Genomic DNA, 56,177 nt, shown 5'->3' with positions numbered 1-56,177 from the left:
CGCGAGCATCGGCCTTCTCAAACACCTTCACCTTCGAAAAGCCACTATTCGTGTAAGAAACTATTCGCCCGGCACCTGCCGCCTCATTGACGGATAGCATCATCTACGGCGAAAAGATCATCATCCGCTCTTCGGTCATCTCCTCGATTGCGTACTTCGGCCCCTCGCGCCCGATGCCCGAACCCCTGACCCCGCCGTAGGGGGCGTGGTCCATCCGGAACGTCGAGATGTCGTTGACCACCAGGCCGCCGACCCGGAGTTCCGCGAACGCCTGCGCGATCCTCCGGGAATCGTGGGTGAAGATGCCCGCCTGCAGCCCGTACTCGGAGTCGTTCGCGAGCGCTATCGCTTCTTCGAAGGTCTCGTAGGGGGTGACCGTCATCACCGGGGCGAAGGCCTCCGTCCGGTTCACTGCCATATCCGGTGTCGTCTCGACGAGAACCGTCGGCGTAACGAGCGGGCCGTCGCGGATTCCGCCGGCAAGCACCTTCGCGCCCGCCGCGACAGCGTCCTCGACCTTTGCTAACGCCGTCTCCGCGGCAGACTCCGAGATCATCGGGCCCACCTCGATGCCGGGTTCGCGCGGGTCGCCGGCGGTAAGGGCACGAACCCGCTCGACGAGCAGCGCGAGCGTCTCCTCATAGATCGGCCGATGGAGGTAGACCCGCTGCACCGAGATGCAGGTCTGGCCGGCGTTCGAGAAGGCGCCGGCAACGATCCGGGCGACCGCAAAGAGGATATCGGCATCTTCGTGAACGATCACGGCCGCGTTGCCGCCAAGTTCCAGTCCGACACGCTTCCTGCCGGCGATCTCCCGGAGGTGCCACCCGACGGCCGGGCTCCCGGTGAAACTCACGCAGACAACCCGGTCGTCCCGCACCATCCGCTCCGCAAGATCGGTACGGCAGGGGACGACGCTGATCGCTTCGGGCGGGATCCCGGCGTCAAGCGCCATCTCACCGAGCATCAGCGAAGAGATCGGGGTGGCCGACGCAGGTTTGAGGATGACGGAGTCCCCGGCAGCGACGGCCGGCCCCAGCTTATGGCAGGCGAGGTTGAGCGGGAAGTTGAATGGCGTGATCGCGAGCACCGGACCGAGCGGGAACCGGCGGAGGCAGCCGATCCGCCCTTCCCCGGCCGCGTTCCAGTCGAGGGGGAGGATCGTGCCGTCGATTCGGCGCGCTTCCTCGGCGGAGACCTCGATCGTCTCCCGCGCACGCACGACCTCGCTCTCGGCGAGGGCACGGGTCTTTCCCGCTTCGAGCATGATCGTCCCGGTAAGCTTCGCGGACCGTTCCCGGATGAGTTCGGCGAGGCTGTAGAGGATCTCCGAACGGCGGTGGGCCGGAAGGCGCCGCATTGAGGAGAACCCGCGTTCTGCACAGCGGAGGGCGTCCTCGACGTCGTCGCTCCCGGCAAGGCAGACCCGGCCGAAGACCTCCCCCGTGTAGGGAAACCGCACGTCCAGGATCTCGGTGCTCGTTCGCCATTCTCCGCCGACCAGGAATCCGCGCGGCTCCGTCATGAGAAGGAGTTAACGCCGGCGCATAATCAACTTTTCTCCCGGAAGAGCGCATTCAGGTCTTCGGGGAGCGTCAGGATGACCGGTTCCAGGTGCAGCCGCTCCATGAACGCCGAGTCGCACATGGAGAAGGTGTTCGGGTTCAACCGTGCGATGATGGAGCAGAAGGCACGATGGCCCTGCCCGGCTTTTCCGGGGGCATCAAAGAAGATCGAGACGTTGAAGGCGTGCGTGCCGAGGCTCCGGTAAAAGTCGACGATACGGAGGATTCCGTCGGCCAGCGGCACGATGTACGGTTCGAGTTCCTCAAGCGTCGATATCGGAAGGATTCCCCGCACCTCACGCTCGCCCAGGGGGACGGGGTTTGCCGACCAGAAGATCTCGTTCTCGAAGAGAAACCGCTCCGAGCAGCGTTCGTGCTCTACAAGGTCGTCCCAGTAGAGACGGCCGTGATCGGCGAGATAGCGGCGGCCGCCGGAGAGGTAGAGGTCCGCAAGGCGGGTGGGTTCCGCATCGGCGATGCCCTGCAGGTGCGGGTGGACGATGCTCGCACCCGCCGACGGGAGGTGATTCCAGTTGATGCTCGCATATCCGGGAGTTCGAGCGAGGGCCTCTGCCGTGCCGGAGATGGCATCGGCGAGGCACCTCGCATCGAACCGGCCGGGCCCGTGATCGGGCGTGATCACCGTAACCACATGGCGTCCGGCGAACGGGTAGAGGTTCGGGAACGTCACGCTCTCCCCGCACCGGAGTCGGCTGCCGTCCTCGAACGTCGGAGTGGAGGAATCTAGAGCATCGGGGCAGAAAGGGCACCCGTCGCGGGATGAAGGCATGGCAGGAGCGGTGTCGATCTGCCGCTCGACCCGGACGGGACTGATCCGGCACCGGATGCCGGTGAGAGACTCCCGACGGTACTGGAGAATCCCCCGTTCCGTCAGGATCTCGCGGGTGGTGAACATTGCCTTTCATACTCCGGTTGGCGCGCCGAGCGTATAAAACCCTGTCCGGACTGCGGATGGTGACGCCGGAGACCACGATGAGACCCGGGAGTACCCGGTCTGAACCATCCGGCAATGCCGTAAAAAAAAGCGATCGTGTTTTTCCGTCTCAGACAATGTACTTGCCGAGGAGGCGGATGGAGTTGGTCATGTCGGGGCCGAGCGGCGAGCCGAAGATGATCTGGGTAACTCCGGACTTTGCAAGGTCTTCGCACTTCTGCTTGACCATGTCGGGGGTTCCGGCGATGGTGAAGGCGTCGATCTCCGCGTCGCCGACGAGTCCGCCGACCGTCTTGAAGTCGAAGCGGCCGAGCGCTTCCTTGATCTTCGCGACGTTGTCGAGGTTGAGGTTGTGGCGCTTGAGGAGGTCGGGCGGAGAGCCTGCGGCGATGAACGCGGCGACGATCTTCGCGGCGTTCCGGGCCTTCTTCTCGTCCATGTCGATGGACATGGCGGTGTAGGCGCCGACGTCGAACTTCTTCTTGTCGACCGCTTCCATGGCCTTCTTGATGATCGGGATGGCGACCTGGAAGTCCTTGGGGTTCGATGCGTTGATCAGGGCGCCGTCACCGATCGTTCCGGCGAGCTCGAGCACCTTGGGGCCCTGGGCACCGATGTAGACCGGGATGCCCTTCTTGCCGGGCAGGGTGACGCCGGTCAGCTTGGCGCCGTCGTAGTCGAAGAACTCCAGGTTTCCGGTCTTCTTGACCTCTTCGCCGGCGAGGAGTTTCCGGATCTGCTCGACACCTTCCTTCAGGTGACCGACGGGCTTGACGGGGTCGATCGCGAGCTTCGGGAGGGTCGAGAGGTCGCCGGGTCCGATACCGAGGACGGCACGTCCGTCGGAGATCTCGTTTAAGGTAGCCATGAAGGAGGCAATGGCTGCCGGGGTGTCGGTGAACGTGTTCATGATGCCCGGGCCCATCTTGATCGTGTCAGTGTTTGCCGCGATCATCGCGAGGGTCGGGTATGCATGACGGTTGTTGTAGTGGTTCGTGATCCAAGCGTAGTCGATATCCTTCGACTCTGCAAGCTTGGTGTAATTCACCACCTGCTTGACGTTGATTGCTCCGGGCACAAATTCAATTCCATATGTAGTCAAGGCTATACACCTCATTGAGTAGTTACGTGCCGGGAGTTATATATATTATCATTTTGTGCTCTCCAAACGACACGTACTGCACAGGTAGTGCAAAACGGAGAGGTGTAAAGGGTTCTCCAGGACATCTGGGGATTCTTCTTCCTTACCCTCCAGGGGGCTTCAGCAGGGGGAAGTTAAACCGGAATACTTAAATAATAGAGTTTCGTGAATGGGCGGGGTCCCCCTTCCCGGAACGTACAGAAATGTATATGTTCGTCCGCCCACATATTCATCAATAGTTTTGGATGATATTCATGCTTCTTTCGCGGCAAAGGTCACTCAGGGCATGCGAAGGTATCAGACGGGGAGTATAATCTCATGCGAGTGCTGACGATAGGGCTGGGCGGCGCCGGCTCAAGGGTTGTGGATCAACTCTACGACCACGACCGGCGCAGCAGAGTCTACTGCATGAGTGCGGTAGCGATCGACATCGACCCGAACTCCCTGCTGCAACTCCGCCACCTCCCGGACCCTGCAAGGATCTTCTTCCCGTGGGTCGATATGTCGGACCGCGCTCAAGTCACGGACGTGATCGACATCGAGGAGGTGATGACCCGCCTCCAGAGTATGGATACGATGGAGATCGATGCCATCCTCTTCTGCTGCGGGCTCGGGGGCAGCGTCATCGACATCGCACCGCTCATCATCGCCGAGATCCGGAAGTCCTACGTGGAACCGATCTTCGCTCTTGCCATACTGCCGTGCCTGGAGGAGGGAAAGCGGGTCTCGGCCAAGGCCGCCGATGACCTCGACGTGCTCCAGGAGATCGTCGATGCCGTCATCCTCTTCGACAACGAGACCTGGTCGCAGAAGATCAAGGCAGCCGCCGCTGCAGCCGAGTCCGAGAACACCGGCGTCATGGGCCAGCTGCGCCAGCTCCCCATAGGATCGGACCCGAGAACACACTACAACATGCTCAACGAGAGGATTGCGCGCCAGATTGGCCTTCTTCTTCGCGCCGGAGAATTCAACGAATCCGGACTCGACGTCGCCGAGATCGTTCTGGATGCCGGGGAGGTCTTGAACACCCTGAAGGGAAACGGTTTCGTTGCGGTCGGCTACGCCACGGAGCGACTGCCGACCGGATGGCTGAACGTTCTCCACCGGCGACAGTCGCTGAAAGACTTCATTCAGGGTTCGCAGGAAAAGGCTGCCCGAATCATCTCCCTCGCCAAAAAAGCGGTCTACGAAGACGTATCGGTTCCCTGCGACCTCACGAGCGCCGACAAGGCACTGGTGCTGATCGCCGGGCCTTCGGCCGAACTCTCGATGAAGGGGTTCCAGACCGTCCGGAAGTGGATCGATCGGAGCATCGCCGGGCTCGAGATGCGGTCGGGGGACTACCCGGTGAAGAACACATCGTTTGTGGGGATCATCATCGTGCTCTCGGGTCTCACCAACATCCCCCGGGTAGAGGAGATCCGGGACATCCGGACGGAATACCGGCTTGAGTGCGAGGAAGAACGATTGAGGGCGGACGAGGAGGCGCGGCTGCGTGAAGAGGAGGCGGCACGGGCAACCGGCGCCGTCCCCGAGATGCCGGACGACGAGGGTGCCCGGGGCTTTGCCTCACCTCTTGAGTCGGCATATCTTGAGGAGATCGGGTACATGGCAGAACCAACCACACCGGAGAAGGATGAGATGATCACGCTCCCCGGCAGCGGCGGGAGCGGCCGGAAGCGCAGGGACGATACCATCGATATGCTCCCGAAAGCCGAGACGGGGCAGGATGAAGGCCCCGTCGTCCTTCCGCCGAAGCAGGGCGGGAGGGAGATCGATCTCACCGGGTCGGCCTCGGTCACCTCTTCGGTGCCCGCCCCGAAGAACTCCACCTTCGGCCTCAAAGGGATCAGTATCGAGAAGACAGGTCCGAAAGACGATGCGATAGCATATTCCACATCCTTAAAACCCGTGCAGCGGCCGAAAGAGGGGGCGCTTTCCGCAGATGCGGGCACTCTGGACCGCGGGATACAGCGGCCGAAAGAAGGGGTGTTCACCGGCGATCACGTTACGCTCGGCCACGGGATGCAGCGGCCGAAGGACGGCCTCTTCGAGGAAGCCGGCCTGCACGTGCGCGAGGGGATGCCCTTGCCGAAGGACGGTTCGCTGGGCCGGAAGGGATTTGCCAGATCCGGCCCTCGCCCGAAGGAGGTCGATCCCTCGCGCGGAAAGCTCGAGGTGATCGACGCGGCCGCCCGGCAGAAGAACCAAAACGAAGAGAAGAAACCGGACGACGACACGGACGACGGGATCACCTGGATCCGGTAGCGTCCGCTATTTTCTCGAATGGTACGGTTCCTGCACCAATCTCGGTTTTGATGGTGTAGCCTTTCTCAATGGCGTTCCCTACCATATTCATACCGCTGAGCGCAACGACGGAGAGACGGTAGGGGTGTTTCGGGAGATTGAACTCGCCGATGCCCCCCCCGGCAGGGAAGGTGAAGCCGCACTCCTCCATCAGGCCGACGGTCACCTCCACCCGATAGCGTGCGGCCGCGGGCACTGCACGGACGTTTGCAAGCGCGACGCCGGCCCGGGTCGTCACCAGCCGGTTGATCGAGGTGAGCCCGGCGGATATGAAGAGGTGGAGCGGGTCGACCGACGTCCCGCGGTAACCGATGAGATCCAGGAATCCGGCGGCGCCGTGCTCATCGACGGCAATCCTGCCGGCATACTCGAGCCTCGTCGGGATGCCCATCTTCTGGAGAACCCCGTCCAGAGTGACACTGCAGGCCGTCATGATCCCGGCGTGGCCGTCGGGTATGCGGGGGTCGGCATCGACGATCCGGTAGGCGTTCAGGAACCCGTAACCCGCCGCCGCCACCTCGTCGAAGGCTGCCGTGACGGCCTGGAGATCCTCTTCCCGCACGAAAGAAAGGTTATAGGCGACGCTGCCCGTGGCGGTCGACGGGTCGAACGTGCTCCGGAAGGCGAGCTGCTCGAGCCTCGATATGATGAAGCCGAGCCTTTGATCGACGAGCGCGCTCTCGCTCTCGGCGATCCCGGCCTCGGTGAGGAGGCGGCCCCGGTTCCCGACCTTCTCCGTAAACCCCATCTCGTCGAGGTACTGGAGGTAGTACTGAACGGCGCGGTCGCTTAAGACGAATCCCCGTTCGGCCATCTTCTCACTCAACCGTTTCGCTCCCAGGGGTTCGTGCGATTCCGCAAGAATCCGCAGGATCTCAAGATACTTCCGTTCCGAACGTATCGACGGAGTCATCGTGTATGCACCGTGCCAACACTGTCCTGGTACCGGCCCTGATAGAGCCGGTCGCCGTTCAACACTTCCTGCAGGATCATCTGCACGATCCGGTCGCCTTTGGAAAGGCGGATCTCCTCTGCGCCGGCGTTCGTCAGGCAGAGCGTCAGCTGGCCGCGGAATCCGGGGTCGACGAACCCGCCGCCGAGGAGGACGCCGCGACGCGCGAGCGAGGAGCGGCACCTGAGGGTTGCCGCGAGGTCCCGCGGGAGTTCCACCCGCTCGATCGAGGGGACGAGGGTGCATGCGCCGCGCGGGAGCACGATCTCTTCGGCCGCGCGGAGATCGTAGGATGCGGGCTGCTGGGATGCACCGTGGTATGGCTCGATGACGAGATCGCCGTCCTGGAGCCGGCGAACGATTTCGCTGGACGAGATGATCATTGTATAGAGTACTGGCACAAAAACGCTTAATAACTTATGATAGAAACCGAAGAGGGGACCCATGGGGTAGTGGACATCCTTTTGGGCTTCGAACCCAAGGACGCGGGTTCAATTCCCGCTGGGTCCGTTGGTTTTTGGGGTGCGTGGTCCACGCACCCGAATATCGTTACATGAGCCGGATGTATGCCCTGTGCGGCTCTCCGACCTGAATGGGTGGAAAGAGCAAGCCGGCATCGGGTACGTCGTCTGCAAAAGCGCGTACCCGGATCCGGTATTCACCCGGCGGGAGTTCCCGGACATGGAGAGAGGCGGTTTCACCGGTCACGGTACCGTCTGCGGTCAGGGTGCCGCACCGCACCCAGGAGAGGCCGCCGTCGTTCGAGTATTCCACGGACTCGGTCACGGTCGCCGCTCCGGTGTAGGCGAGGTCCCAGGCAGCGGTGAGGAGCTCCTCGACCGGTTCTGCACAGGTGTAGCGCGGGTTTGAGAGCGTGAGCGCCGCGGAGCCGAAACCTGTGTTGGTGAGATCCGGAACGGCCGTGACGAAGGTGTCGGGGAGGGCGAGTTCCGCCGCGTCGTTGAACCGTATCCGGGACCCGGGTCCGAAGACGTTGATGTTGCCGTCGGCAAGCACCCTCAGGCGGAACGTCGCCTCCCAGGTCTGGCCGAGGTGAACCGTCCCGATCTCGAACTCCAGGTTCCGGTCGTCGCTCCAGTCATCGATCTGGTTGACGGATCGTTTCGGAATAATCACACAATGACCCGTCTCGTTCTCGACCACGCTCTCGATGACGGTCGATACCCCGTCTTCGTAAACGTAGGAGAATACGTTCCTCCCTTCCCGGTCTTCGCCGTTGACCCGGATCGTGCTGAAGTCGAGGCCCATCGTGGTGTTGATACCGGCTTCCGTCTTGAGGACACCGGCGATCTCGGTGTAAATCGGCTCCAGGGCATCCGGACCCGGTGCGTGGTAATATCTCCCCCCAGTCGATTCGGCAATGCTCTGCAACGTCGATCTCGCGTCACCGGAGAGGCTCTCCGAGTACGAGATCGTGAAGATGCGGATGTTGTTATCCGCAGCGTAAGCCGCCAGGTTCTGCCAGTTCGAGGGGAGATCCCCGTACCGGTAGTAACTCCGGGTCAGTGTTCCGTATTGCTCCGGCGAGTAATAGGTCGAACCCGAACCCCGGGCAAGCGGGTCGCCGTACCAGTTGTAGTCCCCGTCGGAGAGGAGCACCACGGCCCTTACCGAACCGTTGTTTGAACGGGCGACCAGGTGGTCGATCGAGATCTTCACCCCGTGCCGGAGCGGGGTGCCGTGGTCGGGGACGATGCCGTCGAGCGCATCCTTGACCACCTGGAGATCATAGGTCAGCCCGAGATCAAGCGTTGCGTGGTCGCCGTAAGTCTTCGGATACGTATAGTCGTTGTCGATTTCACGCGTGCCGATACCGGAACTGGCGCCGGGGCGCGAGATATACCCCGCTCGCCCGAATGAGACAGTGGCCGCGCGATCATGGTTCTCCGAGAACTGATCCACGAACATCTTCGCCGCCTCGCGGACCGAGTGCATCCGATCGGGATCGTCGTAGAGCATGCTTCCCGACCGGTCCGTGCAGAGCACTACATCGATCGGGTCCGGCTGGAGCGCCCAGCCATCGCCCTTTAGCCGGATCGTGACATCGACCGTGTCGTTCACCGCCACCGTTTCGGGAGAGACCTCCGCCTCCACCGAGAGATAGGGGTAGTTCTCCCAGGCCAGGGGTATCGTCCGGGTGGTGCCGTTCCATGTAGCGGCGACGTCGCACCCACCTTTCGCCGCGGCGCTCCAGCGCGGATCGTTCCGGTCGGTCGTGAACGTGCCCGGGTAGAACCGGACGACAGCGTAACCGTCGTCATCGGTCTCGGCAGAGGATGCGGAGAGATAGGGGGCGGCGACCTGCACGAATTCGCCGGCATCGACGTTTCGGATGGCGAAGGTCACGTCTTCTCCGCCGACCGGATTTCCTTTGGCGTCGATAACCTTCGCACGGAGAGTTGCCGGTCTTGAGCCCGGCACATCGAGGCTCGGCATGGACTGCGGGTTTGCCGAGAGGAGCATATCCGCAGGGGCGGTGTGAACGAACTCAACAATCTGCGATACCGTCACGCTTGCGTTGTCCACGGCTGTTGCGGTGACGGTGATCCTGCCGGTGGTATCCTTCGGGCCGTAGGTGAGGCGGGCGACGCCCGAACCGTTCGTCGTCAGGACGGTGCCTTCCCCTGCAAGCGATGTGGCGACCCGGATGTCCCGGCCGGATGCGGGGTTGCCCCAGGAGTCGAAGAGCCGGTACGTCAGGGTAAACGTGCTCTCGCCATCGGCGGGCTGGTAGGGGTCCGGATCGGCATCGGGACTGATCGAGGCGGCAATTGCGCCCGGAAGTCCGGTGGGCAGCCCATGGATGGAGATGTAGCGGTTTACCCCGCCTGAAAGAGCGGTTATCCGGACAATGTTCTCACCCACGGTTCGGCCGGTTCTGAAGGGCACTTGGACGAATCCCGTGGCATTGACCGTCCGCTCGATCTCGGGCACCGTCGCCCCCCCGTCGTCGATGAAGACGGCATCGTCGCCGATCGAACCGACGCTGAAGCGGACGGCCTCGGTGCCCCGGGTATCGTCCACCGGGTTGCCGTACCGGTCGGCCAGCCCCACGGTGATGACGGTGACGTTGCCCGCGGCCACCTCATATTCGTAGTCGAGGTGCGTGATGCGGCAGGGTGGACCGTGGTCGATCGGGAGGAGAAATGTCCCCTCTACAGCACCGGACCGTGCGATTATCACGGCGACGCCGCTCGTCTTGCCGGGGATGAACGTTGCGGTCGCGGTTCCGGATGCACCGGTGGTGACGGTTGCGGGCGAGATGCGGCCGAAGACCGGGTCGGCCTCGAACGCCACGGTGCAGTTGTCGAGCGGCATCCCGTTCTCGTCGAAGACCTGCACGACTATTTCAGCGGGATCGGCTCCGCCTGCCGCCAGACAACCGGCATCGCTCGATATGATGATCCGGTCGGGACCGGTCGCACCCACCGCAGGAACGATCAGGCAGAGCAGGATCGCGAGGAGTGATACTTTTTTAAAATTCATACTGAGATCAGGGAGCCGTGATCCCATACAATATATATAAGAGTTTTCATTTGATCCCGATCCGGAGGGGGACGTTGAAAGCCCACTTAATCCACCAAAATGTCTAAAAAACAGATATTATAACGTATTTTTCAGTCCTGAAGCGGACAAAAGATCATCCCCGCCCCACAACAATCATATAGTGATACTCCCCGGTAATTTTTACACATAAAAAATTCGTAAAACAATCAAAATAGGCTCAATTAACCAGTTAAAACGTAAATGCACAGACCAAGATATGAGGCGCCCCGGGGAGGGCGGCGAACGTTCCGCGATGGATAAATACAGGTGCGTGCAGGTAACCGGAAGGTGCCCGGGCAGCGAACCCTGCAGGTTATCCTGTGCCTCCGGAGGATGCAGGTCTCGGAAGAAGAGTTCCATGGCCGTCAGGCGCAGGGGCCGATAAAAATAAGGATTGAGCCCTGCAAGGCGCAGGACAGGAGTACGGGCCGCGGGGGCCCGGGGCCGCACCCCACCCGCAAAAAAGAGTTCCGGTGCCTCTCACTGGATGCGTATATACGAGCCTCCGGTCGCCCCGGCAGTTACATTCAGAGTAATCTTTTCCGAGGCGTCATCGGTATCCGGTGCATAACCACGGACCCAGATGATGTATTCGCCGGGCGGGAGGCCGAGGCCCCTCACATTCAGCGTGGATGTGCCGCCTGTCGTCGTATTCGTGGCGGAAAGCGAGTCGAACCTCACCCAGGTGTACTCATTGTCGTTTGAATAGAAGACATCCTCCGTCACGTCGTAGAGACCGGTGTAATTGAGGTCCCAGGCGACCGGGAGGAGCTCGTCGATCGGCATCGTGCCTGTGAACACGAGGTTGTCGATCTCCAGCGCCGCAAAGTTCATCCCGGTGTTGTTCAGGGGTACGGCCGTGATGAAGGTGTCGGGGAGTTCAAGCGAATCGGTGCCGTTGTTGAACGAGATCGTCGAACCCGGGCCGAAGATGTTGATGTTGCCTTCCGTCTTCACCGCAAGCCTGAAGGTCGTCTCCCAGGTCTGGCCGAGGCGCACGGTGCCGATGTTGAAGGGGAGGTGCGGGTTCGACGCGGTCCAGTTCGGCGTGTCGTCGCGGGTATAGCGGGGGATGATCTCATGGTGCCCTGTTTCGTTGTCGACCCAGCTCTCGATGGTGGTCGATACCCCGTCTTCGTGGACATAGTCGAACACACCGGTTCCGGAGGTGAAATTCCCGTTCACCTCGACGTTCTCGAAGACGACGTCCAGTTCGGTATCGACGCCGGCCTCGGTCTTGAGTTCGCCGGCAATACGCTCGTATATGTCAGTGAGATCATCACCGTTCTGAGCATGCTCATAGAATCCGCCGGTCGAGGTCGAGAGTATGTCCATCGTATCGCGGACTGTTGTGCTGGGGTTGTAGGCAAACGTGATCATGTAGAGTTTCACGTTGTTGTCGCTTGCAAACCGGGACATATTCTGGTTGGTGGACTCACCGTCGTCGCAGAAATTATAACTACGATAAGAATGCCATGGGCTATACCATTTCGTGTCGCTCTGCAGCGTTCCGCCGAGGCCATTGTAATACCGGTAATTGTCCGGCTCGAGGTTGCTGCCGCTGAACGTGTAGGCCCATGCCGAATCCGCGGGATACCCCGTCCCGTGCCCAATCGGGCTTCCGTCGTAGTTCCAATCCCCGTCGGTCATGACGACAACAGCTTTGACGGCCTCGGGCCGATCCGCGTTCTCCTTCTGCATGAGAATCGCCTCGTAGATCCCCCGCCGCAACTGCGTGGCACCGTTCGCGTTGAGATCATTCAGGTTTGCGGTTACCGCTTCGAAAGAATCGCCCAGTTCGTTATCCACCGTCGTAGAGGAGGAGAACGAGACCAGGCCAATCCGATCTCGATCGGAACTCATCTGATCGATGAACGTGGATGCCGCTGTTTTTGCTGCCGCCATCCTCGTCGGGCTCACATCAGTATAACCCATACTCCCCGACCGGTCGATCACCAGCACCACGTCGATCGGATCCGGCTGGAGCGCCCAGCCGTCGCCCCGCAGCCGGATCGTGACGTCGACCGTATCGTTCACCGCCACCGTCTCGGGGGAGACCTCCGTCTCCACCGAGAGGTAGGGGTAGTTTTTCCAGGTCAGGACGATATCCCGGCTGACATTCTCCCACGTCGCCCGGACGGTCGCCGTCCCGGTCGCGGTGTCGCTCCAGCCCACGACGTCCGGGTCGATCGTGAACTCACCCGGCCGGAACTCCACGATTGCATACCCGTTGTCGTTGGTAACACTCGAGAGCGCTACCAGTTCCGGTTCCGTGGTCTGGACATAAGGCGTGCAGTTCTTCGATACGATCTCGAACGTAACCGTCTCCCCCCCGACAGGGTTCCCCCTGATATCCATCACCTTGGCCCGGAGTTGCGCGACCGAGTTTCCGTTGACATCCCGGCTCGGCATCGACTGCGGGTTTGCTGTGAGGAGCATGTTCGTCGGATCGGTGCTGGTGAACTCGACGTTCTGCGATATGCTCACGCTCTCGTTCACAGCCGCCGTCGCGGTGATGATGGCCATGCCGACGGAGTCCTCGGGCCCGTAGGTGATCATCACCTGTCCATATGAGTTGGTGTTGAGGAGACGGCTCTCGTACTCATCCGGCTGACTCAACCGTTTCAGTGTGGCGTTCACCCAGAGGCCCTGCTCGCCGGAGGGATTCCCATACTCGTCGAGCAGTGTGTAGGTGAACGAAACCTTCGTCGTCCCGTCGGCCGGAACCGAACCGCTGGACGGAGTGACCTCCTGCGTGATGCTGGCCGGCAGCCCCCCCTCGCCGGTGATGGAGAAGCCCGGGATCACCAGCGGCGCCGGAGGGTAGATAGAGACAAGGTTCTCCCCGGCCACCGTATCGACCCGGAGCGTCGCGGTGGCGTTCCCGTTTGCATCCACCGGCACCGAGATCTCGTCCGTGCCGTTGACGAACGTCGCGCCCGTACCACCCTCGATCTGACCCACCGTGAAGAGCACGGTCTCGACCTCACGTCGGTTATCAATCACGTTTCCGTACCGGTCCTCCATCCGGACGACGATCTCCGTCGTCTTCCCGGCGGTCACTTTCGGCTCGTACCAGGTATTGGCAACCGTATGCGGCGCCGCGTGGTCGATCTGCTGCTCGCCGAACCGGGTCAGGGGTCCATCCACCCCCTCCGACACCGTCGCCGTGATCGTCGCAGTCCCGCTGCGCGTCCCATGCCTGAAGGTCGCCGTGGCCTTTCCGTTACCGTCCGTGGTCACGTACACGGGCGAGATGCTCCCGTAGGTGCCGTCCACCGCGAGATCGACGGCAACACCGGAGATCGGATTGGCAGGAGTGCCGTTTGTGACCAGTATCGTGACGGTCGCGGTCTCCCCACTTCCCGCTACCAGCCACGGCTTATCAGTGCTAAGGATAATATCGTCAGGTATCAGCGCCCCGGCAGGGGCCGCGAGAAAGAGCAGCCCTACCGTCAGGCATGCATACGTCCATCCGTTCATACGTCACCGTATGTCTTCCTGACACACCATACCATATAAATGTTGCCAGTTAGAGGGACGGCTCAAAAAGCCCCTTTCCCTAATCAACCAATAATATCTGCCCAAATTGAACATATATTTCTGCAGAGCATCTCATTGATGAAAGAAAAAATACCGACCCGTCTTCACGCACAAATATCTTTTCTCCATGGACGAATCCGGTCGCCGGGCCGAGGGAGAAATGCACTGCCGGAGCCCGAACCGGGAAAAAAAGGGTTGGGGAACTACAGGCTATCCCGACCGCGTGACCTGCCCCTATTTCGTCCCGCCCGCCTGTGCCGGAAGACCATGACCGCACCGATGAGGGCTGCAGCAGCAACCCCGACACCGGCCACGAGCACCCAGACATTGAAATCCTGTTCCATGACGAGCGGAACGGTGGTCTCGGTTATGCCGAGCGGGATATCGGCATCGATTGAGATGTTCCGGTAACCGTCACAGGCAGCGGTGACGGCATGCACCTTGTTCGTGACGAGCACCGTCTTGAGACATCCCAGGCTATCGGTCACCCCGACGACCTGACCATCGATGACAACGACCGCTCCGGCAACCGGGTTCTGGTCAGGGTCTTGTGCGCGGATGGTCACGCTCGCCCGGTCGTAACCGAGTTCGGCGACGATATCCTCGCCCTGCCCGGAGATCTGGCGCGTCTCGCTCCAGTCCTCGTAACCGGACGCTCGCACCACGATCTCGTAGATTCCTGCATGGATATTGGAGAGCATGAACCTGCCGTACTGGCTGGTCTTGCCCTGCAACGTCCCGTTAAGATAGATTTCAGCCCCTTCGACCGGCTTCGTCGCCTCATTGAAGACCGTTATCGAGACGGGATATTCCGACTTCGAGAGACGTACCGGGAGGAAGACGTCGTCCACCTCGAGGTAGCGGCTCTCCTGGTAGGGCTGGTAATCGGGCGCCGTTACCCTGAAGGAGTACCTCTTCGCCCGTTCCAGGTGGAACTGCAGCCTGCCGTCGGCGTCGGTCACCCCGGCGCGCGCGTTATCGACATACACCTCCGCATCCTTGAGCGGGGCGGAAGTCTCGGCATCCAGCACCTGGACACCCAGGATGTCGTTGGAGAAGAGCAGGCACTGGACCGTTCTGCCGCTGCTCTCCATCTGCACGGTCTTTGAGAGGTCGTGGTATCCCGATGCGCGGATCTCGGCATTGTACAAATCACCCGCCTTCACCGGGAAATTCACGGTTCCGGTGCTGCCGGTGACCTCCGAATCGGAGTAATCGGTACCCGTAACGCGCACCACGCCGCCTACGATCGGTTTCAGGGTTCCCGCGTCGTAGAGTTCGAACGTGAGGGTCGCGTCCTCCCGTATCATATCGACCCCGACACGGGTCGCGTCGTAATCGACGTATTCCACCCAGTTCCGGTAGCCTTTCCGGACGACCTTCAGGTAGAGGTCTTTCTTCCCGGAATGGACGTAGGAGTAGATTCCAGCCGAGTTGGTGCTTCCCACGTAGTCCCCGTCGATGTATATCGAGGCATCGGCAAGCGCGTCATCGGTCTTATCGTCGGCCACGCTGATGCGCAGGGTGACCGCCTGCGCCGAGCAGCAGAGGAGGACGCAGGAGATAAGGATGGCTATAGCAAGACGACTTTTCTTCATGGAAGAGTATTACTGCGGTCGAAAATTTGAGTGCATCGGTTTACACCCACCGTTCATGAGGGATACGTTCAAGTACCATACCTTCCACAAGCACCGGCATCAGCGTCCGGCCGACCTCGATCGCACGCTCGAGCCGCCATTCGCGGTCGGCGTAGATGGTGAAGATGGGATCGCCTTTCCGGACCCGGGTTCCTTTCTTTGCGTGGACAAGCAGGCCCGCGCCGTGGTCATAGGGCGAACCGGCGAGCCGGGCGAGCGTGACGAGAGCGCTGTTGTTCAGCTCGATGACGTAACCGTCCTGCGGCGCCCTGACGTCGAAACAGTACTCCCCGGGAACGATATCTTCGGCCTTCACGGTCGGATCGCCGCCCTGGATCTCGATGATCTGCCGCATCTTCTCGAGTGCCTTGCCGCTCCGGAGGATCTCGGCGGCTGCCTGCGCACCCTGCCCCGGCCCGGCCTTCCCGGCCATCTCGAGCGCGATCCCGGCGAGGGAGAGGCTCTTCTGGATCAGGGAGTTCGGCTCGGTCGCCCCCTCGAGGACGGCGAGCGCCTCGCGCACCTCGAGGTTCGGGCCGATGGTGTGGCCGACGAGCGACTCCCCGTAGCTTAACGCGCACTCGACCCGCATGCCGAGCCGGTCTCCGAGTTCGATGAACTCCCGGGCAAGTTTGCGCCCTTCCTGGGTCGTTGCTATCTTGGTGTTCCGGCCGACCGGGATATCGATGACCACGAGGTCGGCGCCGACGGCGAACTTCTTCGCCATGACGCTCGCGATCATCTGGCCCCGGGCGTCGATGCGGAGCGGATACTCGTAGGTGATGATCTTGTCGTCGGCGGGGGCGATGTTCGTGGCACCGCCCCAGACGATGGCGCCGCCGACCTTCTCGGTCATCTGCTGCACCTCGAGCGCCGGGAACGAGACGGGCGCGAGGACTTCCATGAGGTCGGCGGTTCCCCCTGCGCCGGTGATGGCGCGGGAGCTGGTCTTGGGGATCAAAAGACCGCTCGCGGCGATGATCGGGGCGATCAGGAGCGTGATCTTGTTCCCGGGGACACCCCCGATGGAGTGTTTGTCGACGATGGGGTGCCGGGTGAAACGGAGGTGTTCTCCGGTCTCGACCGTGGCCCTCGTCAGGTATTCCACCTCGTCCATGTCGAGGCCGTTGATATAGGAAGCGGTGACGTAAGCGGTGATCTCGCCGGGCGAGAGGACGTCGTCGACGATATCCCTGACGATATCCATGGTCTCGTCTTTGGTGAACCGGCCGCCGTCCATCTTCTTCTTGATGTGCTCAAGGGATGCCGGCCGCTCGGCGCCGCGGACCTCGACGGGGGTTCCCTCGTCGACGGCGAGCGTGGTGTTCACCGGCCGGTAGATGCCTATGACGCCCGGCTCGATGAGCGACCCGGTGGTGTCGACGTGAGCCTGGGCGGTCTTTCCGGTCGCTTCGTCGACGATCTGGACGCGGTCGCCGTCGCGGACCCGCATGCTCCGTGCGTCGGTGCTGTGGAGGAGAACCCCCCGGTTTTCGATATCGAGCAGTTTCACAGTCAGTTTCATACGCGTAACCCCATCCTGATTGAAATTGAGGTTTTGTACTACTTAAGGGCGGCTGATCGGGGGAGCCTGCAGGTAGTGTCCACCTTAAGCCTGCTACTCTCCACGGATCTGGCGCACCCTATACGAAGTAACACCCTTCCCGCCGGTTAGCGGCAGAGACAGGCCAGCGGTGCTACTCATCTCCACGGGTCGGGATGTGAATACGGCTTTCCGTCCCGTATCCAAAAACGCTCATTGAAACCGGCTGAAAGAAAAAATAGATTTAGTTAGGGTTTAGTCCCGCCGCAGGACCAGGAAGGCAACCGCACCAAGGCCGGCCAGAGCAAGGAGTGCTCCGAATCCGGGGGTCGTGGTCGGGGTAGCTTCGGTGGTCGCGGTCTCGGTCGGGGTGGTCTCGGTCGGGGTGGTCTCGACCGGGGTGGTCTGAGTCGTCGGGACTGCCTCGACTACGTTGAAGGTCGCGGTCGCGGTCGTGTCGGTCTCGATGGACTCGACGGTGACAATGTACTGGTCGGGCTTGAAGCTGCTTCCGTCAACCTCGAACGACCAGGTGTTCGCGCCGTCACCCTGCTGGACTTCGGTTACGCCGGCAACCGAGCCGAAGCCGGAGGCCTCGCTCTTGGTGGTCGGCTGGAACGCAGCGGAGGTGACCTCAATGTTCAGCGTGTCGCCGACAGCGAGGTTGGTCGTGCCGGTGATCGTGAACGTGCTGCCCGCGGCCTTGTCGCCGATCGCGTCGATCCAGATGTTCGCCTCTTCGACGACGAACGTGAGCTTCACGTAGGTGTCGTCGATGTTCGGCGAGTCGAGGGCGGTGATCACCGCGGTCGCCGCATCGGAGGCCTGGAGCCCGCCGATCCGCACCGGGGCAAAGCCGGAGTCAGCCGTGCCGTTGATCCAGCCAGTGATACCGGAGTAGATGTCGAACTCCTTGTTCATCATCGGGTGCTGGATGACCACGAAGTACTGGCCTGCAGTGAGGTCCTGGGTGTTCGTGAGTTCGTACTCGAAGCTGCCGTCATCCTCAACGGTGGCGGACTCATCGGTCAACTGCAGGTTCTTCCCGAAGATCCAGACACGGACGCTGTCGGGGTCGCCCTGTGCAGTTCCGGTGAGCGTCAGGTCGTCGCCCTTCGCGACGACTGCACCGCTCGAGGTCGCGGTGATGAAGCCGGACCGGAGCTGGATGGAAGTCGTGGCGTACTTGGCGTCAGAGAGCCTGGCCTTGTTCAGAGGCTTCGAGACAGCGTAGATCGTGTAGCCGCCTGCATCGAGGGATCTCTGGATGTCGCCGGTGTTCCACTTGAGCGACCAGGTGTCGTCAGCCTTAACGTCCGCCGTGGTGAACGAGGAGGTGACGTTGTTCTCAACCTCTTCAATGGTGTCGAGCTTGACACCGTTGCTGTTGAGGTTCGGGCCGGTCATGAAGAGGTGGACCGTCGTCGCGTTGTCGGTGCAGGTACCGGAGAGCGTGACTTCCTCGCCGATGTAGTAGACACCGGTGCCGGACGCCGTGATGGTTACGTCGCCCTGCTCGATCCTCACCTTGACCTCGTCGTAGGTGCCGCTGACGTCACCCGGGTCCTCAACGCGGAGGGTGAACTGCCGGTCGTCGGTGTTCGTGTTCGTGTCGAACTGGACGGTCCGGGTGCCGCCGGCGTTGGTCACGACGGTCGCGTTGATATCGCTGACCCCGGGCCTGTATGTGACATTGTTAGCAGTAACCCCATTCTGGCCTGCTACGAGGGAGGGGTACTCGCTCACGTCAAGACCAGCCACGTCCTTGATGTACAGGTTGTACATCTTGGCGGATTCGCCGGTGATCGTCACGGTGAAACTGTTGCCGCGAACGACGCTGTCCTTGTTGGACGTGATGGCAAGCGACTTGGTGAGGACCTCGAAGGTCACGGTGTTGGAGTCGAAGCCCTTGCCGTAGAAGTCGCTGCCGCTGGGCCACTTCGCAATGGCGGTGTAGGTGCCGGCCTCGGCGTTCGCCAGGTCGACGGGGTTCACCAGAGCGGTCGTGCCGTTAACTGCGATGGAGTTCAGGAGCTGGCCGCCGAAGTCGGTCGTCACACCGCCACCGGGCAGGGTGACTTCGATGCGCATCGTGGCGCCTTCGTTTGCAAGGCCGTTCAGGTTGTTCGTCAGCTTGAAGGCCACCGGGGTCTCGCGGGTGACGGACTTGCCGTCCACGGACTCCTGCTGGTTGGAGCTAAGAACAACACCGAGCGTTGCGTCGGGGTACTGGACGTTAACGTATCCCGCGGGAGTGTCCGAACTGGGGTCATCCCCAACAGCAAACACATAGTACGGGCCGGTCGTCGTGCCAACGGCGGCGCGAGTCAGCTCAGTGATGTTACCAACGGAATCCGCCTGGATGGTCTTATCGATGGCCCGGTCTCCAAAGTTGGTGAAATGGACCAACTGGTCGGCCTGACCAGAAAGTGTACCAAAGCCGGCGAAATTCAGCTGTTCTTCGCCTACATAGACGGTAGTGCCGGTCTGGGTGACCACACGTGCCGCAGCCGGTGCAACGACCAGCGCAGCCGCGAGGACCATGGCAACAACCATCAGTTTTGTCATACTCTTCATACTATACCTCCATTTGTGATGACATGAGGGAATGTGAACGCGAGGTACTCGACAGACGTCGAATACGGGTTCACCACGCTCTATACTCCGAATCACGGAATATGTCACAATATTTGTGGAACACTTAATATATCCTTTGTGGTCGACCGGGGATCTGGCGTCCCTGAAAGGCACCACAATACTGGAAAACGCCCCGAATGCGCCAGGATCACGCTTCATTCCCGGATCACCGGGGTTCATAGATATACGAGGATAAAAAACTTACTCCGGAAAAAGACGGGAACTCCCGGCCCCGGCGGCGCTCCCTCCTCCCGCCGGCCGCGCGCCGCCCCGACAGCGCCGCGCCTGCCCGGCATCGACCGGCGGGCAATGTCTCGAGCGCCCGCCTCGCCCGCTCCCCGGCCGGCCGCCCCCGACGGCGGCACCACCGGAGCATGTATATATGAGACGGTCTCCAGTGGGGAGCCTTTTCTACCCCGGCCTGCAAACTACTCTCTATGCGGATCATTCGGGCCCCCACGCTCGCACGGGCACACGAACTGGCGGTCAGGACCGTCCTCGAGAAGGGATGGGTGCTGGATACCGAGAACGACGAGGCGACGATCGAGTGCGAGGAACTCGCGCTCGAGGTAGAGTCGCCGGAGAGCGTTCCCATGGCAAGCCCCGCCTCCCGGTTCCAGCAGCGGTTCCTGGACGTCTACGCCGACAACCTCCTGCATGGCTCCGACGCAAAGTTCGAGTACGACTACCACCGGCGGCTCTTCGACTGGGGTGAAAAACTCCGGGTCGCACCTCTGGAGCGACCGGATTGCTCCGTTCAGGAACAACTCCGGGTCGCGCCGGAGGGCGAAGACGTCCACGTCGACCAGATCGACTACATCGCCCGGAAACTCGCTGCCGCCCCGAACTCCCGGCGGGCGGTCGCGATCACCTGGAACCCCGTCGTCGACGAGAACCTCGACGACTGCCCCTGCCTCCAGCTTGTCCAGTGCCTGCTGCGGGACGGGAAACTCCAGATGAAGGTCGTCTTCAGGAGCAACGACATCCTCTCCGCCGCCGGCTCCAACATGTACGCGCTCGTCCGCCTCCAGAAGATGATCGCGGACCGGCTCGGCGTGCCCTGCGGGCGCTACACGCATATCGCGCTCGTCCCCCACATCTACTACCGCCGAGATCTCAACGATATCGAGCCGTTCTGTAGATCAGGCACCGAGATCCGGCCCGTTGCCGAAGTCTGCCGGGCCTGCGGGAAGTGCCCGCGCTCGTCCGGGGCATAAACCCCGGCCGTCACTTTAATTAAGATTCACAAACAACATTTTAGAGCCCAATAGCCCGGTAGTGTAGCGGTCAATCATGTGAGACTCTGGATCTCGCGACAGCAGTTCGAATCTGCTCCGGGCTACTCGAATCTTTTTCTCCGCCTTCAAACCAGCATACACCGGAGGGTGGTATATGGTTGATTATAACCTCGGCTGCACCGTGCGCCTCGACGACGAAGAGACGCTTGCCCTGCTCGCAAGGCTCTACGAAGACGGCGCGATCCGGCACATCCAGGTGCAGGCCGTCCCCCTGCCCCGGCGGCTCTTCCGCGAACGCCTCGGCCGGATCGCCGCGTCCGGCATCCCGGTCGTCGTCCACGCACCCCACCACGGCCACGGCGTCAACCCCTGCGCTCCCGCCGCCTACGACGACCGCCCGCTCGCGGTGATCAAGGCGTATATCGAGGAGGCGATGAGCCGGACGCTTGAGGCCGCCGACACCCTCGGCGCGGAGACGATCGTCCTCCACGCAGGCCGGTACGAGCCGGGAGGCCGTTTTACCGCCGTGGAAGCATTCGCCGACTTCCTCGACCACCACAACGATCCCCGCCTCACCCTCGAGAACCTCCCCGCCGTCTACGCCGGCTACCCCCTCCTCGGAAACACCGCCAAAGAACTCGCGGCGCTAGCAGGCACCAGGATCACCCGGTTCTGCCTCGATTTCCCCCACCTCGCCTGCACCGCAAACTACCGCCGCCTCTCGTTCGTGGATGAACTGGAACAATTTGAAGGCCTCAACGTGGCCCTCCACCACCTCTCGAATATACGATGCGGCTCGATCACCGACGAGCACCTCGAACTCGATCACCCCGACGGCGGCCTCGATCTCGCGGCGGTCTTTGCCCGGCTCCGCCGGCACGCCGCCGTCCCGGCGACGCTCGAGTACAAGGAGGACTCGGCGAACGTCTACGCCCGGCAGGTGGAGGTCTTTGCCGGGCTCTGGGCAGAGTGACACTCCGGGGCGCCGGCAACACGGGACACCTAGTGATCGCCATCCCCACCTTCGCGTCCTTCGCGTGAGGCTTTATCACCATTCATGCACCACGGTTCACGCGAAGCCGCGAAGAACGCGAAGTCAATGTGATTGCTGGCAACTTCCCTTTCGCGGCTTCGCGTCCTTCGCGTGAGGTGTTATCACCATTCATACATCACGGTTCACGCGAAGCCGCGAAGAGGCCAATTCAGTATGATTGTTGGCGATCCGCTTCACGCCTTCTTTGAATGTCCCCGCGCCAAAGTTGATCAGCAGCCCCAGCGGAAGTTGCACCACCCGCAGGTAGGTCAACACCTGCTTGGCATGAACCGGGGCAGTTTTTTCCACAGACTTCAACTCAACTACCAGACAACCATCCACCAGCAAATCCACCCGTAGACCATCGTCGAAATGCATCCCTTCAAAGTCGAAAGTCACAGATTTCTGCCGTTCTACTTGCAATCCCCGCCTTTCCAGCATCCGCGCAAGGACTGTTTCATAGACCGATTCGAGCAGTCCGGGCCCCAGATCTCGATGCAGGTGATAAGCCGTATCAACAACAACCGATGAGACTTGCTCCACATTCATAACTATTACCTTCCCTTCGCATGAGGCCGTCCCAACGTTTATTGCGTGGATTTGGTCTCCTCACCTTTACGAACGACCCATTGATGCTCCGAGCGCATTAAGAGGCGCCGGGCGGGGTGAAAGTATGACCCGGAGCTGCAGTTCATCCACTGACTAAAACTCTGGGTCTGATATTTGAACCGCCAATAACCTCTCATGCCAGCAGCGCCGCGATGATCCCGGTCAGGAAGATCCCGTCGAACGTTCCCGCTCCTCCGATGCTTGCCGTCGGCGCCCCCAGTTCCGCGATATGGTGGAGGTTTAAGAGGTCCGCCCCGATCAGGGTGCCGAGCGTCCCGCTCACGTAGGCGATGATCACCGCCGCGGCCGGGACGCCGCCCACAAAGAGCGAGAGGATCAACGCCGCAAAGAGCGCCGCGAGCGGCGGGATGAAGAACGGCGTCGCAATTCCGAGCCCCGGCACCGGGCGGGCGACGAGTTTCGTTACGACGGTCACGACCGCGACCCCGGCAAGCGCAAGGGCGAAGAGGTGGTAGCCTTCGCTGATCACGACCGACTCGTAGAGCAGGTAGAGCGATATCGCCACCGGGATGAGGGCGCCGCCGACGTTGACCGCAAGCACCGTCCGCTGCGTCTGCTGCGGGATGCGGTAGAGCCGCCCGTACATCACGGCGTAGCGGTCGTAGACCGGCACTCCCGGCCGGCCCTCAAGCGTGCTCACCGGGATGTTGATGAAACTCCCGACAAGCGTCAGGAAGAGAATGAGGAGCGCCTGCCACCAGGAGAACCCGAGCCGCGTGAAGGTCGCACCGATCGCCGTCAAAAAAAGGATCGGAAAGACGATGACTGCGAGGAGAAAGAGAACGAGCAGTCCGAAGAAGAAAAGAAGCATCAGCGGGGAGAAGGGGTTGAAGACGACCCGGTCCATGTGAAGGAGTCGCCCTCCCTTCTAATATATACTACTCCCGGCGGGAGCAGACGATCGCGGCATGATCGTGGTGGTAGGGGTCGAGCCACCGGACGTCCGCGATATCGAGGCGCTTCTCAAGCCCGGTCCGCGCTTCGGCGAGCACCTCCGCCGGGTCGCGCCGGACGTCCACGCTCCGGGTCTTGAGCATCAGGATGAGGTGGCCTCCCGGTTTGAGGAAGACCAGGTTTCGCTCCGCGATCTCGACCTGGTTGGGCTGCGCCACGTCCTGGTAGAGGAGGTCCACCGCCTCCATGAACGGCGCATACTCCTCCGGGCGGTTCGCGTCGGCCATGATCGGGACGATATTTCGCCTACGGCGGGCCACCTCGAGAAGATCCTGCATCGGCCGGGGCGCAAACTCCACCGCGTAGACGGTCTCGACGTAGTCGGCGACATGGGAGACCGTAGTCCCGTTCGCCGCACCGAGATAGAGCGCCCTCATGTCGGGGGTGAGTTCGATCCCGCCGCCGAGGGTGTAGAGCGCCGCAAGCTTGCTCCGGTAGGGGTCCCAGACCCGGTAACCGTCGAGCGTCCGCTCCCCGTAGACCCCGCCCTCGCCGGGCGAGACCAGCACGTTCCCAAGCCGGATCATGCCTCGACCCCCGCATCGTCGATCCGCGCCTGGGCGTCTTTGAGGAACTCCGGCACCGCCTCACCCCGGTAGTAGTCGAGCCGGGCGGCGATGGCGAGTTTCGCCGCGAGCACCCGGGCCACCCGCCCCCGGACGTCTTTGGGCGCGTTGTGGACCCGCCGGTGCTGGAAGATGATCCCGTGCTTGGGCGGCGGCGTCCCGCCCCGGAGGTGTGAGAAGAGAGCCCGCTCCGAGCCGAGGACCTGGATGGTGCTCCCCGGCATCCTCGCGAGCGTCTCAAGCCCCCCTGCTTTGGAGAGGAGCCGGGCCGCGACCAGACCGCCGATGAGAGCGCTCGTATTCGGCATCACCTCATCGGCACGGGCCGAGACCTCCCGCATCAGGCGGCTCCTCGTCCCGGCGAGCCGGTCGATCTCGTCGGCGACGTCCGAGAGACCTCCTCTCGCTCCCTTCCGGATGATCCCGAGCATCTTCTTCGCCGGGAGACTGCGGTATTTCCGGGAGAACGAGGGGTTCGTGACCTGGTACCACTCCGCGGCACGCTCCTGAAGAAGATTGATGACGTTGTCGAGCTCGTCGAGCATCCTGACCATCTGGAGGAGCTCGACGTCCCGGCCCTGGTATGATTGGACGATCTTTTTTCGGGCAAGGGCGATGCAGACGGAACGGAGCAGGTCGACGTACTCCTCCCGGGTCCGGACGACTCCGCAGTCCCGGGCAATCTCCCATTTGATGGGGACAAATGAATCCATACCGGTGCGGAGCGCGGCCGCACGCTCCGCGAGCGCGGCCGGATCGGTGCCGGCGGCCCGGCACCCCTCCTCATCGACGTCCCCGAACCAGTAGCGCTGTAGCATGGTACCGTATTGGGAGGCAGTCGATATAAGAGCGTCAGGCGAGACCGAAGGAGTAGGCCATCACGGGCACCATGATCGCACCCATGCAGTAGACCCGGCGGACGTTGACGAGAGTCGGCACATAACCGACCGCCGTTGCGAGGAGAAGAACGAGTCCCCCGAACGGACCGCAGAGGAAGAGGGAGAGGAGGACGACGAAAGCGATGACGCCGTAGTTGAGGTTCGTGACGTTCACCCCTCCGAACCAGCCGGCCATCGACGATAGGAGAACGGTCAGGAGATAGGCGCCGGCCGCGGCCATTGTGCCCGCAAGGAGGACGGCAGTGGCCGGCGGGATCTCCTCGAGCGCTCCGATCGCCGCCATCACCCCGCTCCGCGTCCGGGATACGGCGTAGAACGCCGCAAGCCCGAGGAAGGCGTTCACGGTGTTCGCGGCGCTGGTCGCAAGGATATACTCCCGGGGGTTGGAGTCGTAACCGACGACCGAGGTGAGAAGTGCGTTCGCCGTGGCGCTCGAGAGGCCGGGGAGCCAGCCGACGAGAGCGCCGGCAGCCGAACCGAGCAGGGAGCCTCGCCGGACTGCACCCCGGGGGAGTTCGATGCCTGTGAAGCGCTGTGCAGGCATGGCCCCGTGCGACGCCTTGAGGAGGACCGCGACCCCGAAGAGCCCGGAGAGGAGGGGCATCAGCACCCCGGACTCGCCGCCCGCCGGCCAGGCGAGGAACGCGTAGCCGAGGGAGAAGAGCCCGAGGATCCCCGAGACGGAGAAGACCGCGAGCGCCCATCCCGGCGACTCGGAGACGACGATGAGGTAGCCGGCGACGGCGAGGATGACAAGGCCGATCCCCCAGTCGATCGCCGGCTGGAGGGCGGGGAGCACCAGGACGAAAGCCAGCGCGAGCGGGAGCGAGAGGGCGACGCCGACGGCGCTCCCGAGGGCGGATATCCGGACGGCCTCCTCTCCCCGCCCTTCGAGACAGAGGGCGTGCGCGGGCAGAACCGCAAGCGAGGTGTCGGCGTCGGGGATGCCGAGGAACGTGCCCGGGACGTTATCGAGAAACGTGTGCGTAACGAGGGTGGAGAACATCGCTGAAGCGACGACTACCGGGTCGAACCAGGCGAGCAGGAGCACCTGGAGCGAGAGGAGGACGCCTGCCATGGTGTTCGCATGGATGCCGGGAACGAGGCCGCTCACGGCGCCGCAGCCGATACCGACGGCGGCCCCGAGCACGATACCGGAGAGCACGATAATTATCGGTTGGAACAGCCGGGGATAAACCAACCGAATCGTCTCCCACGATACAGTCATATTCCACCGGGACGAAGGTTGTAGCGATGAAGATCGCCATCACCCGGCTCGAGAACAAGGCGGCGGGAGACCGCGCCCTCTGCGCGACGTATGGTCACGACTGCTACACGGTCTCGCCGCTCCGGGCGGAGCTACGGCCCGACCGGATCGATACGTTCGTCGAGGCCGTCCACCGCGGGGAGTTCGACTGCCTCTTCTTCTCAAGCGCCCTCCCCGCCGCGGTCGTCGGACCGAAACTCGAGCGGTGGCCGCGGGTGATCGCGATCGGGCCCAGGACCGCCGAAGTCCTCAGGGGATTCGGGATCGAGGCGGAAGTCCTCCCCACGTTCTACTCCCGTGACTTCGCCCCCTACCTCGGGGACTGGCTCCGGGGCCGGACGGTCGGGATTCCGCGGGCCGACGTCCCGAACCCGGGCCTCCTCGACGCGATCGCCGCGGCCGGGGGAACGGTCCGGGAGGAGCGGGTGTACGCCCTCGCTCCCACGGGCGCCGAACTCACGCTTGACGGCGCCGACGCCGTCCTCTTCACGAGCGCCATGTCCTACCGGGAGGCCCGCTGGCGGTCCCGCGACGACCTGCTCCTCGTCGCCATCGGCGAGATCACCGCGGATGCCATGCGGGCCGGCGGGCATCCTCCGGCGGTCGTCGGGGACGGGTCGCTCGCAGGAACGCTTGAAACGCTGAACCGCCACACGGGAGGCAGGTGAGCTCGTTGACCGGCCAGAATGGTTCCGTTCCCGAATCCGGGATCGTCGTCGTCGACAAGCCGCGGGGGCCGAGCAGCCACCAGGTGACCGCCTGGGTCGGGGATATCCTCGGGCGCCGGGTGGGCCACGCCGGGACGCTCGACCCGCAGGTCTCCGGGGTGCTCATCGTCATGTTCGGCGGGGCCGTCCGGCTCGCCCCCGTCCTCCTCTCGCACAACAAGGAGTACGTCTGCCTGATGCGCCTTCACGGCGACGCCTCCCGGGAGGCCGTTGAACGGGCGGCGGAGGAGTTCACCGGCCGGATATACCAGCGGCCGCCGAGAAAGAGCGCCGTGAAGAGGAACCTCCGGATCAGGAAGATCCAGGAGATCGAGATCCTGGACATGGACGGCAGGCTCGTCCTCTTCCGGGTCAGGTGCGATGCCGGAACCTACATCCGGACGCTCTGCGTTCACCTCGGCTACGCGCTCGGGGTCTGCGCCCACATGGAGGAACTCCGGAGGCTACGCTCGGGATCGTTCGACGAGACCGCCGCCGTCACCCTCCACGAACTCGCCGATGCCGCGAGAGCAGCCCGGGAGGGCGACCCCGAACACCTGCAAAAGATGATCTTCCCCGCGGCGGCCGCCGTCGCCGATCTCGCGAAGGTCGTCGTCCGCGACACCGCCGTCGACGCCGTCTGCCACGGTGCGGTGCTTGCCGGGGTGGGGGTCGTCGGGAAGGAGGGCGGGTTTGCAAAAGGCGAGACGGTCGCGATAGTGACAGAGCGCGGCGAACTCGTGGGGCTCGGGAGAGCCCTCGTCGCTTCGTCGGCGCTGAAGCCCGGAGAGCCGGGGTTCGTCGTCGCGCCCACCACCGTCCTGATGCAGCCCGGAACCTACCCCCGCGGCTGGAAGACGCACGCCGGGAGCTAATATTAATAGAATACACCGCCAACTAATGATGCACATCTGGGCTGAGGTAGTCTAGACCGGTAGGGCGCGGGCCTGGAAAGCCCGTGGGGCGTTGAGCCCCTCGGGAGTTCAAATCTCCCCCTCAGCGTTTTAACACAAGGTTGATTCTTTTATCAGATTTTTCACGCAGACTCCCTGCAGATTCCGATCGCAATTCTCTGGATTGTGCCGGATTATCTGCCCGTTTCGCATGAGGACTCGCCGGTCAGGTCCCCTTCACCCACAGGTTAACATACAGAAGAGCTACCGGGGATGATACCATGAAGATCCGGGTGAGCAGGAATGGCCCGTACATCGTGACCGGGAGTGTCCCGCTCATGGTGATGGAGATCGCCAGCGATGAAAGGGGCGACTGCCGTTCATGGCAAAAGGTACGGGAGTATCCCCTGCAGGAAGAATATGCCCTGTGCCGCTGCGGGCATTCGAAGAACAAACCCTTTTGCGACGGGACGCATGCGAAGGTTCACTTTAACGGTACTGAAACTGCCGGGGATGAACCGTATCTTGAGAATCCCACCATCATCAGAGGGCCGAAACTGGAGCTGGCCGATTATGAAGGGCTCTGTGCGCACGCACGGTTCTGCCTGCGGGCAGGGGGGATCTGGAACCTCACGGAGCGGTCCGATATCCCGGACGCCCGGGACACGGCGATAGACGAAGCGTGCAACTGTCCCTCCGGCCGGCTCGTTCTCCGTGACCGGCAGACCGGTGAGACGATCGAACCCGCTCTTGAGAGATCCGTCGTCGTGATCGAGAATCCGGCCAGGGGTGAATACGGGCCGCTCTGGGTTCGCGGCGGGATCCCGATCGAGTCCGCCGACGGAAGGACCTACACGATCAGAAACCGGGTTACCCTGTGCGGGTGCGGGAGATCGCGGAATAAGCCATTCTGCGCCGGGGACCATATCGGGCATTGAGAGGGGGGTTCTCCCCCCGGCAGAGGCATTTTACGACGAGTTCGTCCTGAAAAGGGTATCCCGGGAATCCCCCGCGTCAGATCGACATCCCGACCATCAGCATCGAGAAGAGCACGAGATCGTAGACGGTGTGCGTGATCGCCGACGTCGTCGTGTTCGTATACTGCCGGATGTAGGCGAATAGAATCCCCGCAAGGAAGACCGATATGAGACCGTCCCAGCTGTACTGGAACGCATGGAGCGACGCGAAGAGGAGCGCCGGAAGAAGGATGCCGAACCGGGGCTGGAGCAGACCGCGGATGCTCACCTCCTCGCCGAACCCCGCCGCGACGGATGCCACGATGATCCCGGGGAGCGTGAGCGCTCCGGCAAAGAGCAGGTTGACGGCCTCCATGTCGGTGACCGGAAGGCCGAGCCAGCCCACGAGCACGGCGAGCGCCAGATCGATGAAGTGGAATACGGCGACGAGCACGAGACCCGCACCGACGGCAAAAGCAACCTCTTTCGCCGTCGGGCGGACGAGCCCGAGCCGCTCCAGGGTCTCGCGGGGCGACCGGCGGACGAACGCTCCGGCGATGAAGAACGAGCCGATGAGCGTCCAGAAGAGGGTGTAGGCGTTCAGCGTGACCGACTCCGCGAAGAGATCTCCGGACTCGAGCAGGAGGTCGAGGAACGGCTCCGAGAGGAAGGGCGGAACCCCTGTGACAAGGAGCGGCACGGGAGGGATGAGGATCATGGCGAGGATGACCACGAGCGCGACCGTATGGAGGAGCGAGTCCGGATCGAACGGGAGATACCCTGCAAGCCACCCCCTGAACCGGCGGGAGAGCCCGATGAGGCTTGCAAGCCCCGCAACAAAGACGCCGAGGAGGAGAAGCGCAACCTCCGCGGCCATGGCAAGGTCGACCGTCTCCGGATCGATCTCCTCGGCCTCGAGCATCTCGGCCGGCAGGATTGCTATGACTCCGAACCCCGCCGCAATGGCCGCAAGCCCGGCCACCACGATCAGGAGCCAGAGGACGGCGGCCCACCGGAACGCAGGGTGCCGGGTTCCGGCGAGATAGACGAGCATGGCAAGGATGACGAAGAGCGCCACGTCGAGCGCGGAGGTGAGGAACGCTCCCGCTTCCCCGCCGACCTCCCCGAAGGCCGCAACCAGGAAGATGAGACCGAAGAAGGCGATCAACAGTTCGGGTGCGTACCGACGGAAGAATTCCGGGAACATCGCAATACCTGTCGACCGGCGGCATGAAGAACGTAACTCACCGCCACGCCAGCTTCCCGACGGCAAGCCAGCTCAGGATTCCCGTAACCCCGAGGAACCCCGCCAGCAGGAGGAATATCGCCGGCAGCGGCCACCGGCCGGCGAGGATGGCTCCCGCGAACGGCCCTGCCGAGAGCCCTACGGCGAAGAAGGTGTTGTACATGCCGTATGCAGCGCCCTGCGAGCCGTGGTCGCGGTAGATATCGGCGAGGAGCGGCATTGTCGGCACCAGGGCGCAGCTCAGCGCGATCCCCAGCACGAAGACGGCGACGGCGGTGAGCGGGAGGGCACCCGCCTGCATTGCGGCGACGATCGCACCCCCCGAGAGGAGAAGGCCGCCGCCGATGAGGTAGCGGCTGCCGCCGTACCGGTCGTAGATCCTTCCTGCAACCGGCTGGGCGAGGATGGCCGCAACCGCCAGCACCGCGAAGACGAACCCGATCGTCGCCGGGGACGCAGAGAAGACCGTATGCAGGTAGACCGGGAGGTAGGGGTCGAAGACGCCGTACGTCCCGGAGACCGCGACGATCACGACCGCACAGGCGGCGAGCGGCAGAAGGGCCCCCCCGGGCATCATCGCGGAGCGGCGTGCGCCGCTCTCCCGCCTGCAGGTGCGCACCGGTACGGCGAGGACCGCGAGGCCGACGGAGGCCGCCAGCGCCGCCGGGATGAGGAAGGTGGCGGTGTAGCCCGCATACTCAAAGAGCAGCCCGCCGGCGACCGGCCCGAGGATTGTCCCGACCCCGACCGCCGAGAGCGCGACGCCCATCTTCTCCCCGAGCCGGGCGGGGTCGCAGGTATCGGCGAGGAGGGCAAGCCCCGCCGACCAGGTGGCCGCGGCCGAGACCCCCTGAACAGTCCGGGCGGCAACCAGGTGGGTGATCGTGGTCGAGAAGCCGAAGAGAGCAGTCGCGAGAGCGAGGAGGAGCATCCCGGCGACGATGAGAGGGCGGCGGCCCACCCGGTCGGAGAGGAGGCCCATCGGGATGGAGAAGAGGAGGAGCATGGCGGCGTAGACCCCGAAGATGATCCCGATGACCGATTCGCCCACACCGAGCCGGGGGGCATACTGAGGGAAGACCGGGATGAGAAGACCATAGATCAGCATGTCCATGAAGATGACGAGCACGACCAGCACGAGGATCGCGTCCGGCGATGCGGCGATGCGGTTCCGGAAGGTGCGGAGCCGGTGCGGTTTTTCGGTCGTCATATAGTCTCATCTCCATATCGAGAACTGCTCTCCCCCCGTAGGTTCGCGCCGCCGGGTTATATCGGTTGCAGAAGAAGATTTTGCCGGAACCGCCTCACCGGAATCCGCGGTAGTAGGCAAGCTCGCGGGCATGAGGCCGGAACGCTTCGACGAGCGCCGCCGCTTCGTCGTCGGGCAGAGGGCCGCTCCGGCCGGCGGCGGCGAGCGCCTGCACCTCCGCGGGCGTCGAACAGCCGACGATCGCGACGGTGATCTCCCGGGAAAGGGCATACCGGACAAGGACGTCAGGCGTCACCCCGGCATCGGGGACGAGGTAATTCGACCCGCCGAGCACCTTCATCCCGATGACCGCGACCCCCTGCTCCCTCGCGGTCGTAAGCACTCCATCGAGAAACCCACCGAGCGCCCCCTCAACGGGATTTACTGGCATCATCACGGCGTCGACCGGCCAGTTCTCGACCGCGTGCGCGAGGACGTCCGGGTCGTGGTGCCCCGTCACCCCGATATGCCGGACGACGCCGGACTCCCGCGCCTCGACGAACGCTTCGAGGGCACCGGACGGCCCCTCGATCTCCCGGATATCGGGGAAAGACCGGATATCGTGGATCTGCCAGAGGTCGAGGGTCTCGATGCCCATCCTCTGGAGAGTTTCCTCTAGATCCGTCTCGGCGTCCGCGTGCGCCCGGCTCGCTGATTTGCTTGCCTGGAATACCGGTGCCCGGAGGTCGGGGCGGTTCCGCCAGACCTCGCCGTAATAGTCCTCGCTCCCCGCGTAGGCCTTCGCCGAGTCGAAATAGGTGATCCCCTGACCGAGCGCTTCCATGATGACGGCCTCCGCTTCCGCGTGCCGTCCATAGGTCCTGAGGACACCTTCTCCCCCGAGCCCCACGGCGGTGACCTCCCGCCCGGTCTTCCCGAATCTGCGCCTGCCCGGTGCCTCCATAGAGCCCCCTATCCGTGCCCGGCTATAAATACCTTCAGCCGGGCGGGAGGAAGGATCGAACGCCGGCGAGCACGCGGTGCGACGTCCCGTCGGTGCGGCCCCCTCTCCCCCGAACCCCTGAGGTGTCCAGAGGCGGGAACTCCATCCCGCTCCGGTGCCGGCCGGCCGGGATCGGGCGTCCCGGCGGCGTACTGCAGCCAGGGTATAATGCCGTTTGTTTCGTCTCAGGGGAGCCGTGAAGGACGTACCGGGTCAGGGGCCCTATGGGACAACCCCGATACCGGGGCGGCCGGGCATGGTGCTGCTGCGACGGATTTAAACCACGTATTCCGGTTTTCCTGCGAGGGGTAAAGTTTATTTACGCCAAGAAGCATCGTCCATCACATGAAGAGGATGTTTGGTATCCTTGCCCTCATGGTGATCGCGAGCATCATGATCGCAGGGTGTGTGCAGCCAGCGGGCAACGAGACGGTGACACCCGGTACGACACCGGGACTCACCGAGACCCCGATGGAGACAGAAGAAGAGACGCCGGCAATGACAGAGACACCGATGGAGACCGAAACCCCGATGGAGACGGAGACACCGATGGAGACAGAGACGCCGGCGGCAACCGCGACCACGATGACAATGGAGACGGAGACACCGATGGGGACAGAGACACCGGCAGCAACCGCAACGACCGTTGCCGCAGGTGTGACGGAGACCCCACCGGGAACGCCGGCGGCGGCGGCCGTCGTCGCTGACGAGACCATCTCCATCACCGACAGCGGATTCGTGCCGAACACGCTCACGGTCCCTGTCGGCACCACGGTGGGATGGACCAACGACGCCTCCACCAACCAGACCGTATCGCCGACCGGGCCAACGGGATTCTTCGAATCCGGTCTGCTTGCGCCGGGCGACTCCTATAGTTACACCTTCAACGGCGTCGACAACTACACCTACCAGTCACTGACAACCGGGATTACCGGGACGATCATCGTCACCGCCTGACACCTTTTTTTTGCGCCGGCGGCCGTGGGGGAGACCGCAACATCCCCTTACGTCCGCCGGTATGCTCCGGCCGCCTCGACCAGTCGTTCGGCGAACCCCTCCGGGAAGTAAGCATGGGTATATTGTCCGATCGCGTTCTGCGCGGTAAGCGCGTCGCGGCCGCCGTCGATTCCCCGTCCCCGGAGGAGTTCCAGGGCAAACCGGGCGTCGGGATCACAGTCAAGGCGTGAATAGTGGAACTCGTGGCCCCGGAAGGCCGAGCCCGGGGCAAGGACCGGTGCGGCCCCGGCGACCCGGGCCTCGACGTATCCGAGGGCCTGGATGCGGTCCGTCATCTCCGCCGCCGCCGGGAGAACGCCGGCCATCGGGTAGTCGCCCTCACCGGTCGTGAGCCGGTCGGTGAGGTAGACGAGACCGCCGCACTCGGCGTAGACGGGCATGCCGTCATCGGCCGCCCGGCGGACATCTTCCCGGCACCGGGATGAGGAGAGCGCTTCCGCGTGGAGCTCCGGGTAACCGCCCCCGAGATAGAGGGCGTCCACGTCCGGGAGCCGGTCGGTCATCGGCGAGAAGAAGACCGGTTCTGCCCCGGCCCGCACGAGCCGATCGAGGTTATCGGCATAGTAGAAGCAGAACGCAGCATCACGGGCGACACCGATCCGGACTTCCGCCTCCGGCCGGGCGGGGCTCTCCGCCGGTGCCGGGAGGGCCGGGGCCGACCGGGCGAGGTCGATGACCCCGGAGAGATCGCACGTCTCCTCCACCACCGCGCCGAACCGCGCCATCAGTCCCGTCTCCGCCGCCATCGCGAGCCCGAGATGCCGGCTTTCGACAACAAGATCCTTTCGCCGCGGGATTCCCCCGTAGACCGGGAGGCTTTTCGTCTCCTCGATCATGGCGAGGTGGCGGGGACTCCCGATCCGGTTGAGGATGGTTCCGGCGATCCGGACGGCCGGATCGAACCCCGCGTAGCCCCGGATCATGGCATGGACGCTCCGCGACGCGCCCCCTGCGTCAACCACCAGAAGAACCGGGGCGTCGAGAATCTTCGCGACATGCGCCGTGCTCGCGGTATCGGTTCCTTCGAGCCCGTCGAAGAGTCCCATCGCGCCCTCGACGACGGCGATGTCGGCCCCGGCAGAGGCCCGGACGAACGTCTCCCGCACCCCTGCCTCCCCCATCATGAACGGGTCGAGGTTGCGCGACGTTCGGCCGCAGATGGCTGAATGGTGCGTGGGATCGATGAAGTCCGGGCCCACCTTGAATGGCTGGACGGCAAGCCCCCGGGCGGCGAGCGCCGCCATCAGGCCGCTTGCAAGCGTGGTCTTGCCGCAGCCGCTGTGGGTTCCCGCGATGACAATCACTGGAATATGGCGCATAACGTTCCTCTAGTGTTGAATACCGCAGAAGATAAATATGACCGGGGATAACCAGGGTACATCAAATTAATTTGCCTTACATAAAACAAAGTTGTTCTGCTTGCCTTCGCGGCGGCAGCCACCGGTGATATCATGCACATCATGGAAGGATTCTTACCAAGCCCCTGGTGGGAGATCTGGATTCTCATCTCCCTGCCCTTCGTGGCCATCGGACTGTACCAGCTGAACAAACTCGTGCGGGAGAGGCGGGAAACCCTGCCGCTCCTCGCGGTCGCAGGCGCCTTCGTCTTCGTCCTCTCCTCCCTCAAGATCCCATCGTTCAACGGGAGCTGCTCCCATCCCACGGGGACGGGGCTCGGGGGCATCCTCTTCGGCCCCTGCATCGCCGCCGTCCTCGGGCTGATCGTTCTGGTCTTCCAGGCGATCTTCCTTGCGCACGGCGGGATCACCACCCTCGGGGCAAACGTCTTCTCGATGGGGATCGCAGGCCCGGCCGTCGCCTATCTCGTCTATAAGGCCGGAACCCGGGCGGGTGCGAACACCTACGCCACGGTCTTTATCGCCGCTGCCCTTGCGGACCTCGTCACCTACGTCGTCACCGCGGTCCAGCTCGCGCTCGCCTTCCCGGGGACCGTCGGATTCCTCGGCGCATTCACGGCCTTCGCCGCGATCTTCGCCGTAACCCAGGTCCCGCTCGCCATCATCGAGGGCGCGATCATCATGCTCGTCTTCAAGTACATCGTCCAGCTCAAACCCGAGATCCTCACGCGGTTAAACCTCCTCTCCGAGAGCACCGTCCAGAAACTCCGGGAGGCCGCGGTATGAAGTACGGCATGGAGATCGCGGTCGCCGCGCTCATCGTCATCTTCGCCGCCGTCTTTCTCTTTCAGGACGCCGCGATACAGGCCACCCTCGGCGACGGGGAGGAAGCCTGGGGCGGGGCCGACGGCGAGGCCGCCGGGCTCATCGAAGCCTCCGGCTACGAGCCCTGGATCGAGCCCTTCTGGGAGCCCCCGAGCGGTGAGATCGAGTCGCTCCTCTTTGCCCTGCAGGCCGCCATCGGCGCCGTGATCATCGGTTACATCTTCGGTTACTGGCGGGGCAACAGGAAGGCCGCCTGATTTTTCCGGCAGTCCCGCAAACAGATAGGGGGAGACGCAATGTACGAGGTGCTCGAAGACTTTGCCCAGACCAATAACCTCCGGGAGACAAGCCCGGGGCTCAAACTTTTCATCGGGACTGCGAGCATCCTCCTCTGCGTCTCTTCGCCGGGTCCCGTCGCGCCCCTGCTCGTCGCGGCCTCGATGACCGCCGCCGTCCTCGCTCTTGCAAAGATCCCGGCACGATTCTACGCGAAGCTCCTCCTCGTCCCGGTCTCGTTTTCACTGATGAGCATCGCCGCGATCCTCTTCATCACCGCAGGCGGAACGGTGCTCCTCGAAGTCCCCGATCTGCCCCTCGCAATCACGGCGGACGGCGCGAACCTCGCCCTCCTCCTCCTCGCGCGGGTCTTCGGGGGGATGTGCTCGCTCTACTTCATCGCGCTCACGACGCCGATGACCGAGATCTTCGACATCCTCCAAAGACTCAGGGTTCCGGCCGTCCTCATCGATCTTGCCATGCTCACCTACCGGTTCATCTTCATCCTGATCGAGGAGGCGGGCCAGATTTATCGTTCGCAGGTGATGCGGCTCGGTTACGGCAGGTTCCGGGAATCGGTGCGCTCGTTCGGGATGCTTGCCGGAGCACTCTTCATCAGGACGTGGGAGAGCGGCGAGGCGCTTATGCTCGCAATGGATGCACGCTGCTACGACGGCAGGTTCGGCATGCCCGGCGAGACCCGGCCGATATCGGTTCCCGCGCTCGCGTGCGGCCTCTTCTACCTCTCGGCAGTCCTCGCGGTCTCGCTATCCACCGGGGGCCTGGTAATCATATGACGACACCGCTGCTTGAGGCCGAGAACGTTGCCTACGCCTACCAAAACAGCCCCCCCGCGCTCGCCGGGGTGAGCGTCCGGATCGAGGCGGGCTCGAAGACTGCCCTCGTCGGTCCGAACGGAGCCGGGAAATCGACGCTTCTGTTGATGCTCAACGGGATGCTCCGTCCGGCCTCCGGCGTGATCAGGTTCGAGGGCCGGCCGCTCGCCTACGACAACCGGAGCCTTCGCGACCTCCGCCGCCGGGTCGGGTTCGTCTTCCAGAACCCCGACGTCCAGATAGTCGCCCCGACCGTCGAGCAAGACGTGGCCTTCGGGCCGGTGAACCTCGGCCTCCCCCCCGACGCCGTCCGGCAGGCGGTGCGGGACGCGCTCGGCTACGTCGGGCTCCGGGGCTACGAGAAGCGGCCGCCCCACCACCTCTCCGGCGGCGAAAAGAAACGGGTCGCCATCGCCGGCATCCTCGCGATGCAGCCCGAGGTTCTCGTCTTCGATGAACCGACCTCCGCGCTCGACCCCGCAAGTTCGGAGGAGGTGATGGAACTCCTCGACGAACTCGCCTCCGGCGGCCGGACGGTGCTCGTATCCACCCACGATGTCGAACTCGCCTATCGCTGGGCCGACTCGGTCATCCTCATGGAGCGGGGGGGCGTCCTCGCCCGGGGGGCGCCGGAGGAGGTCTTCTCCGACCACAACCTCCTCGCAGCCGCCAGGCTGAAACCCCCCGCTCTCCTCGACCTCTACAACGAACTCGATCTGCGCCGCGTCATCGACCGGGGTGTCCCCCCGAAAAGCGTGCTCGAGTTCACCGACCGGATCGAGCGGGCGATGCACGGCAACACTCCGGCCAGGAACGGAACCGGGAGGATATACCTCTGCAACGCCGACCTGATCACCGGCGACGAGGTGCGGGCACTCGTGGAGCACGGGACGGTCGAGCACGTCGGGGCGATGGGCACCCGCGCGAAGGAGTTCGCCAACCGGGAACGGATCCTCCTCGACTACACCTACGGCGTCATCGACAAGTGCATCTTAAAAGCCCTCATCGGGGAGAACTCGCTCATCATCACCACCGGGGGCATGGTCGAGCACGTCCACCGCCGTATCGGGGAGTACAGCGCCGAGAGCGGGAGGACGCTCGCGGTGACCCCGGTAGGAGAAGCCGTGAGCCCTCGACCCGGCCGTGAGAGCGTTCCGGAATAACAGGAATCGTAACGTCTTCCGGGAACTCCGTAACCTCGTTAGACCCGTTTTTCCGGCAACCGTCCGCCCCGGGGGAGAAGGTTAATCCGGTGCCGATGCCCGAGGGTACTTCATGATGCTCGAAGAGGTGCTGCACCGGATATCCGAGCAGGCGAAACGGAAGCGGATGAGCCTGCCCGACCATAAAACAAAGATCGTCTGTACCATCGGGCCCGCATCGCGCTCCCGGGAGACGCTCGCCCGGATGATCCTCGCCGGCATGAACGTCGCCCGGCTCAATCTCTCCCACGGATCGTTCGACGAGCACCGCGAGAACATCCGAAATATCCGGACCGCCGCGGAGGATACGGGGCTCCCGGTCACGATCCTGCTCGACCTGCCGGGACCGAAGATCCGGGTCGGCACCCTCGCAGAAGAGCCCATGATGCTCCAGAAGGGCGAGACCGTCACCCTTGTCTCCGGCCCGGCATCGACCGATCCCTCCCTGATCCCCGTCGACTTCGACCAGTTCCCGCAGCTGGTCTCGGCGGGGAGCACCATCTATCTCAGCGACGGGTTCCTCCAGATCCGGGTCGACGAGGTCGGCGAAAGGGACGTCCGGGCGACGGTGATCGTCGGCGGCCCCCTCCTCTCGCGCAAGGGGATGAGCCTCGTGGGCGGCGAGGGGATCCTCGCGGTCAGCGCCCTGACCGAACGCGACCTCGAGTGCATCGAGTTCGGGCTTGCCGAGGGGCTCGACATCTTCAGCATATCCTTCATCCAGCGGGCGGAGGATATCCGGAAGGCCCGGGAGTATGCCGCCCGGTCCGGAAAGTCCATCCGGGTGATCGCAAAGATCGAGCGGCAGGAGGCGCTTGCAAACGTCGACGAGATCCTCCGGGAGGCCGACGGAGTCATGATCGCCAGAGGGGATCTCGGCGTCCAGACGCCCATCGAGGACGTTCCCACGGTGCAGAAGCGGATCATCCAGAAAGCCAACGTCCTCGGCCGGCCGGCGATCACCGCCACCCAGATGCTGATGTCGATGACCGACAACATCCGGCCCACCCGGGCGGAGGTGACCGACGTCGCGAACGCCATCCTCGACGGCACCGATGCCGTCATGCTCTCCGAGGAGACGTCGATCGGGAAGTATCCGGTCGAGACGGTCGCGATGATGGCGAAGATCGCCCGGTCGACCGAAGAGAAGCGCTTCCTCGTCGGGGCCGGGTGCACCCCGCTCGATTACTTCCGGCGCGGAAAAGGGCGCGAGGAGATCACCGTCAACGATGTCGTCTCATTAAACGTCATCGAGGCGCTGGACGCGCTCGGCATCCGCTACGTGCTGACCCCCACCCGCTCCGGGAGCACCCCGAGGAACATCTCCCGGTTCAAGCCCGGGGCCTGGATCCTCGCGTTCACCCGGAACCCGAGCACCTTCAAGTTCCTGGCGTTCTCCTACGGGGTAAGCCCGTTCCTGATCCGGAGCGAAAAGGAATACTGGCACGGGGCGATCCTCGACTCGATCCGGGACTCGGGGCTGATCTCGCCCGGTGAGCGCGTGGTGCTGACCGAGGGGGTCTCTCCCGGGCGCGAGGGAACCGACTCGCTCATTATCCTCACGGTCGATTGAGGGGACGGTCGGGCTGCACCGTCCGGGAATCCTCCGGCACGTAAACCCTATCCCGGGGGAGGGTGAACACTCATCAGGTATGTCGGCGGTCGTTCCGGGAGAACAGGAGGGTATGCTCAAAGAGAAGACCGCACGCCTCTCGGTCGTATCGAACACGTTTCTCGTCGCGGCGAAACTCGCCGTCGGCGTCTCCATCGGATCGGTCGGTATCATCTCCGAAGCGATCCACTCCGCCATCGACCTCGTTGCCGCGGGCATCGCCTATTTCTCGGTTCGCCAGTCGGCCCGGCCCCCCGACGAGTGCCATACCTTCGGGCACGGGAAGTACGAGAGCATATCGGGGCTTCTCGAGGCGGTCCTGATCCTCGCGGCGGCTCTCCTGATCATCAACGAAGCGGCGAGAAACCTCCTCGGTGGCGAGGAGACACTGAACGTCGAGGGGCTCGGGCTCGGTATCGCCGTCATGCTGCTCTCGGCCGGAGTAAATTACTACGTCTCTTCCCGGCTGATGACGGTGGCGAAGGAGACCGAATCGATCGCGCTCGAGAGCGACGCCTGGCACCTCCGGACGGACGTCTATACCTCCGCCGGGGTCGTCATCGGGCTCGTCCTGATCCGGCTGACCGGTCTTGTGGTGCTCGATGCGCTCGTTGCGCTCGCGGTCGCCGCCATCATCCTGCGGGCGGCCTTCGATCTCATCCGGCGCTCGTTCGAAGATCTCGTCGACAGAAGCCTCCCCGCCGACGAGGAGAACCGGATACGGGAGATCATCAGCGAGCACTGCACGGACGTCATCGGTTTCCACCGGCTCCGGACCCGCCGGTCGGGACCGAACAGGTTCGTGGACTTTCACCTGGTCGTCCCGCGAACCGCAACCCTCGAAGAGGCGTACGGAGTCGTGAAGCGCGTGGAGGCCGACGTCAAGCAGGAGTTCCCCCGGACGAACGTCACGATCCGGGTTCAGCCCTGCACCGGTGAGGACTGCTCCGATTGCGGGATCTTCACCACCTGCCCGGAGTGCAACCGGCTCGGGCTTTGCGGGCGGGAAAAAGAGCGGGAGTAAAAGACCGGGGGACCTTACCGCCAGGAGAAGAGGCCGCGAACCTGCATCTCCTCGCTCGCAAGAACGCTCAGCCGGTCCTGCTCCTGTTCGATCGTCCGGACCTGGTCCTGGAGCATCGTCCGGGTTGCGTCGTCGCAGGTGCAGTTCCCGATCAGGTATCCGAGTTCCGCGGCCCGCTCCCGGTTCCGCTGCGCCTCCTCCTCAATCAACCGGGCGGCTTCCGCATCGCCACCGAAGAGGAACCGCATGAACCCATGCCGGGCCCGGATCTGCTCCTCGGCCCGGACAGTCTTCTCGACCGAGTTGTTGATCTCCCGGGCGATGGCGGAGACGTTCTCTCCTATGCCGCCGGTCCGGTTCCCGGCGGCGAGCAGGGCATGGACGGCGAGCCTGACACGGTCCCGATCGGAAGCGCCATCTCCCGGGTGGAGGGGCGTATGCTCCGCAGCCCGCTGCTGCACTCTCTCCCCGGCGGTTTCACTGCCTTCTTCCGCACGGACGGTTCTGTTCTCCTCGATCCTCACCTGCTGCTCCCCCGCGGGCGTCGCGTTTACCGCGCCATACCCGGCCTGTGCTCCCCCCGGGTCGTCGTGGGCGCCGGAAGCGGCGGCCGCGAACCCAGGAAGAAGGAGGAAGACGATCATGGCTGCTGAAACGATGCGTTTCATCGATCCTCACCTCTGGTGGAAGAGAGATCGGGAACAGACGTATATACAATGATTGAACCGGGCGGTTCAACGCTTTCAGAGCAGCAGCGTGAGGGCGATGCAGGCAACGACCGGAACGACGAGATTGTCGTCAACAGGGCTCGCCAGTTCGGCGACGGCCGCAGCCGCCGCGGTCGCGAGAGTTATTGTGGGCGGGACGAGGAGAGAGAGCACGATCGCCGTCGCCGCGAACCCGGCGAGCGTGCCTTCGAGCGATTTGTGATTATAAATCCGGGTTCTGCCGAACCGGACGCCGGCAAGGGTGGTGACGCTGTCGAGGAGCGAGAGCACGACGAGCCCCATGAAGGCGACCTCTTTTGCAAAGAAAGCAATACAGAAGAGGGCTCCGAGAGCGAAGAAGAGCGCTCCTTTCCCGGGGGCGGCGTCGCGCCGCTCGAGGCCCGCGATGATCGGCGAGACGACCGGAATGGTGTAGCCCCGGGAGATGGCGTCGGAGAGGATGAACCCCGCGAAGAGAGCGAGCACGAGGACGGAGAGGACGAGATCGCGGTCGAAGAGGAGGACGAAACCCGCGATCCCGAGACCGAAGATGAGGTGGACGACCTGCCGGAGCGACTCGTGCATCACTCCAGAGGTTGGCGCGGAACCGGTTAAACCCTCTGTCGGCGGATGCGGATCACGGCGGTTAAGTAGCCGTGGGGCGCATAATCTAGCAGGAGGTGATGGATGGAGCCTTCAACTTACACCGGGAAGAACGCCGCCGAGGCCAGGGATATGGACGCCGTGGCGCGATTTTACGTCAAATGCGCGCTCTGGCTCGGGGCACACGATCCGGCGTTCGTGGATGCTTATTTCGGCCCGGCGGCGGTGCGGGACGAGGCGCTCATGGTTACGGTCCCGCCGGACCGCATCGCCGGGTACGCCGCAGACCTCCTTGCCACCCTGGACAGGATCGACCCCGACCGTCTGGACGGTGCCGGGCGCATGCGTCGCAGCCATCTCCGGGAGATGATCCGGGCGCTCGAAGCCCGTGCGGCAATTCTCGCGGGGGAGAGCACCACCTTCGATGCCGAGGTTGAGGCGCTCTACGGAATCGCAGCGACGGGTGACGACCCCGACTGGTACGGTGGCCTCCATGCAGTGCTCGATGCCAGTCTCCCCGGAAACGGCGATCTTTCCGCTCGTTACCGGACGTACATGAACTCGTTCGTCATCCCGCCAGGGGGGCTGGAACCGGTCTTTGCGGCAGCATTTGCCGAAAGCCGCCGCAGGACGGCTGAACGTCTGCTGCTCCCGGCAGGGGAGCGGCTCGAGATCGGCTACGCCGCCGGGGAGCCGTGGGAAGCCTATATCCGCTACCTCGGGGACGGGACGAGCCTCATCCGGGTGAACGCCGATCTGCCGGTCACCGTCGACCGGACACTCGCTTACGCCTGCCACGAGGGCTACCCCGGCCGCCACACGATGCGGGCGATCCGGGAGGCGGCGCTTGTCCGTGCCCGGGGCTGGATCGAGCACGCGGTCGTCACCCTCGCCTCGCCGCTCGCGACGGTCGCCGAAGGGGCCGCCGTGCTCGGGGAGGAGATGATCTTCCCCGCTCCCGAGCGGGCGCGGTTCTTCGAGGAGGTTCTCTTCCCCCTGGCCGGGTTCGAGCCGGCGGGTGCCGAGCTCTTCGATGCCGTCGTTACCGCGTCCGCGGCCCTGAACATCACGGGAAACGCCCGGGTGGCCCGCGGGTACCTCGGCGGTGCGCTGTCGCGGGAGGAGGCGGGCGGGCTCCTCCAGAACGTCCTGCTCCTCGACCCGGAGGCGGCACAGGCGCGTCTTCGGTTCATCGAGGAGTTCCGGGCGTACCCGGTGGCCCTGAACGAGGGTTACCGGGTCGTCCGGGACTACGTCGGGAACGGTGCGGACAGGTGGGAACGCTTCGTCCACGCCCTCACCGAACCGGTGCTGCCCGGCGACCTCACCTCGAACGGCAGTCCCGGATGAACGACCGTGCCTCCTCGTCGGTGATCGCGTAGGTCGCCTGGGCATCGAGCGCGACGACGCGGAGGACCACCGCTACGTCGTCGAGGCGCCGCTTGTGGTCGCCGCGAACGTGCTTTCTCACCTCGCGCAGGGTCTCGAGCGCGGTCGCGACGTTCGCGATCGTGCACAAGGCGCTCTCCCGGGTGCCGGCATCGACAACGGGGAGGACACGGGGCGGCCGGGTGACGGGGACAGGGGTCATGCTACCTATCCTTGCGCTTCATGAACTTGAACCTGCTGGAACCCCTGCAGATAACGTATTAACTAAAAAACCCCAATCTGAATTGAGTATCTCCCTGCCGGAGATCGACCTATGAGCGCAGACGATACCACCAATATACCCGGGCCGGAGGGCTGGAAGGCGCTCCTCGCAAACCCCTACCTTGCCGGCCCCATAAAATTCATCCTCCCGATCGCCATCGCCCTGGCTATTTTTGCAGCGCTCTACCTGATCGAGCCCTACCAGCAGTTCCTCGTCATCTCGGGACTGCTCGCCGCCTACTTCGTCCCCCCGGCCGGGAAGGAGTCGATCATTCCCATCGCGATCGTGATGGGTTACCCCTGGTGGCTCATCACCCTCGCGATCGTTCTCCTCGACGTGGCCGTCTCCCTCTTTGTCGTCTGGAACTTCGACCTGGCGCTGAAGATCCCGCTCATCGGCCGGTTGCTCGAGAGCGGGATGGCGGCGGGCCGGAACTACACCGATACCCGGCCGTGGATCCGGCGATTCTCAACGATCGGGCTCGTTCTCTTCGTCTTTTTCCCGCTCCAGGGGACCGGTGCGATGAACGGGTCGATTCTCGGCCGGCTGCTGGGGCTGGATCAGGCCCGGGTCTTTGCCTGCGTCTGCGCCGGATCGCTCGCCTCCAGCCTCATCATCTCTCTCGGCTCCGACGTGCTCCTGGACATCTACCGGCAGAACCAAGCGCTCGGAATCGGCATCCTGGCCGCGATCGTCGTCGCAGTTCTCGCCGTCTTCACCGGCCTGAAACTGCGCGAGAAACGCCTCCGGGAACGCTCGCCCAGGTGACGGAAACAGCAGAACTTATGCTTTCCGAAACCCTTTCCTTTTTCAGGAAATCCTGATGAGTTCTCACGTATATGCATGCATCATCGCCGCCCTGGCGATCCTGGCCGCCGGTTGCGTGGCGGATCAGCCGGCGGCGAACGCCGCAACGGTCGACGGAGACGCCGCGGCACTCCTCGTCCGCCTGCAGTCCGATATCACTGCGGCGCTCGAAAACCTGGACGATCGCCTGGCGTACGCCGCATACGACCTCGGGGAGACCGATCTCTCCGGCGACGACGTCCACGCGATCCTCGCGAACCTCTCCGCCACCGATCCGTCGATCGTCGACTGTACGGTCAGCGACGCGAACGGCACGATCCTCGCCGCCGAACCGGCGGCGTACCGCGGCATCGAGGGCGCGGAGATCGGTGGTCAGGCCCATGTCCGGCACATCCTCGCGACAAAGCGGCCGATGATGAGCGAGATGATCACGGTCGCGGAAGACATCCCGGCGACGGTCATCATCGCGCCGATCTTTACGAACGAGAGCCGGTTCACCGGGTTCGCCTCCATCGTCTTCCGGCCGGAGACCCTGATCGCAGGCGTCGCCGGCCCGGCGGCGAACGGCACCCCGTACCAGGTGATGGTCATCCAGACGGACGGACGGGTGCTCTACGATACCGACCCAACCCAGATCGGGAAGATGACGTTTGAAGACCCGCTCTACGCCGACTACCCGGACCTGCTCGACGTGGCCCGCAGGGTCACCGGCGAGCGTTACGGCACCGCGGCATACGAGTTTGCCGCCGACGGCGGGCAGGCGGTGAAGAAGGAGGTTGCCTGGACGACGGCCGGGCTCCACGGGGTTGAGTGGAGAGTGGCGGTGATCCGGGCGGTTGAGTGAAGGGGAAGGGTGGAGGCCCGCTCATGGCTCCCCGGCTCTGCGGTCTTGCAATCGGCGGTGACGGTTCGCCGCTCGTGGGCGACGACACGAACGGCGTGATCTACCGGGCATCCTGCGCGGGAGCGAACAATACGACGGGAGACTGGTGTACCCGCGGGAGCGGGGCGGGCTTCCCCCTCCCCCGTCTCACGGCCGCGCCGGGACGCCGCCTGCTTCCCTGAGCAGGAAGACAAACGCCGCCCCCGCTGCCGGATGCCCGGGCACCCGGTCTTCCACCCAGATCCGGCCGCCGTAGCGGTCGATGAGGATCTGCACGAGATAGAGCCCGAGCCCCTCGCCCACGCCCCGCTGCTTCTTCTCGTAGCGGTGAAAGATCTCCTCCTTCTGGTCGCCCGGGACGCCCCGGCCGGTATCCGCGACCGTCACCCGGACGAACCCTCCCTCCGCCGCCTCGACCCGGACGGTTACGGTGACGCCGGGGCCGCCGTGCTTGACGGCGTTGCCGATCAGGTTCGTGAAGACCTCGGGAAGGAGGTCGTCGGCAAGGGCCTGCCGGGGGACACCCTCGTAAGAGAGGCGGATATCCGGGAAGTGATCGATCTCCGCCCTGATGACCGCATCGAGGTCGGTCGGCCGGAGCGCGGGCGGTCCGGTATGAATCTGCCGGATCTTCGAGACGGTGCCGAGGATCTCTATGCTCTTTGCTATGCTCCGCTTCAGGCTCGCCACGTATACCGCCGCCTCCCCCTCCACGAAGTCGGCGAGCAGCTCGGCATAGAGATTCGCGACGTTCTCGGTGTTCCCGATGTCGTGGGTCAGGATATCGAGGTAGAGGTTTGCCTCCCGGTGGGCGGACTCGAGGTCACGGTGAATCCGGGCAAGCTCGGTCGCGTGGTGCCTGATCGCCTCCTCCGCCCGCCTGCGCTCCGTGATGTCGCGGATGATCCCGCTCCGGAAGAGCGGCCGACCGCCCGGATCGAGCGTCACCGTGAAGTGGTCTTCGAGCCAGCGATACTCGCCGGCTTTCGTCAGGAACCGGTACACGAGGAATCCCTTGCCCGAGGCGGCAGCAGCGTTCAGTTTCGTTTCAACCGGCGGGCGGTCGTCGGGATGGATGCGGTCCATGACTCCTTCGATGTCCATCGCAGCCATCTCCTCCGGGGCGAAGCCGAGGATCTCCCTGATGACCGGGCTGATGTAGTCGTAGCGGTCGGCCTGGAGGTTGCGCCGGTAGGCCGCGTCGAGCGAGTTCTCGAGAACCGCCCGGAACCGCTCCTCGCTCTCCCGGAGGGCCTCCTCTGCCCGTTTACGCTCCGAGTCGTCGTAAACGTAACCCTGGGTCTCGATCAGTTCGCCGTCCGCACTGAAACGCCCGACCATGTTCTCCACGACATGGATACGGGTGCCGTCCCGGCGCTTCCGGACCCTGCCCTCGTTCTCGACCTTCCCCTCCTTCCGGAGGCGCGCGAGGAGACGGTCACGATCCCCGGCGTCTTCGTAGAGGTCCCCGATATTGGTATCCAGTGCGTCTTCAATGGAAGCAAACCCGAATATCCTGGCAAACGCCGGGTTGCAGGCGAGTATCCGACCATCCAGTGCGGTGAGGAAGTCTCCGGTGAGATCGTCCTCGAAGAGCCGCCGGTAACGCTCCTCGCTCTCCCGGAGGGCCTTCTCCGCCCGTTTACGCTCGGTGATGTCGGTGAAGAAGGTTGTGACATGTCCCCGTTGAGACGAAAACGCGGTGACCTCGAACCATTTTGAAAGAGTCGGCACTGGATACTGAAACGTCGTCGATCCACCCGTCAACGCCACGTTCCCGTAGAGTGCGATGATTCCGGCAGCCTCTTCGGGAGCGAGAATCTCGGTTACCTTCCGGTTCAGGACATCTTCCCGCGCACGCCCGGTAAACTGCTCGAACGCCCTGTTAACCTCCAGATAAATGTAGTCCACGGGCTTTCCGGCTGCATCGACGACAATCTCGCAGTGAGCATACCCGATGATCGGGTTATCGAGGGCCTGGCGATACCACTCCATGTTCTCCTGGAGAGTCTTCTCTGCCCGTTTGCGCTCCGAATCGTCGTAGATGTAGCCCTGGATCTCGATCAGTTCGCCATCCGCACTGAAACGCCCGACCACGTTCTCCACGACATGGATACGGGTGCCGTCCCGGCGTTTCCGTGTCCGGCCCTCGTTCTCGACCTTCCCTTCCCTCCGGAGGCGCGCGATGACCCGGTCCAGATCCCCGGGATCCTCGAAGAGATCCCGGATATCGGTACCCAGAGCTTCTTCCCTCAAGGCAAACCCGAATATCCTTGCGAACGCCGCGTTGCAGGCAAGTATCCGGCCGTCCAGGGCGGCGATAACATCCCCGGTGAGATCGTCTTCGAAGAGGCGCCGGTAACGCCCCTCGCTCTCCTGGAGGGCGTCCTTTACGGACTGCAGCGCGGCGTTTTCGCGCCGGAGCGCCTCGTTCTCGGCCAGAAGCGCTGCCGTGCGTTCATGAGCCGCCCGCTCCGGCTCTGCGGTGCGCAATGCACTCCCTGGGTCCTCCGAATGTGCCACTATCCAAACTCCCGGGCTGTTGTACTGCTGGCAGTCAGGTTTGCGTTTGCCTCAATTGTATTAATGCTACCTCCCGGGAGCGGGCTGCACGAACCGGGAGAGGCGCAGGGCCATAACGAGTATCTTATGCTCGCACGACCAACGTGAATACGTTGCAGCCTGCAGGGAAAACCATGAGGTCCGAGGAGATCAACGGCAACGCCTTCTACAACGGCGACTGCATCGCGGGGGCAAGAGCGCATATCCCCGACGACTCGGTCGACCTGATCGTCACCGACCCCCCCTACGGCATCAACGGCGACCGGTTGCACCAGCATTACAACCGTGACGAGGCGTTCGTCGTCGACGGCTACATCGAGGTTCCCGCATCCGCTTACGGGGAGTTCAGCCAGAGGTGGATCCGGGAAGCCGAACGGATATTAAGGCCGGGCGGGTCGATCTACATCGTCTCGGGCTACACGAACCTCTACCACATCCTCCACGCGCTGCGCGGGACGCACCTTCGCGAGGTCAACCATATCATCTGGCGCTACACCTTCGGCGTCTACACCACCCGAAAATACGTCTCCTCCCACTACCACATCCTCTTCTACGAAAAACCGGGCGGCGAGCGGACGTTCAACCTGGAGTCGCGCTACGGGACCGGGGAGAGGGGGCCGGACAACGGGTCGCTGAACTACCGCGACCGTGAGGACGTCTGGTGCATCAACCGCGAGTACAAACCGGGGCAGGCGAAGAACAAGAACGAACTGCCGACGGAACTGCTCGTAAAGATGATCCAGTACAGCAGCAGCGAAGGCGATCTCGTCTGCGATATGTTCCTCGGCGGATTTACGACCGCAAAAGTGGCCGTCGGCCTCAACCGCCGGGCAACCGGGTTCGAGGTCTCGAAGCAGGTCTTCGACCTGAAGATCGCACAACTGCGGGATATCCGGCCGGGCTGCCTGCTCCCCACGCTCCGGAAACCGGAGACCGGAGAGCCGACGAACCGGGGCAGAACCTGGACGGACGGCGACCGCGAGTTCCTGGTCTCCCGGTTCGCCGCGCTCATCGAATCGGGCAAGACGAAGAGGAGGGCGGTCGAGATCCTGGGGAGTGAACTCGGCCGGGGCCGGTGGGCAATCGAGAAGATGCTAAAAAAACGGCCAGATTGAACTGCTTGCCACAATCTCTGGATAACTCCCGATTACCAATAGAAGTCAGTGACGTGGCCTCACGCGAAGACGCGAAGAACGCGAAGGAGTCCATCAGTACCCATCCAGACTTCGCGCCTTCGCGTCTTCGCGTGAATCGCCGACGTATAGATAATCCGGAGGTGATTCGCCCTCCGAGGGAGTGGTTTGACAAAGCCCAAAAGCAGGGCGCTCGGACGGGCGGCAACGGTGCCTGAAACCAATGCGGGATACAGACAACGCTAATGCCCTTCAAGACCAACCTCTCCTGCAGCATTCACCACGACGGAAGAGACCGATGGCAACACCCACCGCACGACCGTTTCTCAAGTGGGCAGGCGGAAAGGCGCAACTGCTCGATGCGTTCACCGCGAGGGTTCCGCGGGAACTCGCCGGGGGAACCCTTCCGGTCTTCGTCGAACCGTTCATGGGCGGTGGGGCGGTTTATTTTCACTTCAACAGCACCTTCAGGTTCAGGGAGTGCCACCTCTTCGACATCAACGAGGAACTTGTCCTCGCCTACAGCGTCGTAAAAAACGACGTCTCCGGCCTTATTGAATATCTGCGCGACGTTGAGGAAGAATTTCTTTCAAAAGACGATTCCGGGCGGAAAAATTATTTCTATGCTGTCCGGGACACGTTCAACCGCGAGAGAGAGGAGATCGATTTCTGCAGGTACGGCGAAGCGTGGATTGAACGGGCGGGACGGTTCATCTTCCTCAACAGGACATGTTTCAACGGCCTCTACCGGGTGAACTCCCGGGGCGGGTTCAACGTCCCGTTCGGCAGGTACAAAAAGCCGAAGATCCTGCACGAAGAAGTGCTCCGGGCCGACTCGCTCGCGTTCCGGAACACGACCATCCATCTCGGCGACTTCACGCAGGCGGAGCCGTACATCGCAGAGGACACCTTCGTCTACTTCGACCCGCCCTACCGGCCGCTGAACCGGACGTCGTCGTTCACGCAGTACTCGAAGAACAGGTTCTCCGACGAGGAGCAGAGACGTCTGGCGGAGTTTTATGCACGCTGCGGCGCAAAGGGCGCGAAACTCATGCTGAGCAACTCCGATCCCAGGAACGCCGACCCCGAAGACGGGTTCTTCGACGACCTCTACGCCGGGTATCGTATCGACCGGGTTCCGGCAAGGAGAGCAATCAACTGCGATGGGACGAAACGGGGAGAGGTCCGCGAGATCATCGTCATGAACTACCGCCCGGCGTGACCGCGGGAGTCCGAACCGTCCCAAAACTATAAGGTCTCGCCGGGGTATGCGGCGCTCATGACGTTTCGGGAGATCGACGACGACTTCTGGGAGATCGTCCGTAGACACCTCCCGCCTCAAAAACCCCATATCGGCAGGCCCCGGCGCGACCCCCGGAACCTCTTCAACGGGGTCCTCTACGTCCTCACCACCGGGTGCGCCTGGAGCGACGTGCCGGTGAGATACGGGACGAAATCGACGGTGCACCGCTACCATCTCGAACTCTGCAGACGAGGTGCGTACCAGGCAATCTTCCTCGATCTCCTCCGGTCGGGCTACGAGTTCCGGAAGAAGGAGAGCGCCGCGGCGGGTCTCGCGGCTTCCACAGCGTAGAATATGTGGTTCCAACCGCCTGCGGAATAGCGTGACGTTCAGTATTCCACAGATCTCTTCGCGTTCTTCGCGGCTCGCACCTGCGGTGCTCATGCTCCGGTTCTAACGAACCATCGCACTTCGAAGACCTTCGGTCTTCTCAAGCTCCGGATGCCCCATCCGTCGCACTTCGCGGCTTCGCGCTCTTCGCGTGAGATCTCGGCACTACGCCTACCGTCACCTCACGCGAAGGCGCGAAGAACGCGAACTCCGGTGTCCGGGTGTTACCAACTCCTCGGTACCGAATTTTACGAGGCCGCCCCGCTTAGTGTCGGGTGCCGAAATTCGTGAAGTACTGAGACTTCAAAACCAGAAGGGGATGCATCTCCTATCCCCTGGTGACGTATCCAGATCGGACACCCTCTAAAACGCCCCCGCCACCACCACATAGAGTTCGCCCAGCGGCGCCGGGGGCTGTGCCGCCGTCCCGGCGGCGATCCTTTCCGCCGGGTAGCCGAGGTCCTCGCAGACGGCAAGCCGGGTCTCCGGCGGGAGGGCGGCCGCGAGCGCCCCGACGTCGAAGGCCGGGTCGGCGATGAGGAAGACGACCTTCCCCCGGACGACCTCCTCCCGCGCTTCGGCTATCGCCCGGGCATGATCCTTCCCGTGGGCGGAGACGACCGCGGCTCGCGCCAGCGGAACCTTCAGACGGGCGAACGCGACCTGGAGCGAGGAGATCCCGGGGACGACGTCGCCCGGGAGGTAGCCGAGCCCCGCGAGCATCGGATCCCCGGTCGAGAGGACGACCGCGTGGGCCGGGAGGGAGCGGAGACCCCGGTAATCCTCGATCTCGTTGACCTCGCAGCCCGGCGGGATGGCGTCGCGGACAAGCGCGATCGCCCGTGCGGAGCCGTAGACGAGCGACGCAGCCGCGATGACCCTTGCCGCCTCCGCGGTCAGCATACCGGGGCCGCACCCCACCCCGACGATCTTCATGGCGACTCCCCGATGATCCGGCCGTCGCGGTCGACGATCACGACCCGGACGCGGGGACAGCGGGCACGGAACGCTGCAAGCTCCCGGTGGGCCGTCTCCTCCCAGAGCGGGGTCGCCGAGAGTTCCTCCACCGTCGCGCATCCGGTTCCGGCAAGGACGTCGCGGTTCATGAACTTCAGGATCAGGCCGGGCAGCCCGCAGATGACCGCGTCGCCGTCGACCGCCCGGAGTGCCTCCTCGAGTTTGTTCCCGACCAGGATCGCCTCGTGCTCCGGGAAGAGGAGACGGGAGTAGCGCAGCCCGAGCCTGCCGGTCGTCAGCACGACCGCTCCGGGAGCGCGGGCGATGCGGTCGAGCACCCCCTCCGTCACGTGGTCGTCCCAGGGTTCCACGAACCCGGTCGTCCCGAGGACGGATATCCCCCCGTGCACCCCGACCCGGGGATTCAGCGTCTTCTGCGCCACCTCCGCACCCCGGGGGATCGTGAGGATGACCGTCGTCCCGGAGAGATCCGCCTCCTCCACCGCCTCGTCGATGGAGCGCCGGATGCAGTCGAGCGCCGGAGCGCTGATCGCGGGCGTCCCCTGCCGGTGGCGGGGGGTGTCGCGGGCGAAACTCCCGATGCCCTCGCCGGGGACGAACTGTACCCCGCCCGAGAGGGAGGGAGCCGCCATCACGACGAACTCAAGCCCTCCCGTCACGTCGGTAGTGTAGTCGCCGGCGTCCTTGCGGCAGGACGCCTGCCCACGGTAGCCGTCGACCGGGAGCCGGACCGTGATGCCGCAGGGGAGAGTGACGTCCACCTCCCGAACGGTGTCAAAGGCGAGCGAAAGAACCGCAGCCTTGCAGGCCGCGGCCGCCGTCGTCCCGGTCGTAAACCCCCGGCGAATTACCGATCCGGACGCGGTCAGAACCGCGAGCCCCCGCCGGACGTCGTCGAGACGGTCGGGGGAGCGGCAGGCCGCCACCCACGCATCGGGATACTCGAAGTCAGTAACCGGGTCCCGCATGACCTTCACGCTCGGCATGAATCGTGATGATCTCGTTTATCGCCGCCACCGCGACCGGCGTCCCGCCCCGGGTGCCGGCGTTCGAGACCGACGGCACGTCGATGGTGCGGAGTTCCTCCTTCGACTCCGCCGCGTTCACGAACCCCACCGGGGTCCCGACGACCAGCGCCGGGCGGACCCCTTCCCGGATCATCTCGCAGACGACGAGAAGCGCCGAGGGGGCGTTCCCGATCACCACGATCGCGCCCTCCAGCCGGTCGCGCAGGGCGAGGAACCCCGCCGACGTCCGGGTGATCCCGCGCTCGCGGGCGAGATCCTCGCCGTAGTCGAGGGCGCAGACGACCTCGCTCGCGTGCCCGCGTTTCAGGATGCCCGCCTGCACCATCCGGATATCGACGATTATCGGCGCCCGGCGGGCAAACGCGGCAACCCCGGCCTCGACCGGGTCGCCGGAAAAGCGCATCAGGTCGGCCATCGCAAAGTCGCCGACCGCGACCGAACACCGCTGCCGGATCCGGTCTTCGAGGGTGACGTTGCCCACCCGCTCCCGGGCCAGGTTCCGGCTCGCGCTCGCTATCGCGTAGGCCTCCGGCGTGACCGCCGCGAGGTCAGTATACGTACTTCCGGTGGTATCCCCGGGGCGTGACGATTCCTCTCGCACCATGCTCATCCCTCCAGATCCTGGTCTCTTCTCCGCCGATAAAAACGATCGAATGCATGTCCACGAAGGCGAAGTGGTCTTTGAACTCCCCAAGCGTCGTGATCAAGCGCTCCTCCCCCTTCCGGTAGGCGTTCTTGATCACCCCGACCGGCGTCGTCTCCGGGAGGTGGCGGCGGGCGATGGCGATCGCCGCATCGAGGTTGTGCGGCCTCCCCCTCGAACGGGGGTTGTAGAGGACGACCGGCACCCGCATCCGGAACGCGAGGTCGAGCCTCCGCTCGATCTCCTCCCAGGGGGTCAGGAGATCCGAGAGGCTCATCGTGACGTAGTCGCCCGAGAGCGGCGAACCGAGCCGTGCCGCCGCCGAGACCGCTGCCGTGATCCCGGGGACGACCTCGACCGCGACCGTCGAGCCCGACCGTTCGGCCACCTCGAGGACGATGCTCGCCATCCCGTAGACCCCGGCGTCGCCGCCGCTCACCATCGCGACGATGCGGTCCCGTGCGAGGTCGAGCGCTTTCGCCGCCCGGTCGATCTCCTTGCCCATGCTGCTCCGGACGACCTCTTTTCCGGCGAGCATCGGCTCGACGAGGTCGAGGTAGAACCCGTTGCCGACGACGCAGTCCGCCTCGCCGAGGGCCTTCAAGGCCCGGGGCGTCATCTGCAGCAGGTCACCGGGCCCGGTGCCGACGATGTATAGCCTTCCTCCGTTATCGTGCGATTGCAACAGTGACACCACCATACGTCTGTTTGACAAGAACCAGAACTTTGCGCTTCGCGATCGCGAGAGCCGCGGGTTCCGCGACCCCCGCAAGCCCAATAAGGGAGGCACGTGAGGGCGACGGCGCCTCCTCCGCATTCAGCGTGCCGTCGTCCAAAAATACGAGGTTGCCGCCGAGTTCCGCGACGGCATCAATGAGCCCCGCCTCGCTGCGTTTCTTTATGGTCGTCGCGTAGACGAGCACCTCTTCCGGGCCGATCCCCGCAACTCCGAGCGCCTGCCGGACGGCGGCCGCCACCTCGGCCGCCGGAGCGCCCTTTCTGCACCCGACGCCGACGACGTACTCCCCCTTCCTGACGAGGAGGGAGACACCCGGGGCCGCGAGGACGATCCCGGGGCCGGTGACGGCGTAGAGGGGCACGTCGGCGTCCAGCATCGCGGCGTTCACCGCCCGGGTGGAGTCGCGGTTCACGACATCGCAGCCGGTGCGGGCGGCAATCCCCTCGACCGACTCCCGGCCGCGGGTCTCGGTCGCGGTCGTGATCACCGCTTCAATCCCGAGAGCGGCGAGTTCCCGGGCAAGGTCGTTTCCGCCGTGGTGCCCGCCGACGACCGGGACGGCATAGCGGAGATCCGGCCCGACCACCACCACCGCCGGGTCGCGCCACTTGTCGGTGAGGAGCGGCGCGATCTGCCGGACGGCGATCCCGGCCGACATCAGGGCGACGATCCGGCCATAGCCGGAAAACACCTTCCGGAAAGCGTCCGGGCCGTAGGGAAGGACGTCGGCACCGAGAGCGTCCGCGATCCTGCGGGCGTCGGGGAGGAACCGCTCGAGCGCGATCACGACTGTCCCGGTCATGAGTAGAGGACCGACCTCCCGAACCCGGACGTAGCCGGGTCCACCACTCGCCCGATGACGATCAGCGCCGTCCGCTCGATCCCGGCCGCCCGGGCCTTTGCCGCGATGTCCGCCACCGTTCCCCGGACGATCTTCTGGTCGGGCCAGGAAGCGTGGTAGACGACCGCCGCCGGGGTATCGGGCGGGCACTCCACCCGGGCGAGAACCTCTTCCATCCGCTCGGTCCCGAGGAAGACCACCATCGTCTGCCCGAGCCGGGAGAACTCGGGGATCAGGTCCGATTCAAGCGTCGCCCCCGCCGGGCGGGTGACGACCAGGCTCTCGGAGACGTCGCGGAGGGTGAATTGGGTCTTTAAGGCCGCAGCTGCCGCAAAGAGCGACGATACTCCCGGAACGATCTCGGCCTCGATCCCGCGCCGCTCGAGTTCCGCCATCTGCTCCACGATCGCGCCGTAGAGCGCCGGATCGCCGGAGTGGAGCCGGACGACGAGTTTGCCCGCCCGGACGTGCTCTTCGATGGCGTCGACGATCTCGTCAAGGGTCATCCCCCAGCTGTCGAGTTTCAGCCCTGCGCCCGATCTCTCCACGAGTTCCGGGTTCACGAGCGAACCCGCGTAGATGAGAACGTCCGCCCGCCGGAGGAGATCCATCCCCCGGACGGTGATGAGATCGGGCGCCCCCGGCCCCGCACCCACGATGAAGAACTTATGCATGCGGCCGCCTCGCAAAGAGGATCGAGAAGTAGTCGCTCTTCTCGGGGAGGTCGTCCCCCCGGTAGACCCGCTGCTCCAGCATGAACATCCGCTCGACGAGGACGAACTCCGAGTAGCCTTCCTCCGAGAGGGAGGCCGCGAGCGCCGCCGGCTTCCTGACTTTCATGAAGATCCGCGACTCCGGCCCGTTCCCGTCCGAGACAAGAAACCCGCCGGCCACCGGGACGTTCGCGACCGAGGCGAACGCGGTGATGGAACTGATCCCGGGCTCGGTCGCGAACGTGATCTCCGGATGGCGCTTAGAAATCATCTCGCAGAGCCGTGAAAACGTCGAGTAGAAGTTCGGGTCGCCGATGATCCCGAATACCGTAAGACCGTCCTCTGCGTGCGGCGCAATCCGGTCGGCGTTCTCTTCCATGCACCTTCGGATGTAATCCTCGTCGCTCGTCATCGGGAAGTTGAGGACGACGGCATCGGGCCGGTAGGGCTTCACCAGGTCATAGGCAAGGTTTCCGGGGACAAAGACCGCCGCAGCCTCGCCTAGAAGCCTGACCGCCCGCAGCGTCAGGAGTTCCGGGTCGCCGGGCCCGAGCCCCACGCCTACGAGCATCCGGCACCCCCGACGACGATGTAGACGGGATTGATCGGTTTGAACATCGTCCCGCCGGCGATCCCGGCCGACCGCGAGACCTGGAGGTGGACGGCCTCCTGAAAGAT

51 protein-coding genes and 3 tRNA genes (1 of these 54 cut by a window edge) are annotated in these 56,177 nt (G+C 63.9%); 23 read left to right on the top strand and 31 right to left on the bottom strand.

Features of this window, described 5'->3' with window-relative positions:
- Nucleotides 1-103: 103 nt before the first annotated feature.
- From SZ63_RS01830 to SZ63_RS01820, 3 genes are all read right to left on the bottom strand, one after another.
- Nucleotides 104-1,525, bottom strand: a complete 1,422-nt coding sequence (locus tag SZ63_RS01830) for an aldehyde dehydrogenase family protein (protein WP_048180168.1) — start codon at nt 1,523-1,525, stop codon at nt 104-106.
- Between the two features lie 26 nt (nt 1,526-1,551).
- Nucleotides 1,552-2,481 (bottom strand): galactose-1-phosphate uridylyltransferase, encoded by a 930-nt coding sequence (locus SZ63_RS01825; RefSeq protein ID WP_048180164.1) that lies wholly within the window; start codon nt 2,479-2,481, stop codon nt 1,552-1,554.
- A 148-nt stretch (nt 2,482-2,629) separates the two neighbouring features.
- Nucleotides 2,630-3,637, bottom strand: coding sequence for a 5,10-methylenetetrahydromethanopterin reductase (locus tag SZ63_RS01820; protein WP_048180162.1), 1,008 nt, complete (start codon nt 3,635-3,637; stop codon nt 2,630-2,632).
- Nucleotides 3,638-3,979: 342 nt separating this feature from the next.
- On the opposite strand from SZ63_RS01820, the gene SZ63_RS01815 reads away from it, so the two are divergent.
- A complete protein-coding gene (locus SZ63_RS01815) occupies nt 3,980-5,929 on the top strand; it encodes a tubulin/FtsZ family protein (protein ID WP_048180159.1) in 1,950 nt (649 codons plus the stop codon).
- On the opposite strand, the gene SZ63_RS01810 is transcribed toward SZ63_RS01815, so the two are convergent.
- Nucleotides 5,913-6,881: a DUF128 domain-containing protein gene (locus SZ63_RS01810; protein ID WP_048180157.1), complete on the bottom strand. Its 969-nt coding sequence runs from the start codon at nt 6,879-6,881 to the stop codon at nt 5,913-5,915. The genes SZ63_RS01815 and SZ63_RS01810 overlap by 17 nt on opposite strands.
- A complete protein-coding gene (locus tag SZ63_RS01805) occupies nt 6,878-7,303 on the bottom strand; it encodes a dCTP deaminase (RefSeq protein WP_048180154.1) in 426 nt (141 codons plus the stop codon). The genes SZ63_RS01810 and SZ63_RS01805 overlap by 4 nt, the downstream gene beginning before the upstream one ends.
- A gap of 55 nt (nt 7,304-7,358) precedes the next feature.
- Between SZ63_RS01805 and SZ63_RS01800 the strand changes: the two genes are divergently transcribed.
- Nucleotides 7,359-7,430 (top strand) — tRNA-Arg (locus SZ63_RS01800).
- Between the two features lie 39 nt (nt 7,431-7,469).
- On the opposite strand, the gene SZ63_RS01795 is transcribed toward SZ63_RS01800, so the two are convergent.
- From SZ63_RS01795 to SZ63_RS01775, 5 genes are all read right to left on the bottom strand, one after another.
- Nucleotides 7,470-10,427 (bottom strand): Ig-like domain-containing protein, encoded by a 2,958-nt coding sequence (locus SZ63_RS01795; RefSeq protein WP_048180151.1) that lies wholly within the window; start codon nt 10,425-10,427, stop codon nt 7,470-7,472.
- 540 nt (nt 10,428-10,967) lie between these two features.
- Entirely contained in the window at nt 10,968-13,970 is a 3,003-nt protein-coding gene (locus tag SZ63_RS01790) for an Ig-like domain-containing protein (RefSeq protein ID WP_048180148.1), read from the bottom strand.
- 263 nt (nt 13,971-14,233) lie between these two features.
- Nucleotides 14,234-15,628 (bottom strand): carboxypeptidase-like regulatory domain-containing protein, encoded by a 1,395-nt coding sequence (locus SZ63_RS01785; RefSeq protein WP_048180146.1) that lies wholly within the window; start codon nt 15,626-15,628, stop codon nt 14,234-14,236.
- A 40-nt stretch (nt 15,629-15,668) separates the two neighbouring features.
- The gene (locus SZ63_RS01780) at nt 15,669-17,192 is read right to left on the bottom strand and encodes an AMP phosphorylase (RefSeq protein WP_048180143.1); all 1,524 of its coding nucleotides are present in this window, start codon (nt 17,190-17,192) and stop codon (nt 15,669-15,671) included.
- A 273-nt stretch (nt 17,193-17,465) separates the two neighbouring features.
- Nucleotides 17,466-19,787 (bottom strand): MEMAR_RS02690 family S-layer glycoprotein, encoded by a 2,322-nt coding sequence (locus tag SZ63_RS01775; RefSeq protein ID WP_048180139.1) that lies wholly within the window; start codon nt 19,785-19,787, stop codon nt 17,466-17,468.
- A gap of 497 nt (nt 19,788-20,284) precedes the next feature.
- On the opposite strand from SZ63_RS01775, the gene SZ63_RS01770 reads away from it, so the two are divergent.
- From SZ63_RS01770 to SZ63_RS01760, 3 genes are all read left to right on the top strand, one after another.
- Nucleotides 20,285-21,064: a thymidylate synthase gene (locus tag SZ63_RS01770; protein WP_048180136.1), complete on the top strand. Its 780-nt coding sequence runs from the start codon at nt 20,285-20,287 to the stop codon at nt 21,062-21,064.
- 52 nt (nt 21,065-21,116) lie between these two features.
- A tRNA-Gln gene (locus SZ63_RS01765) sits at nt 21,117-21,189 on the top strand.
- A 50-nt stretch (nt 21,190-21,239) separates the two neighbouring features.
- Nucleotides 21,240-22,058, top strand: coding sequence for a TIM barrel protein (locus tag SZ63_RS01760; protein ID WP_048180134.1), 819 nt, complete (start codon nt 21,240-21,242; stop codon nt 22,056-22,058).
- A 189-nt stretch (nt 22,059-22,247) separates the two neighbouring features.
- Here SZ63_RS01760 and SZ63_RS01755 read toward each other — a convergent pair whose 3' ends face one another.
- The 5 genes from SZ63_RS01755 to SZ63_RS01735 all read right to left on the bottom strand — a co-directional run bounded on the left by SZ63_RS01755 (nt 22,248) and on the right by SZ63_RS01735 (nt 26,332).
- A complete protein-coding gene (locus SZ63_RS01755; protein ID WP_048180131.1) occupies nt 22,248-22,667 on the bottom strand; it encodes a GxxExxY protein in 420 nt (139 codons plus the stop codon).
- Nucleotides 22,668-22,860: 193 nt separating this feature from the next.
- Nucleotides 22,861-23,595, bottom strand: a complete 735-nt coding sequence (locus SZ63_RS01750) for a DUF1614 domain-containing protein (protein ID WP_048180129.1) — start codon at nt 23,593-23,595, stop codon at nt 22,861-22,863.
- A gap of 31 nt (nt 23,596-23,626) precedes the next feature.
- Nucleotides 23,627-24,229 (bottom strand): fibrillarin-like rRNA/tRNA 2'-O-methyltransferase, encoded by a 603-nt coding sequence (locus SZ63_RS01745; protein ID WP_048180124.1) that lies wholly within the window; start codon nt 24,227-24,229, stop codon nt 23,627-23,629.
- A complete protein-coding gene (locus SZ63_RS01740; RefSeq protein ID WP_048180113.1) occupies nt 24,226-25,086 on the bottom strand; it encodes an NOP5/NOP56 family protein in 861 nt (286 codons plus the stop codon). The genes SZ63_RS01745 and SZ63_RS01740 overlap by 4 nt, the downstream gene beginning before the upstream one ends.
- 34 nt (nt 25,087-25,120) lie before the next feature.
- A complete protein-coding gene (locus tag SZ63_RS01735) occupies nt 25,121-26,332 on the bottom strand; it encodes a tripartite tricarboxylate transporter permease (protein ID WP_048180109.1) in 1,212 nt (403 codons plus the stop codon).
- A gap of 89 nt (nt 26,333-26,421) precedes the next feature.
- Between SZ63_RS01735 and SZ63_RS01730 the strand changes: the two genes are divergently transcribed.
- The 4 genes from SZ63_RS01730 (at nt 26,422) to SZ63_RS01715 (ending at nt 28,972) form a co-directional block, all read left to right on the top strand.
- On the top strand, nt 26,422-27,102 hold the full coding sequence (locus SZ63_RS01730; protein WP_048180106.1) for a uroporphyrinogen-III synthase: 681 nt from the start codon (nt 26,422-26,424) through the stop codon (nt 27,100-27,102).
- A gap of 5 nt (nt 27,103-27,107) precedes the next feature.
- Nucleotides 27,108-28,016, top strand: a complete 909-nt coding sequence (locus SZ63_RS01725) for an RNA-guided pseudouridylation complex pseudouridine synthase subunit Cbf5 (protein ID WP_048180799.1) — start codon at nt 27,108-27,110, stop codon at nt 28,014-28,016.
- 40 nt (nt 28,017-28,056) lie between these two features.
- Nucleotides 28,057-28,143 (top strand) — tRNA-Ser (locus SZ63_RS01720).
- A 172-nt stretch (nt 28,144-28,315) separates the two neighbouring features.
- Complete coding sequence (locus SZ63_RS01715) at nt 28,316-28,972, top strand: CDGSH iron-sulfur domain-containing protein (RefSeq protein ID WP_048180103.1); 657 nt, start codon at nt 28,316-28,318, stop codon at nt 28,970-28,972.
- 76 nt (nt 28,973-29,048) lie between these two features.
- On the opposite strand, the gene SZ63_RS01710 is transcribed toward SZ63_RS01715, so the two are convergent.
- The 3 genes from SZ63_RS01710 to SZ63_RS01700 all read right to left on the bottom strand — a co-directional run bounded on the left by SZ63_RS01710 (nt 29,049) and on the right by SZ63_RS01700 (nt 32,389).
- Nucleotides 29,049-30,197: a CPBP family intramembrane glutamic endopeptidase gene (locus SZ63_RS01710; protein WP_048180099.1), complete on the bottom strand. Its 1,149-nt coding sequence runs from the start codon at nt 30,195-30,197 to the stop codon at nt 29,049-29,051.
- A 37-nt stretch (nt 30,198-30,234) separates the two neighbouring features.
- Entirely contained in the window at nt 30,235-31,446 is a 1,212-nt protein-coding gene (locus SZ63_RS01705) for an MFS transporter (protein ID WP_048180095.1), read from the bottom strand.
- A gap of 94 nt (nt 31,447-31,540) precedes the next feature.
- Complete coding sequence (locus SZ63_RS01700; RefSeq protein WP_048180092.1) at nt 31,541-32,389, bottom strand: aldo/keto reductase; 849 nt, start codon at nt 32,387-32,389, stop codon at nt 31,541-31,543.
- 384 nt (nt 32,390-32,773) lie between these two features.
- Between SZ63_RS01700 and SZ63_RS01695 the strand changes: the two genes are divergently transcribed.
- On the top strand, nt 32,774-33,385 hold the full coding sequence (locus tag SZ63_RS01695; protein ID WP_241481219.1) for a cupredoxin domain-containing protein: 612 nt from the start codon (nt 32,774-32,776) through the stop codon (nt 33,383-33,385).
- A gap of 47 nt (nt 33,386-33,432) precedes the next feature.
- Here SZ63_RS01695 and SZ63_RS01690 read toward each other — a convergent pair whose 3' ends face one another.
- Nucleotides 33,433-34,764, bottom strand: coding sequence for a cobyrinate a,c-diamide synthase (locus SZ63_RS01690; protein ID WP_048180090.1), 1,332 nt, complete (start codon nt 34,762-34,764; stop codon nt 33,433-33,435).
- 132 nt (nt 34,765-34,896) lie between these two features.
- Between SZ63_RS01690 and SZ63_RS01685 the strand changes: the two genes are divergently transcribed.
- From SZ63_RS01685 to SZ63_RS01660, 6 genes are all read left to right on the top strand, one after another.
- Nucleotides 34,897-35,589: an energy-coupling factor ABC transporter permease gene (locus SZ63_RS01685; RefSeq protein WP_048180087.1), complete on the top strand. Its 693-nt coding sequence runs from the start codon at nt 34,897-34,899 to the stop codon at nt 35,587-35,589.
- Nucleotides 35,586-35,885 carry an energy-coupling factor ABC transporter substrate-binding protein gene (locus tag SZ63_RS01680; RefSeq protein ID WP_048180083.1) on the top strand — a complete coding sequence of 100 codons (300 nt, stop codon included), beginning with the start codon at nt 35,586-35,588 and terminating at the stop codon, nt 35,883-35,885. The genes SZ63_RS01685 and SZ63_RS01680 overlap by 4 nt, the downstream gene beginning before the upstream one ends.
- A gap of 39 nt (nt 35,886-35,924) precedes the next feature.
- The gene (gene cbiQ, locus SZ63_RS01675) at nt 35,925-36,701 is read left to right on the top strand and encodes a cobalt ECF transporter T component CbiQ (RefSeq protein ID WP_048180081.1); all 777 of its coding nucleotides are present in this window, start codon (nt 35,925-35,927) and stop codon (nt 36,699-36,701) included.
- Nucleotides 36,698-37,903, top strand: a complete 1,206-nt coding sequence (locus SZ63_RS01670) for an energy-coupling factor ABC transporter ATP-binding protein (RefSeq protein ID WP_048180078.1) — start codon at nt 36,698-36,700, stop codon at nt 37,901-37,903. The genes cbiQ and SZ63_RS01670 overlap by 4 nt, the downstream gene beginning before the upstream one ends.
- A gap of 112 nt (nt 37,904-38,015) precedes the next feature.
- Nucleotides 38,016-39,515 carry a pyruvate kinase gene (gene pyk, locus SZ63_RS01665; protein WP_082122605.1) on the top strand — a complete coding sequence of 500 codons (1,500 nt, stop codon included), beginning with the start codon at nt 38,016-38,018 and terminating at the stop codon, nt 39,513-39,515.
- A gap of 79 nt (nt 39,516-39,594) precedes the next feature.
- Entirely contained in the window at nt 39,595-40,578 is a 984-nt protein-coding gene (locus tag SZ63_RS01660; protein ID WP_048180075.1) for a cation diffusion facilitator family transporter, read from the top strand.
- Nucleotides 40,579-40,592: 14 nt separating this feature from the next.
- Here the strand turns inward: SZ63_RS01660 and SZ63_RS01655 are convergent, their stop codons facing one another.
- Together SZ63_RS01655 and SZ63_RS01650 are read right to left on the bottom strand one after the other, a co-directional pair.
- On the bottom strand, nt 40,593-41,246 hold the full coding sequence (locus SZ63_RS01655; RefSeq protein ID WP_048180072.1) for a hypothetical protein: 654 nt from the start codon (nt 41,244-41,246) through the stop codon (nt 40,593-40,595).
- 75 nt (nt 41,247-41,321) lie between these two features.
- Complete coding sequence (locus SZ63_RS01650) at nt 41,322-41,870, bottom strand: diacylglycerol/polyprenol kinase family protein (protein ID WP_048180068.1); 549 nt, start codon at nt 41,868-41,870, stop codon at nt 41,322-41,324.
- Nucleotides 41,871-41,972: 102 nt separating this feature from the next.
- Here SZ63_RS01650 and SZ63_RS01645 point away from each other — a divergent pair, with 102 nt between their 5' ends.
- Nucleotides 41,973-43,238, top strand: a complete 1,266-nt coding sequence (locus SZ63_RS01645) for a hypothetical protein (RefSeq protein WP_048180065.1) — start codon at nt 41,973-41,975, stop codon at nt 43,236-43,238.
- On the opposite strand, the gene SZ63_RS01640 is transcribed toward SZ63_RS01645, so the two are convergent.
- Nucleotides 43,213-43,479, bottom strand: a complete 267-nt coding sequence (locus SZ63_RS01640; protein ID WP_048180062.1) for a hypothetical protein — start codon at nt 43,477-43,479, stop codon at nt 43,213-43,215. The genes SZ63_RS01645 and SZ63_RS01640 overlap by 26 nt on opposite strands.
- Before the next feature lie 111 nt (nt 43,480-43,590).
- On the opposite strand from SZ63_RS01640, the gene SZ63_RS01635 reads away from it, so the two are divergent.
- The 3 genes from SZ63_RS01635 to SZ63_RS01625 are packed head-to-tail and all read left to right on the top strand — an operon-like array spanning nt 43,591 to nt 45,411.
- On the top strand, nt 43,591-44,307 hold the full coding sequence (locus tag SZ63_RS01635; RefSeq protein WP_048180057.1) for a small multi-drug export protein: 717 nt from the start codon (nt 43,591-43,593) through the stop codon (nt 44,305-44,307).
- Nucleotides 44,308-44,362: 55 nt separating this feature from the next.
- Nucleotides 44,363-45,190, top strand: coding sequence for a cache domain-containing protein (locus SZ63_RS01630; protein WP_048180043.1), 828 nt, complete (start codon nt 44,363-44,365; stop codon nt 45,188-45,190).
- A gap of 23 nt (nt 45,191-45,213) precedes the next feature.
- Nucleotides 45,214-45,411: a hypothetical protein gene (locus SZ63_RS01625; RefSeq protein ID WP_048180040.1), complete on the top strand. Its 198-nt coding sequence runs from the start codon at nt 45,214-45,216 to the stop codon at nt 45,409-45,411.
- Here SZ63_RS01625 and SZ63_RS12320 read toward each other — a convergent pair.
- On the bottom strand, nt 45,377-47,722 hold the full coding sequence (locus SZ63_RS12320) for a PAS domain-containing protein (protein WP_052959029.1): 2,346 nt from the start codon (nt 47,720-47,722) through the stop codon (nt 45,377-45,379). The two genes, SZ63_RS01625 and SZ63_RS12320, sit on opposite strands and share 35 nt — an antisense overlap.
- Before the next feature lie 203 nt (nt 47,723-47,925).
- Here SZ63_RS12320 and SZ63_RS01615 point away from each other — a divergent pair, with 203 nt between their 5' ends.
- The 3 genes from SZ63_RS01615 (at nt 47,926) to SZ63_RS01605 (ending at nt 50,518) form a co-directional block, all read left to right on the top strand.
- Entirely contained in the window at nt 47,926-48,906 is a 981-nt protein-coding gene (locus tag SZ63_RS01615; protein WP_048180037.1) for a DNA-methyltransferase, read from the top strand.
- A 316-nt stretch (nt 48,907-49,222) separates the two neighbouring features.
- Nucleotides 49,223-50,146: a DNA adenine methylase gene (locus SZ63_RS01610; RefSeq protein WP_048180034.1), complete on the top strand. Its 924-nt coding sequence runs from the start codon at nt 49,223-49,225 to the stop codon at nt 50,144-50,146.
- A 57-nt stretch (nt 50,147-50,203) separates the two neighbouring features.
- On the top strand, nt 50,204-50,518 hold the full coding sequence (locus SZ63_RS01605; protein WP_048114297.1) for a transposase: 315 nt from the start codon (nt 50,204-50,206) through the stop codon (nt 50,516-50,518).
- Nucleotides 50,519-50,920: 402 nt separating this feature from the next.
- Here SZ63_RS01605 and SZ63_RS01600 read toward each other — a convergent pair whose 3' ends face one another.
- The 8 genes in view from SZ63_RS01600 to cbiT are tightly spaced (each overlapping or abutting the next) and all read right to left on the bottom strand, a layout consistent with a single transcriptional unit that may run on beyond the window.
- Entirely contained in the window at nt 50,921-51,493 is a 573-nt protein-coding gene (locus SZ63_RS01600) for a cobalt-precorrin-7 (C(5))-methyltransferase (protein ID WP_048180031.1), read from the bottom strand.
- Nucleotides 51,490-52,503: a cobalt-precorrin-5B (C(1))-methyltransferase gene (locus tag SZ63_RS01595; RefSeq protein ID WP_048180029.1), complete on the bottom strand. Its 1,014-nt coding sequence runs from the start codon at nt 52,501-52,503 to the stop codon at nt 51,490-51,492. The genes SZ63_RS01600 and SZ63_RS01595 overlap by 4 nt, the downstream gene beginning before the upstream one ends.
- Nucleotides 52,484-53,167: a precorrin-8X methylmutase gene (locus SZ63_RS01590; RefSeq protein WP_394298767.1), complete on the bottom strand. Its 684-nt coding sequence runs from the start codon at nt 53,165-53,167 to the stop codon at nt 52,484-52,486. The genes SZ63_RS01595 and SZ63_RS01590 overlap by 20 nt, the downstream gene beginning before the upstream one ends.
- Nucleotides 53,112-53,906 carry a precorrin-3B C(17)-methyltransferase gene (cobJ, locus tag SZ63_RS01585; protein ID WP_048180027.1) on the bottom strand — a complete coding sequence of 265 codons (795 nt, stop codon included), beginning with the start codon at nt 53,904-53,906 and terminating at the stop codon, nt 53,112-53,114. Before cobJ ends, SZ63_RS01590 begins: the two co-directional genes overlap by 56 nt.
- The gene (cbiG, locus tag SZ63_RS01580) at nt 53,875-54,747 is read right to left on the bottom strand and encodes a cobalt-precorrin 5A hydrolase (protein WP_048180024.1); all 873 of its coding nucleotides are present in this window, start codon (nt 54,745-54,747) and stop codon (nt 53,875-53,877) included. Before cbiG ends, cobJ begins: the two co-directional genes overlap by 32 nt.
- A complete protein-coding gene (locus SZ63_RS01575) occupies nt 54,744-55,460 on the bottom strand; it encodes a cobalt-precorrin-4/precorrin-4 C(11)-methyltransferase (protein WP_048180021.1) in 717 nt (238 codons plus the stop codon). Before SZ63_RS01575 ends, cbiG begins: the two co-directional genes overlap by 4 nt.
- Nucleotides 55,453-56,070: a cobalt-factor II C(20)-methyltransferase gene (locus SZ63_RS01570; RefSeq protein WP_048180018.1), complete on the bottom strand. Its 618-nt coding sequence runs from the start codon at nt 56,068-56,070 to the stop codon at nt 55,453-55,455. Before SZ63_RS01570 ends, SZ63_RS01575 begins: the two co-directional genes overlap by 8 nt.
- Nucleotides 56,061-56,177, bottom strand: partial view of a precorrin-6Y C5,15-methyltransferase (decarboxylating) subunit CbiT gene (cbiT, locus tag SZ63_RS01565; protein ID WP_048180015.1) — the 3' portion only. Its footprint extends 414 nt past the window's final position; 117 of the gene's 531 nt are visible here — the last part of the coding sequence; the start codon falls outside the window, past its right edge; the stop codon is at nt 56,061-56,063. The genes SZ63_RS01570 and cbiT overlap by 10 nt, the downstream gene beginning before the upstream one ends.

The organism is Methanoculleus sediminis, assembly GCF_001017125.1.
GTDB classification, from domain to species: domain Archaea; phylum Halobacteriota; class Methanomicrobia; order Methanomicrobiales; family Methanoculleaceae; genus Methanoculleus; species Methanoculleus sediminis.
The sequence above is the reverse complement of the archived record's forward strand: the minus strand, read 5'-3'. Positions and strand labels throughout refer to the sequence as shown.

What these genes read in the sequence shown, in the direction of transcription:
- SZ63_RS01830 (WP_048180168.1), bottom strand. Translation starts at nt 1,525, where the DNA reads ATGACGGAGCCGCGCGGATTCCTGGTCGGCGGAGAATGGCGAACGAGC.
- SZ63_RS01825 (WP_048180164.1), bottom strand. Translation starts at nt 2,481, where the DNA reads ATGTTCACCACCCGCGAGATCCTGACGGAACGGGGGATTCTCCAGTAC.
- SZ63_RS01820 (WP_048180162.1), bottom strand. Translation starts at nt 3,637, where the DNA reads ATGAGGTGTATAGCCTTGACTACATATGGAATTGAATTTGTGCCCGGA.
- SZ63_RS01815 (WP_048180159.1), top strand. Translation starts at nt 3,980, where the DNA reads ATGCGAGTGCTGACGATAGGGCTGGGCGGCGCCGGCTCAAGGGTTGTG.
- SZ63_RS01810 (WP_048180157.1), bottom strand. Translation starts at nt 6,881, where the DNA reads ATGACTCCGTCGATACGTTCGGAACGGAAGTATCTTGAGATCCTGCGG.
- SZ63_RS01805 (WP_048180154.1), bottom strand. Translation starts at nt 7,303, where the DNA reads ATGATCATCTCGTCCAGCGAAATCGTTCGCCGGCTCCAGGACGGCGAT.
- SZ63_RS01795 (WP_048180151.1), bottom strand. Translation starts at nt 10,427, where the DNA reads ATGAATTTTAAAAAAGTATCACTCCTCGCGATCCTGCTCTGCCTGATC.
- SZ63_RS01790 (WP_048180148.1), bottom strand. Translation starts at nt 13,970, where the DNA reads ATGAACGGATGGACGTATGCATGCCTGACGGTAGGGCTGCTCTTTCTC.
- SZ63_RS01785 (WP_048180146.1), bottom strand. Translation starts at nt 15,628, where the DNA reads ATGAAGAAAAGTCGTCTTGCTATAGCCATCCTTATCTCCTGCGTCCTC.
- SZ63_RS01780 (WP_048180143.1), bottom strand. Translation starts at nt 17,192, where the DNA reads ATGAAACTGACTGTGAAACTGCTCGATATCGAAAACCGGGGGGTTCTC.
- SZ63_RS01775 (WP_048180139.1), bottom strand. Translation starts at nt 19,787, where the DNA reads ATGAAGAGTATGACAAAACTGATGGTTGTTGCCATGGTCCTCGCGGCT.
- SZ63_RS01770 (WP_048180136.1), top strand. Translation starts at nt 20,285, where the DNA reads ATGCGGATCATTCGGGCCCCCACGCTCGCACGGGCACACGAACTGGCG.
- SZ63_RS01760 (WP_048180134.1), top strand. Translation starts at nt 21,240, where the DNA reads ATGGTTGATTATAACCTCGGCTGCACCGTGCGCCTCGACGACGAAGAG.
- SZ63_RS01755 (WP_048180131.1), bottom strand. Translation starts at nt 22,667, where the DNA reads ATGAATGTGGAGCAAGTCTCATCGGTTGTTGTTGATACGGCTTATCAC.
- SZ63_RS01750 (WP_048180129.1), bottom strand. Translation starts at nt 23,595, where the DNA reads ATGGACCGGGTCGTCTTCAACCCCTTCTCCCCGCTGATGCTTCTTTTC.
- SZ63_RS01745 (WP_048180124.1), bottom strand. Translation starts at nt 24,229, where the DNA reads ATGATCCGGCTTGGGAACGTGCTGGTCTCGCCCGGCGAGGGCGGGGTC.
- SZ63_RS01740 (WP_048180113.1), bottom strand. Translation starts at nt 25,086, where the DNA reads ATGCTACAGCGCTACTGGTTCGGGGACGTCGATGAGGAGGGGTGCCGG.
- SZ63_RS01730 (WP_048180106.1), top strand. Translation starts at nt 26,422, where the DNA reads ATGAAGATCGCCATCACCCGGCTCGAGAACAAGGCGGCGGGAGACCGC.
- SZ63_RS01715 (WP_048180103.1), top strand. Translation starts at nt 28,316, where the DNA reads ATGAAGATCCGGGTGAGCAGGAATGGCCCGTACATCGTGACCGGGAGT.
- SZ63_RS01710 (WP_048180099.1), bottom strand. Translation starts at nt 30,197, where the DNA reads ATGTTCCCGGAATTCTTCCGTCGGTACGCACCCGAACTGTTGATCGCC.
- SZ63_RS01705 (WP_048180095.1), bottom strand. Translation starts at nt 31,446, where the DNA reads ATGACGACCGAAAAACCGCACCGGCTCCGCACCTTCCGGAACCGCATC.
- SZ63_RS01700 (WP_048180092.1), bottom strand. Translation starts at nt 32,389, where the DNA reads ATGGAGGCACCGGGCAGGCGCAGATTCGGGAAGACCGGGCGGGAGGTC.
- SZ63_RS01695 (WP_241481219.1), top strand. Translation starts at nt 32,774, where the DNA reads ATGAAGAGGATGTTTGGTATCCTTGCCCTCATGGTGATCGCGAGCATC.
- SZ63_RS01690 (WP_048180090.1), bottom strand. Translation starts at nt 34,764, where the DNA reads ATGCGCCATATTCCAGTGATTGTCATCGCGGGAACCCACAGCGGCTGC.
- SZ63_RS01685 (WP_048180087.1), top strand. Translation starts at nt 34,897, where the DNA reads ATGCACATCATGGAAGGATTCTTACCAAGCCCCTGGTGGGAGATCTGG.
- SZ63_RS01680 (WP_048180083.1), top strand. Translation starts at nt 35,586, where the DNA reads ATGAAGTACGGCATGGAGATCGCGGTCGCCGCGCTCATCGTCATCTTC.
- cbiQ (WP_048180081.1), top strand. Translation starts at nt 35,925, where the DNA reads ATGTACGAGGTGCTCGAAGACTTTGCCCAGACCAATAACCTCCGGGAG.
- SZ63_RS01670 (WP_048180078.1), top strand. Translation starts at nt 36,698, where the DNA reads ATGACGACACCGCTGCTTGAGGCCGAGAACGTTGCCTACGCCTACCAA.
- pyk (WP_082122605.1), top strand. Translation starts at nt 38,016, where the DNA reads ATGATGCTCGAAGAGGTGCTGCACCGGATATCCGAGCAGGCGAAACGG.
- SZ63_RS01660 (WP_048180075.1), top strand. Translation starts at nt 39,595, where the DNA reads ATGTCGGCGGTCGTTCCGGGAGAACAGGAGGGTATGCTCAAAGAGAAG.
- SZ63_RS01655 (WP_048180072.1), bottom strand. Translation starts at nt 41,246, where the DNA reads ATGAAACGCATCGTTTCAGCAGCCATGATCGTCTTCCTCCTTCTTCCT.
- SZ63_RS01650 (WP_048180068.1), bottom strand. Translation starts at nt 41,870, where the DNA reads ATGCACGAGTCGCTCCGGCAGGTCGTCCACCTCATCTTCGGTCTCGGG.
- SZ63_RS01645 (WP_048180065.1), top strand. Translation starts at nt 41,973, where the DNA reads ATGGAGCCTTCAACTTACACCGGGAAGAACGCCGCCGAGGCCAGGGAT.
- SZ63_RS01640 (WP_048180062.1), bottom strand. Translation starts at nt 43,479, where the DNA reads ATGACCCCTGTCCCCGTCACCCGGCCGCCCCGTGTCCTCCCCGTTGTC.
- SZ63_RS01635 (WP_048180057.1), top strand. Translation starts at nt 43,591, where the DNA reads ATGAGCGCAGACGATACCACCAATATACCCGGGCCGGAGGGCTGGAAG.
- SZ63_RS01630 (WP_048180043.1), top strand. Translation starts at nt 44,363, where the DNA reads ATGAGTTCTCACGTATATGCATGCATCATCGCCGCCCTGGCGATCCTG.
- SZ63_RS01625 (WP_048180040.1), top strand. Translation starts at nt 45,214, where the DNA reads ATGGCTCCCCGGCTCTGCGGTCTTGCAATCGGCGGTGACGGTTCGCCG.
- SZ63_RS01615 (WP_048180037.1), top strand. Translation starts at nt 47,926, where the DNA reads ATGAGGTCCGAGGAGATCAACGGCAACGCCTTCTACAACGGCGACTGC.
- SZ63_RS01610 (WP_048180034.1), top strand. Translation starts at nt 49,223, where the DNA reads ATGGCAACACCCACCGCACGACCGTTTCTCAAGTGGGCAGGCGGAAAG.
- SZ63_RS01605 (WP_048114297.1), top strand. Translation starts at nt 50,204, where the DNA reads ATGACGTTTCGGGAGATCGACGACGACTTCTGGGAGATCGTCCGTAGA.
- SZ63_RS01600 (WP_048180031.1), bottom strand. Translation starts at nt 51,493, where the DNA reads ATGAAGATCGTCGGGGTGGGGTGCGGCCCCGGTATGCTGACCGCGGAG.
- SZ63_RS01595 (WP_048180029.1), bottom strand. Translation starts at nt 52,503, where the DNA reads ATGCGGGACCCGGTTACTGACTTCGAGTATCCCGATGCGTGGGTGGCG.
- SZ63_RS01590 (WP_394298767.1), bottom strand. Translation starts at nt 53,167, where the DNA reads ATGGTGCGAGAGGAATCGTCACGCCCCGGGGATACCACCGGAAGTACG.
- cobJ (WP_048180027.1), bottom strand. Translation starts at nt 53,906, where the DNA reads ATGGTGGTGTCACTGTTGCAATCGCACGATAACGGAGGAAGGCTATAC.
- cbiG (WP_048180024.1), bottom strand. Translation starts at nt 54,747, where the DNA reads ATGACCGGGACAGTCGTGATCGCGCTCGAGCGGTTCCTCCCCGACGCC.
- SZ63_RS01575 (WP_048180021.1), bottom strand. Translation starts at nt 55,460, where the DNA reads ATGCATAAGTTCTTCATCGTGGGTGCGGGGCCGGGGGCGCCCGATCTC.
- SZ63_RS01570 (WP_048180018.1), bottom strand. Translation starts at nt 56,070, where the DNA reads ATGCTCGTAGGCGTGGGGCTCGGGCCCGGCGACCCGGAACTCCTGACG.